This is a genomic window from Planctomyces sp. SH-PL62, from assembly GCF_001610895.1.
In the GTDB taxonomy this organism is placed as follows: domain Bacteria; phylum Planctomycetota; class Planctomycetia; order Isosphaerales; family Isosphaeraceae; genus Paludisphaera.
This window is the reverse complement of record NZ_CP011273.1, coordinates 6443415-6501085: the sequence shown is the minus strand read 5'-3', so window position 1 is coordinate 6501085 and position 57671 is coordinate 6443415. Positions and strand designations below refer to the sequence as shown.

Sequence of the window (57671 nt, the reverse complement as noted above, 5' to 3'; positions counted from 1 at the left end):
CGCGAACCTGCTGCTCTACTGGGCGGGGGTCGAGGCGGGCGACAAGCAGATGCTCGACCACATCCGCTTCACCCGCGAGCTGCTGGCGCTGCGACGCCGGCAGCCGGCCCTGCGCGGCCAGGGCTTCCGCCCGGTCCACACCCATGACCAGAATCGCGTGCTGGCCTTCCACCGCTGGGTGCCCGGCGAGGGCCGAGACGTGATGGTCGTCGTCCACCTGTCGACCTTCAACCGCTTCGGCTACCGAATCGGCTTCCCCCCCGGCGCGTGGCGCGAGACCTTCAACAGCGACGTCTACGAGAACTGGGTCAACCCGAACGTGGTCGGCAACGGCGGCGGACTCTCCATCGACCCGATCCCCCTGCACGGCTTCGATTCGTCCGCCTCGCTCGTCCTGCCCGCCAACAGCGTCCTGGTCTTCGCGAGGGACTGAAGCCTGGGGCGAGGGGAGGGGGGACGGACGGCGATCGCGGTCGACCTGAATCCCCCCACACCTTCGCGGATCTCCACCATGACGACAGGCCGGTCGATCCTCCTCGGTTGCTTCCTCGTCGCCGCCGCCGCCGGGCCCATCGCCGGGGCCGACGACGTCCCGCCCGCCGGGCTCGCCGGGGCCTTCGAGCCCCCCCCGGAGCTTGCTGGCGACCTGGGGACGCATCGCTCCCCCTTGATGTTCGAGGACGGTCGCGTCGCGCGCACCAAGGCCGAGTGGCGGGAGCGCCGTCGCGAGATCCTCGGCCAGTGGCGGGCGCGGATCGGCGAGGAGCCTCCCCGGATCGAGAAACCGAAGGTCGAGGTGCTGGGCGAGGAGCGCCGGGGGACGTACCTCCAGCGCCGGTTGCGCGTGGAGGTCGCCGCGGATCGGATCGAGCCGGCCTACCTGCTTGTCCCGGACGGGCCCGGCCCGCACCCGGCGGTCCTGGTGGTCTTCTATGAGCCCGAGACGGCCATCGGCCTGGGGACCAAGCCGCGCCGGGACTTCGCCCGCCGGCTGGCCGAACGCGGCTTCGTCTGCCTCTCGATCGGCTTCGACCCGAGGGTCCTGGACCCCTCGAAGTGGGAGCCGCCGATCCAGCCCCTGGCGTATCTGGCGCACGTCGCATCGAACGCCCTGACGGCCATGCGGGCCATGCCCGAGGTCGACCCCGCGCGGGTCGGCGTGATGGGGCACTCGTACGGCGGCAAGTGGGCGATGTTCGCCGCCTGCCTGGACGAGCGGTTCGCCTGCGGCGTCTGGTCCGATCCGGGGATCGTCTTCGACGAAGGCCGCCGGGACGTGAACTATCAGGAGCCCTGGTATCTCGGCTGGGAACCCGGCCGGAAACGCAAGCCAGGCCTCGTCACCCCGGAGAACCCCCGCACCGGCGCGTACGCGAAGCTGGTCGCCGACGGCCGCGACCTCCACGAGCTGCTCGCCCTGATGCCCCCGCGCCCCTTCCTGGTCTCCGGCGGCGCGGAGGACGGCCCCGCACGATGGCGGGCCCTCAATCACGTCCTCGCCGTCGACGCCCTCCTCGGCGTCCGTCGGGGCGTCGCCATGACCAACCGCCCCGCCCACGAGCCGACGGACGAGTCCAACGAACAGATCGACGACTTCCTGGAGTCCGTCCTCGTGCCCCGCCCAAGGCCCTGAACGTCGCGCCGGGGGTCGACGCCTCGCGAAACAATCCGGTTTAATCGAGAAGATTCTTGCAATCCACGCACGCTTCGATAGGCTTTTTCCGGGACACTTCAAAACCGATCCTTGCCTGGAGAAGCACCGTGAAAGCGAGAAAACGTCCTTTCCTTCTCGTCTCGCTCGCGGCCTCGACGGCCGGCGCACTGATGGCGCTCAGCTTTTTCGTCGTCCCCGGGACGGGCCTCGCCCAGGAGCCTCCGCCGCCGCCCGCGCAGCCGACGGGCGGGGCGTTGGCTCCGATGCTGGGGGGGCGGCTCCCCGCCCCGACCATCCCGGTGACGATCACCTGGGATTCCCGATTCAAGCCCGTCGAGACGATGGCGGCCGTGGTCGGCCCGTACGTCGTCATCGAGGGGGACATGATCATCGGCACGACCGACGACGTCAGCAACGCCATGCTGAACGACGCGATCGCGGCGGCCCAGGAGTTCGACAGGAGCCCGAACAAGGAGCGCCTCGGCCTCCCCCCCGAGATTCGCGAGGCGGTGGTCCGGATGTCGCGGGAGCTGGCCCAGCAGCCCAGGCAGGCGACCCGACTGGCCACGCCGGCGACGGCCTCGGCCGGGGCCGAGCGGTTGCTGCGGGCCGTGCGGCGGCTCGAGGAAGCCCGGCGCATGCTTCGGTCGCCGACGGCGGCCGCGCCGGGCGGGGCGATGACGAAGGGGGCCGACGAGGCCCTGGACCAGTTCGTCGCGGCGTCCCAGGCGTCCGCGCCGCCGAACGCCCCCCCGCCCCCCAAGGACGATCCCAGCCGGCCGGTGGCCCAGGCTCTCGCGATCCTCGGGGCGCAGAACCTCTGGCCGGGCGGCGTCATCCCCTATTACATCGACCCGAGCTATGAACCGTTCCGCCCGCGGTTCGAGGCGGCCGCCAAACTCTGGATGGACCAGACGACGGCCGTCAAGTTCCGGCCGTATACGCCGGGAGACCCCAACTATCTTTACGTCAAGCTGGTCGGCGGCGACGCCGGCTCGTCGAGCGTCGGGATGATCCCCGGCGGCCAGTGGCTGAACCTGCTCGACCCCAGCCGCTTCCCGGAATCTCACATCGCGCACGAGCTGGGCCACGCCCTGGGCTACTTCCACGAGCAGTCGCGGCCGGATCGGCCGGCGCACCTCTCGCTCATCGAACGGAACATCCAGCCATCCTGGATTTCCCAGTTCACCACGCCCACCCAGGAATTCACCACCCTCGGCACCGGGTTCGATTTCTTCTCGATCATGCTCTACGACTCGAGGGCGGGAAGCGTGGACCCCAATCGGGTCGACGCCTTCTCCCGCCCGGTCTTCCCCGTGTACTCCATCCCGAAGGTCTGGCAGGACTTCTACCGGACCAAGCACAACTACAACCTCACGACGGACGTGATCGGGCTGGGGAACGTGAAGAAGCCGAGCTTCTATGACGTCGAAGGGGTCAAGCGGTTGTACAGCCCGGCGGCGATGGCGGCGGCCGCGGCCATGGCTCCGGCGACGTCGGCCCCGCCCCCAGGAGCCGGTGCGACCCCGCCGGCGCCCGAGCCCCCCTTCCCGTCCACGCCGGAGTCGGTCGGGTTCGCCCCGATGGTGGACGTCGCGGCGGCAGCGGCGGCATCTCCGGCGCAGGCGGCTTATTCGGCCCCTGGGGGGGTCGCGGTCGGCCCCGCGAATGGGGCGATCACGGTGACCGTGACGATCCCGTATCCGCAAGCGGCCCCCGCGGGGGCCGGCCCCGTCTCCATCCAGGCCGACCACGACGCGGGCGGGGGGGCGGCGTGGCCGTGCCTCCCGACGGCGAGGTCGGTGCCGATCCGCTCAGCGGCCCGGCGCCCCCGCCCGGCCAGGCCCCGGCCCAAACTTCGGCGGCCCCGGCCGCCACGCCTCCCGCCACGCAACCGGCCCCCGGGTCGGAATAATCACGGCGAACTCCAGGCCGGGAAAAAAAGATGCGTCGGGGAGGGTCTCGGCCCCATCCCCGACGCATCGTCGCGTTCGACCAGGACTCAGCCCGGGTGGCGCGCGGCCGCTTCGGTCGCCGGGTCCGCTTGGGTCGCCGGAGCGGCTTCGGTCGCCGGGGCGGCTTCGGCCTCCGGGGCGGGTTCGGGCAGCTCGGGAGTCTTCAAAGGCTCGTCGGCGGGGGCTCGCGGCGGCGGCGGGACGCTTTCCAGATTCTGTCCGTCTCCGGCGGGCGTCTCGACCTGGCCTCCGCCGACGACCTGGCCGTCCGCGTTGACGATCGTCACCTTGGAGCCGGCGGGGATCTCGATGGTCACGACGGTGCGACCGCCGGTCGCCGGGAGCGTGGCGCCCGGCTGGGGCTGGTTGTTCAGACCCCCTCCGCCGCCGCCGAAGCTCCCCAGGACCTGGCCGGCGATGCGCTCGAGGATCGCGCGTTCGGTGGTGGTCGGGGCGATGCCGCTGGCGTTGACGAAGGCCTGGACCGCCATCTCGAACAGGGCCTTCTTGTCCAGCCCCTGGCCGAACTGCCTTAGCACCTGGAAGATGTGCGAGCCGAAGAGCTGGCCGTTGAACAGCGGGGCTCCCGCCGTCACCGGCAGGATCGGGGCCAGCTCGCTATAGCCCTCAAGGAACGAAGCACGGGCCGGGGCCGCCGGGGCCATCATGCCACCCGCCCAACCGTAGTAGTAGTACGGCGAATAGCTCGCCTGACCGGCGGCCGGCAGGGTCGTCGGGGCGAACATGGCGCCCGATCCGGAGACCAGCACGCCGGGAGCCATCGCACCCGGGGGCGGGGGAGGGCCGCCGAGGGGGCCGACCGGCGCGGTCGTCCCGGCCGGAACCGGGACGGGCATTCCGACCGGGACGGGCACCCCGACCGGGACGGGGGCCACTCCCGGCGTCGTGTAGCCGTAGCACGACGCGCACCGGGAGTAGCCGTGGAGGCACCCCGCCTCGGCTTCGACCGCCACGGCGAGCACCAGTCCCAGGACGGCCGGGACCGATCTCAAGGCCGACATGCTTCTCATGCTGCATCTCCAGAAATGGATCTCATCGAGGCGACGTCGGCCGCTCGCGGCCGTCGAATTCAACCCAGGCCGAACATATGAGCCAGGTTCTCTATATTAACGCATGAGGCCGGTCGGAGTCGTCGCGGACCAAAAAAAAACGCGTGAGGAGGAATCACCCGCCCCACGCGTTCCGAGTTCAGCTTCAGGCCCGACCCTTACCGCTGGGGCGACGCCTGGGCGGTCGGGGCCGGGGGTGCGAATTGGGGGGCGGCGGGGGCGTAGTTGGGCGCGATCGGTACGCCCTGCGGGGCCGCCGGGGCGAAGCTCGGCGCGTAGTAGGCCGGAGCCATGGGGGCCATCTGGACCATCGGCGCCATCTGCATCATGGGGGCCATCTGGACGGCGGGAGCCATCTGGACCATCGGCGCCATCTGCATCATGGGGGCCATCTGGACGGCGGGAGCCATCTGGACCATCGGCGCCATCTGCATCATGGGGGCCGCCGGAGCGAAGAACGCCGGAGCGGCGGCGGGCGCCGGGGCGGCGGCCGGGGGACGGCCGTGGGTGACGGTCTTGATGGTCGTCTTGCTGTAGTACGTGTGGATGCCGAACGCGAGACAGGGGGACGGCGCGAGGGCCGCCGCGGCCAGGGGCAAAACGAGCGTGAGGCAGATTCGTCTCAGCATAGCGCACCTCCACGTTCTGAGCCGCGAGGGGCGACGGTCCTCTCCCTCCGTGGGGAGGCCCTGCTCGCGGCGGGGATTCTGTCTAACTGTATCCGACGCCCGTCCCCGTGCTCGAAACTTGGCTGAGAACACCATACGTCGATTCCGGCTTCTTCCGCTTGTTCCGGGAATCCGATTTCTTGGGCTCGGCCGGTTTACCGAAAGTTTGCGGACGATACGGACGATTTTCTCTCCATGAGTCGCCGCGACGACCCCGATCGGCGGGGGGGTCGGGCTGGAGAGACGTTATCGAGGGGATCGCCATGTTTCAGGGCCGCCATCCGGGCCGCTCGGCCCGACGCGTTGGAGTGTCGATGCTCGTCTCGGCGGCCTTGAGCCTGGGGTCCACGGGCCTTGCCCCGGCTTTCGAGGAGCCTCTGCTCGACCTGCCCGCCCCGCTCCGTCCCGCTCCCGAGATGGAAGCGGAAGTCGTCGCGTCTCACCCGGAGCCCGCGGCCGTGCCGCTACGGCCGTCGATCCCGAGCCCTCGGACGACGAGGCCGACCGCGAAGCCGACCGCGACCGCGACCACGCCCTTGCGGGCCGACGCCGGCGACGACCAGATCGGGCTCGTCGGTCGTCGGATCACCGTCAACGGGGGTCGCAGCACGCCTCGCGGCGAGCTGGCCTACCGCTGGATCCCGCTGTCCGGTCCGAAGATGGAGCAGGGGGCGCAGGAGGAGGGGTACTACTCCTTCGTGCCGACGGCGTCCGGGATCTACCGGCTCGGCCTGGTCGTCGCGTCGGTGGACGCGGACGGGGTGCGGATCTCGGAAGTCGACGAGGTCGTCGTCACGGTGGGCGAGATCCCCTCGACCGTCGGGGTGGGGGCCCCCGGGGTCGCCACCGCCGCCATCGACCAGATGTTGCAGGGGCCGGGCGCCGCCGCCGGTCGATCCACCCTGGAACAGGCCGCCGGGGTCTTCGACGCGATCGCGGCGAGGGCCTCGCTCTACACGAATTTCGACGAGCTCAGCGCCGAGATGACGCGAAGGCTCGACGGGGTGGTCCCGGCGGACCCGAGTTGGCGGCAGTTCTGGTCGCAGGGGATCTTCGCCCCGCTGACCCAGCATCTCGTCTCGGAGATGCTCGCCGCCGGACTGGACCTTCGGAGTCCCCAGGGCCACGCCGCCCCGCTCGGCCAGGCCCAGCAAGAGCGGCTGGAACGGCTCTTCTCCTCCTACGCTCGGGAATTTCGATCGAAGTCGCTGGCCCGCTGACCCGGCCCCCAGAGTCAGGACGCTTAACGGAGTCATTGTTCATGGACGGACAGAAGCGGATGATCCTCGGGTGGTCCCTCGTCGCGAGCACGGGTTTCGCGGCGGCGCTGGTCGCCCCCGGCGCGTGCCTCGGCCAGCAGGCCTCGAATTCGAGAACGGTGCGGGCGTCGGCCTCGTCGATCCCGTCCCCGATCCCGCCGTCACGGAGCGACCCGGCGGTGGAGCGGTCGCACTTCAATGAGCGATACGCGTCGCCGCAGCAGCAGGCGCCCCCGGCCCCGTCCAAGCCGCAGCCGTCCTACGCGCCTCCGGCCGCCGCCCCCCCCGCGAGCTACGCCCCGGCTTACCCGAACTACGCGCCTCCCCAGGCCGGTTTCGCCCCGGCCCAGCCCGGCGTTGCGCCGCAGTACATGATGGTGCCGGTGATGGCCCCGCCCGTCGCGGCCCCGCCCGCCGCGGCCCCGGCGGGGAACTTCTTCCTCCCCGCTGCGGCCCCGATGATGGCCCCGGCCGCCCCCGGTTACGCGATGCCGATGGCCCCCATGGCCCCGGCCTTCGCCATGCCGATGGCCCCGGCGCCCCCCCAGCCGGCGGCCTTCGGGACCGGGATGGCGCTCGGCGGGTCGTCGGTGTCGGTGTCGGTGCCGACGTCCAGCTCCACGAGCTCGGTCGAGATCCGAGGGCCGGGGATCTTCTCGGCGGCCCTCGCCCGGGTCGGCGAACGCATGGTGCAACTGGGCCGGACCCGGGTCCGCACCGTCCAGGAGACCGTGCTCCAGACGCCGCAGTCCCAGCCGATGGGGGGGACCGCCACGATCGCGACGGCCGGGCTGACGCCCATCCAGCCGCCGGCCGCCCCGCCTCAGCCCCCCCAGCAGTACGCGCCCCCCGAACAGGAGGCCCCGCCGGAGACGCCCGTCCCCTCGCCCCAGGGCGCCCACGCTCATCCGAAGTCGAAGGTCCACCGCCTGTTCGGCCACGAGTGACCGGGCGGGGCGCGGCCGGCGAGGTTCGGCGAGGCCTTCTTCCTCAGCCCAGGATCGGGGCCGAGGAGGCCTCGCCCGGACGCGCACCTGGATTGAGCCCGAGCGGGACGCCCGTCTGGGGACGTCGCTTCCCCTTGGGCGCGGGCTTCATCTCGCCCGGCCCCGGCGGCGCGACGTAGGGAGCGTCGGCGGGGGTGTCCGGCTCTCGCCGACGCGGCCCGTCAGGGAGACGGCGAAGGCCGAAGCCCCGCCAGATCCTGGACCGGACGGTCCGCCTGCCGCTGCCGGACGTGGCGAGCCGGCCCGGGTTCTCGCACGCGGAGTCTCTGAGCGTCGCCTTCCGGCGGGCCGTGGGCTCGACGTCCGGGGCCTACCGCCGCGAGAACCGCAAGCCGGCCGCCCCCCGGGTCGAGATCGCGCCCGCCCCGCCCCCGCCCCCGGCCGATCCCCGCTGAGACGCCCCTCGCGACCCGCGATCCCTCACATCCGCATCAGTACTTGGGGACGTACTGGGACCGCTCGTTGTACTTGGGGCTGTGCTCCCACTGGTTGAGGATGACGCTGAAGCCGCGGGCGAGGGTGTCCTTGGCGAGGTCGGCCCAGGGGGTGTTGGGGTAGGCGGCGACCACGTCGTCGAGGAGGCGGCGGGCTTCGACGTACTTCTTGGCGGTCTCGGCCTCGGGGGCCAGGGGCTTGGACGAATGGTCGACGACGAAGTCGATGGAGACGTCGGGCGTCGGCTGCTTGGTCGGCTTCTGGGGATCCCGGACGAGCCGCTGCATCAGGGCGCGATATTCGTAAGCCTTGATCTGGAAGACGACCGTCTGGGCGAGCATCAGGTCGTAGTGGGCCCGCCAGCGCCGCTCGGGCTCCCGCTCGCGGTACTTCTTGAGGGCCTCCAGCCGCTTCTGGACGTCGACCAGGGCGGTCAACCGTTCGCTCACCTGGGGGATTTCCGCCAGGGCGGCGGAGGCCTGGCCCTGGGCCTCGATGGGGAACTCGCGGCGGTAGCGGAGTTCGCGGGTCTCGGCGACGAGGCCGGAGAGGATGCGGCGGAGGTCCGACTCGGCCCGGCGCTGGACGTAGGCTTCGCGGCTGGCGTACTCGGGCACGAACTCCTTGAGGGCCGCGATGGAGTAGGTCTTCTCGCGCTGGCTTCCGCGCAGGAACTCCTCGGAGGGGAGGATGAAGTAGATCCCCCCCGACTCCTTGGTGAGCCGGGCCAGCTCCCACGGGGCGAAGCCGGAGGGCTGCTCGTCCCAGCGGCCGTAGAGGCCGTCCCACTGGAAGGACTCGACGTCGGCCGACTCCGGGCCGCGACGGATCGCCGGGCGATAGACGTCCTTGGTGATGGGGTCCACGTAGCGATGGTGGGCGATCGGATAGCCGAAGATCGCCGACCGGCCCATCACGAAGAGGGCCGTCCGGGTCTTGCGAAGGTCCTCGAGCGCCTGCTCGACGAGTTCGCCGTCGTCGCCCGACTCGTCGGTGACCAGCACGAGGATGAGCCGGCGTTCCTTCGAGACGAGGCCGGAGTATTTGGACACCGCGGCGCTGACCGCCTTCATGGTGATCTCCTCGCCCGAGGAGTCCACGGGGAGCTTCTTCATGGCCCGGCGGATCTCCTCGAGGTCGGACGAGGGCTTCTCCAGGATGACGTCCAGGCCCTTGCCGAAGCCGAGGATCGCGTGGTTGATCGCGCCGAAGGCCTTCGGATCCGAGTCGACGACCTTGGCCAGCTCGGTGGTGACGCGATCGAACTTGTCGAGGATGACGCGCTGGTCGTCGCGCATGCTGGCCGATTCGTCGAACAGCCAGACGACGGTGAGCTTGTGGTCCTGGAGGTGGCGGAGGATCTCGCGGGTGAGCTGATTCATCGCCTCGCCGATCTCCGAGACGTTGAATATGGGGTCGCCGCCGGGACGGCCGGTGACCGCGAGATCGAGCCCGAGCGCGGCGGGGACGTTGCTGAAGGAGGAGAGGTCGCGTCCCTTCACCCCTTCGAGCGCCAGGAAGCGGCCCTCGGCCCCCCCCCTCGCCGGCCCCGAGGCCCGGACGGTGGGCGTGTCCGAGGTCGCCCCGGCGCCGGTGAGGACGCTGCCGATGTCGGGCCGTTGGTCGGCGGCGAGGGGCTCGGTCGCCGGGCCGGGGACGATCTCGATCTGGTCCCGGATGCGGTCGGGGCGGTCGTCGGTCGGATCGTCCAGGAGCGGCAGTTCCTCGATGGGGCGGTCGGCCCCTCCCAGGGCCGAATCGAAGTCGATCGGCCGGATCTCGCCCGCCCCCTGGAAGGTCGCCGCGCCCAGGGCCGTGAAGATCATCACGTGGACGATCAGGGAGACGCTCCAGGCCGGCAGGATGTGCTTCAGCCGGATCCGCCGCTTTCGCTTCGGCTGCAACTTCGGCCGACGGGGCTCGGCGGTTGGGGTGGGGGCCGGGGCCGCGACCGGCTCGGCGGCGGACGGCAGCTCGGTCGAATCGACCTCCAGGGTCTTCTGCATGTCGGACGGGATGGGGACCGGCTCGGCCGTCCGCCGGTCGATCGTCGCCCCTCGGACGACGCCCGAACTTTCGGTCGACGGCTGGTCGTCTGAGGAGGGTGCCGAGAATCGACGTTCCATCTTGCGAGACTCCCCCGGAAGCCAAGAGCCTTCGACCGATCGGTCCCCGCCGCCTTCCCCGACCGGCGCCACTCCCCCTCAATCTACAATTATGGTGCGCCGGCCGCCGAATCGAAACTCCCCAAAACGCAAGCTCGGGAAAATAGATCCCGGCGAGGCCGCGAACCAGCACGAACCGGAGCGTCTCGCGATGCGGGAACGACCCGGGCGAGAGCCTCGGCGCGGGGAGGCGGCCCGACAGCGGGGCGTCGAGCGGGCCCGCGCCGAGCACGCTTCCGGGGCGCGCCGCCGCGTGGCCCACGCCGTCGAGGTCGACCGGGTGTTCGACGGCGCGAAGGGGATGCCGACGGTCACGCGCGACGTCCTCCCTCAGGTGACCGTCGACCTGGCGTCGTACTCCTGCTACGACGCCCTCGGGACGCCCGAGCGGCTGGCCTCGGCCATCCTGGAAATCCGACGCCACGCGCGGACCGGACCCCTGTTCGGCCCCGGCGCCGTGATGCTCGGCGAGATCGCCCTCGACGCCACCCACGTCATCCAGTGGAAGCTCTACTGCAACGAGCCGAAGCCCGGCGCCGACCGCTGCCGGGGCTTCTTCCTCGTCCGCCCGGACGACTCCCCGGGCGAAACCGGCCGCCTCTTCGCCGACCTCTGGCTCCTCGCGGGCACCTGACGGACCGTCCCCGGCAGGTCCGGGGACATGACCTGCCGGGGCGGTTCCTCAGCGGCCGACTCCGTCGCCGTTCGACGCCGTGGCCGGCGAGGCGGGGGAGTGGGCCCTCGCGGCCTCGGCGCCGGCGCCTTCGACCAGCTTGCCGAAGTATTCGGGCATCTTGACCCCTCCGATGTTCTCCATGATCTGGAGGACGGGCGGCAGGGTCTTCGCCATGTTCTGGAGGAAGTTGGCGGTGGCGCCTTTCCCGTCGCCGCCGCCGTTCTCCCAGACGATGACCTTGTCGAACTTGATGTTCGAGATCGCCTGCGCCGCGGTCGTGGAGAGCGTCTCGATGTGCTCGAGCATGAGGAGCTGAAAGGCGTCCTGCGCCCCTCCGCACGCGGAGACGATCTCCCGGAGCCCTTCGGCCTTCCTGGCGAGGATCTCGTAATTGCCGCGGGCCTCGGCTTCGAGCTTGGCGAACACGGCCTTGGCTTCGCCCTCGGCCTCGATCCGCCGGCGCTCGGCGACGGCCTCCGCCTCGACGATCGTCTGGGCCTTGCGAGCCTTGGCCACCGCCTCCAGCTGGGCCCGCTGCTCGGCCTCGACCTTGTCGGCCTGGGCGAGCGCGGCCTTGGTCTGGGCGCGGTACGCGGCTTCCTCGACGGCCGCCTCGGCCTCGCGCTTCTTGGTCTCGCCGATCTGGAAGGACTCGGACTGCCTGACGGCGAGGTCGGCGTTCGACGCGGCGACCTTGGCCTTCGACTCGTTCTCGCCGCCGATCGCCTCCGCGTCCGCCTCGGCCAGCTTGATCCGCATCGCGCGCTCGGCGAGCTTGACGCTGGCCTGCTGCTCGAAGGCCGCCGTGTCGACGCCGATCTTCTCCTCCTTCAGCAGCTCGGCGATCCGGACGGCCCGCTCGCGCTCGGCCGCCTTGGTGCCGATCTCGCGGAGCTTGTCGGCGTCGGCGACCTCGACGGCCTGGAGCTGCCTCGCCTTGGCGACGCCGATCGAGCCGTACTTCTGCTGCTCGGCGACGTCGATCTCGGCCTGGTTGATGGCGGTGCTGGCGGCCTTGCGGCCGATCGCCTCGATGTAGCCCGAGTCGTCGGTCAGGTCGGTGATGTTGACGTTGATCAGCACCAGGCCGATCTTGCGAAGCTCGTGCTCCATCGAGTTCTGGATGTTCTCCAGGAACTTCTCGCGGTCGCGGTTGATCTCGTCGATCGCCATCGACGCGATCACCTGGCGGAGCTGGCCGAAGATGAGGTCGGACGCCTGCGTGCTCACCTGATCGCGGGTCAGGTTCAGCAGCCGGATCGCCGCGTTCTGCATGACCTCGGGATCGGTGCCGATCGCCACGGTGAAGACGCTCGGCACGTTCACCCGGATGTTCTCGAACGAGAGCGCCCCGCGAAGCGGGATCTCGATCTGGATCGGCTCCAGCGAGAGGTAGTCGTAGTCCTGGAAGACGGGGAAGACGATCGTCCCGCCGCCGTGGACGCAGGTCGCCGACCTGGCCCCGGTCCCCACGCCCCACTTCACCAGGACCCTGTTCGACGGGCACCGTTTGTAGCATCGCAGGGCGGTGGTCAGGACGCCGAAGGTCGCCACGGCGAACAACGCGGCGCCGACCACGGGCCAGAACCCTTCCGCCGGGATCGAGACCCCCTGGGCTAGCAGCATCGGGATGGACGGAGACATCATGTGGAGGCCCTCCAGCGGTGGTTTCGATTACTCGGCGAACGAGGCCGGCTTGGCCGTGTAGCGCCGAGGTATGACGACCTCGACGATGTGCCTGTCCTCGTCGATGATCCGACTGACGACGACCGGGTCGCCGGCGCGAAGGCCGGGGCCGGGGGTGCGGGCCAGCATCTCGACGATCCGGCCCTGGATCGGCAGCGCGATCTTCCCCTCGCCTTCCCCCTCTCCGGGGATGCGGAGGTAGACCTTCCCCTCAAGGCCGACCGCCCTGGAGATCCGCACGGTTCCGTCGGTGTTGAGCTTGCGAAGCGCCCCCAGCACGGCCCCCAGCAGGAAGACCGCGACGAGGCCGGTCGCCACGCCGACCGACGACGCGACCGCCGGATGCAGATGGAACTCCAGCGCCGCCAGGCCGCCGACCCCGAAAAAGGCGAGGAACGAGACGATCGCCTGAAAGGTGAACAACCTCCCCAGCGAGGAATGATGCCCGTGACCCTCGTCGGCGGAACCGTCGTCCGTCCCCACGTCGGCGTCGGCGTCCCCGAAGTCCCCGTCGCCGCCGCCCAGGCCATCGAACCCCAGCCCCAGCAACGACAGAGCGAGGCGCAGGAGGAGGATCGTACCGCCGAACGTCAGACAGATGAGGAATACCTGGTACATGACGCCTCCCGCTCCCTGCTCGATTCGACTCGGTCTCATGCGACCGTGTATTCGCCCGCCGGGGCCGAATATTGGCCGATCGGACCGGACTCAAAACCAAACAGGTCAAACTCATCCGCTTCGTGCGGAGAGCCCGTCCCGCAGCGTCGTCGCAGCCGAACGGCCGCCCGTCGACCTCCCGGGGCAGGGGGCGCGACTTGATCCTCCACGGTTCGATCGCCGCGCCGGATCTCGGCTCCGCGATGGCCGCTCCGGCGGGTCAGAGCTTGGGAGGCTCGGGGGGCTTGGCTTCGGGCATGGCCCTCATCTTGCGGCGGGGGGCGGCGGAGTCGTCGCCGGGAGGGGGGGGCGGCGGGACGTAGGCTTCGACCCATTTGAAGCCGAGGGGGTTCTTCAGCTCGCGGTCGGCCAGGAGGGCCCAGGGGGTGTTGGGGTGTTCGTCGACGACCCGCTTCAGGAGGGCTTCGGCCTCCTTGCCGGCGGCGGCGGCCTTGTCGCTGTAGCGGATCTCGGCGTCGGGGACGAGCCGCCAGGCGTTGGACTTGGGGTCCTGGAACCGGGGGGGGTCCTTGACGAGCCGGGCGCAGGCCCAGTTGTATTCGTAGCAGCGGACCTTCATGGCGAGGAGCCGGCCGCGGATCAGGTCGTAGTGGGCCTGCCAGCGTCGGGAGGTCTCGCGATCGCGACGCTTGGCGGCGGCGGTGACGGGGGCCAGGGCCTCGTCGACGGTGTAGGCGGTCCGCTCGGCGACGACCTGATTGTTCTGGAGGACGTCCTTGAACTCGGGGGCGTCCATCGAGGGGAACTGCAAGGTGGGCATCCCCGGCAGGTTCTGCTGGGTGATGAGCGAGGCGTTCACGACGGCCTGCCGCAACGGGGACCGGGCGATCTCGGCCTCGTACTGGCGGCGGGGGACCCAGTCCGGGCGGTATTCCTTCATGAGGGAGGCGTCGAAGCCCATCCGGGCCCCGTCGAGCCGGGAGACGAAGTAGATCCCCCCGGTGGCGCTGGCGAGGCGGCTGAGGGCGTAGGGGCCGAAGCCGGACTCCAGCTCGTCGTACTGGGGGCCGCCGTACCAGAACGGCAGGCGGATCTGCTCGATCATGGCGCTCTCGGGGCCGGCGTCGACCTTCAGGTCCTTGTGCAGGAACTTGGTGCGGGGGTCGTAGTAGTCCATCCTGCGGTCGGAGCGGCCGAAGAGGGCCTGCGAGCCCAGGACGTAGATCGGGACCTCGCGCTTGCGGGCGGCCTCGATCGTCGATTCGAGCCGGTCTTGATCGTCGCCGACCTCGTCGGTCACGACGATGACCATCAGGCGGTAGTCCTCGCCGTCGGGGCTTTGGAACTTGCCGTACTTGTCGACGATCCCGGCGACGGTCCCGAAGGTCGACTCGATCCCGGAATCGTCGGCCGGGATCGCCTCGATGGCCTGGCGGATCGCGACGACCTCGTCGGTCGGCTTGGGGGTCATGGCCTTGCGAGACTGGCCGAAGGCGACGACCGCCGAGAGGAGCCCGCCGTCGGCCGACAGCCGATCCTGGTCGAGCTGGGCGATGTGGCCGTAGATGGTCTCGATGTGCTTGCTCAGCCGCTTGCGCTCGGCCTCCAGGCTGCGCGAGGCGTCGAACGCCCAGACCACGAGCGTCCGGCCCCGCTCCAGCCGGCGGAGGACCTCCATGGCCACCCGGTCGACCGCCCCCTCGACCCCCTCGACGTGCTCGGCGCCGTCCCCCTCGATCGCGAACGACTCGCCCAGGGTCGTCGCCGTGGGGGCGATCGCGTCGATCACGCGCTCGACGTCGCGACGGCCGAAGTCCATCGCCAGGGCGTCGTCGACCAGGCTCGGCGACGGGCCCGCCGAGGCCGGCGCGGCCGTGTTGCGCGCCGCCAGGATCGGGGCGAACGACCCCGAGGCCTCCATCACCGGCTCGTCCTCGCCCTGGTCCAGGTCCTGGAGCGTCGAGTCGGTCGTCAGCGGATCGAGCCCGCGCAGGGGGGCGTCGACGACCTCCGACGTGAACCCGGTCGAGGCCGATTGCTCGACGTGATGGCCGGCGAAGGCCAGGCTCACCAGGACCAGCGCGTGGATCGACAGGCTGACCAGCCCGGCCGTCAGCGACCTCGCCGGCCTCCCCGACGAAGGGACCCCGGCCCGTGCCGTCCAGCTCGCCAGGATGTCCCGGACCTTGTCGAACATGCCCGCACGCTCCGCTGGCCAGAACCGCGACGACCGACCGGGTGGATAAATAGGCTGGGGGATTTGAGTAACGCCCGTCCCGTCGACCGCCGCCGCCTTCGTCGGGGCGCATGCAGCCGCCACGACATGATTCGGCCAATCGAGCGATTCGTGACGGAGAACCCGGCGATTTTCGCCTGATCACGCGTCATCCCTCTTTATCCTAAGTCCGCCCGCGGCTCGCGGCAATGCGCCCGGGGGTCGCGTTTCGCGGTCGCCACACGCGAGCCGGCGAAAGGTCGGAGACGCGGCCTCGCCTCATCCCGAGACTCCTCACCGAACCCCACCGAATTCCGGCGGAAGACTCTCGGGTGCCACGGGTTCCGCGAATCCGTGGCACCCCGATCGCCGTCTCCCCACCCCCTTGAGGTGGTGTTAAGCGAGGAGCGTCCTCATCCCGCGTCCCTTGCGGCGGGACCGATTCGAGCGTGCTCCGCGAACCCCCGTTCAAGCCTCGAAGGGCGGCTTCCTACTATTAATATTAAGAGGCGGCGGCTCCTTCCGGGATGCCGCGACGACTCCGACTCGCCCTCCCAACGGCGACGGCCGCCCCGGGGTCGGGACGGCCGTCGTGGGATCGCGGGTCCTTCGGCTTCGGGTCAGGCCTGGGCGGAGAGCACCGGGTCGAGGGCGACCGGCGGCGGGGGCGTGTAGTCGCCGCCGCGGGGGACGGCGTTGAACTGGTCGGCGCCGATCGTGGTGATCATCGCCTCGGTCAGGTTGATCTGGGCGGCGACGGGCGCCGACACCCAGTGGCGCTGGCCGCCGGCGAAGTTGGCCAGCTCGCCGGTCTGGTTGTTCTTCAGGAACATGCCCTCGATGAAGTAGTCCGCCCCCTTGGCGACGGCGTTGTACTGCCCGGCCGACACCGCGATCAGGTCGCCGGCCGTCAGGCCGAGCCGCGACGCGATGGGGGACGTGACGACGTTCCGCTTGCCGTCGGCGTACCGGGCGATCTCGCCGGTCTCCTGGTTCTGGAGGTAGACCCCGTCCGGGAAGTAGTCCTTGCCCTGCGGGACGGCGTTGAACTGGGTCGGGCTGATGACCACGATCTGGCTCGCCTGGAGGTTCATCCGGGTCGACACCGGCACCGAGATCCAGTGCCGCTCGCCTCCCCGATAGAGGTCCACTTCGCCGGTCTGCTGGTTCTGGATCAGGGTGTTCTCGGGGAAGTAGTCGCTCCCCTTGGGCACCCCGCCGTACTGCGCGGAGCTGATGGTGGCGACGTCCTCCACGCCGATCCCCAGGAAGGTCGAGATCGGCGTCGAGACGACGTGGAAGGCGCCGTCGGCGTACCGGCTGATCTCGCCCGACTGCTCATTGCGGACGAACATGCCGTCCGGGAAGTAGTCGGGCCCCTTCGGCACCGCCTTGAAGTCCTCGGCCGTCACCGCCTTGGTCTGCTCGGTCGTCAGGCCCATCTTGGCCGCGACCGGCGGCGAGATCAGCCGCCTGGCCCCCTTGCTGTAATACCCCAGCTCGCCCGTCTGCTCGTTCCGCAGGATCGTCCCGTCCGGGAACGTCGGCGCGGGCTTCGACGGGGTGGTGGGGGTCGGCGTGGGCGTCGGGGTCGGAGTGGGGGTCGGGGTCGGAGTGGGCGTCGGCTTGGGCGTCGGGGTCGGAGTGGGGGTCGGGGTCGGAGTGGGCGTCGGCTTGGGCGTCGGGGTCGGGGTGGGCGTCGGGGTCGGAGTGGGGGCCGGCTTGGGCGTCTGGCCTCCGGGCCTGGTGACGTCGGTCCACGAGCCGATGTTGCCGGGCCGGTTCGGCGTGGGCTTCGCCGGGGTGGGCGTCGGAGTCGGGGTCGGCGTGGGCGTGGGTGTCGGGGTCGGCGTCGGGGCGACCTGTCCGGCCGGCGGGGTGGTCGGGGTCGGGGTCGGGGTCGGCGTGGTCGGGTAATGCACGACGGGGTTGGCGGTCGTGTTGACGACGGGGTTGGCGGTCGGCCCGCCGACGTTGATGGTGGGCGAGACGTTGATCGTCGGCGAGATGTTGATTCGGAAGGCCGGGTTCCGCATGCGGAGGGCGTTCATGCCGGCGAACCGGTTGGGGAGCTGGGCGCGGGCGGCGGCCAGGTTCCTCGGCTGGACCTGGGCCCTGAGCCGGGCGGCGTTTCCCTGGGGTTGATGCCGGATCAGCGCCGCGGCCTGTCGGGGCCGGACCTGACGGACGGCCGACAGCAGCAGCCGCCCTTCCAGGTCCTCGAGCGTGGTCCGGAATTCGACCTTGCGACGCTTGGCGTTGCGGGTCTGGTCGCCCGCAAGTTCCTCGTGCGACATGACTTTCCTCGCCCTCCGGGCTCCGGACGTGCTCGGGACGAATCCCCAGGAACCGCACCCACGGTCCTACAGCCGATTCCTTCGGCGTAATCGCACCCGAACCTGTCCAACCTGGATCGGCGGAATGAAGCCCGGACTTGAGAAATTCCAAGAACCCCTCGCCCCATCAATCGGGACGATCGGACATGGCGCCGGGCATGGATCTCAGGGGGTTCGCGAGGCCCTGGCCTTGGCGACGATCGCCGCTTCCTCCAGCGGGTTGGCCGGGTGTCGGGAGAGGGAGTAGGGGGCCTGGATCTTGAGCGGGGCGCGAAGGTCGACGTCGGCGTTGTGGACGTAGAACCGGCCGGCGGGGAGGTTCGCCACGTCGTCGCCCTGGCCCCCCTTCATGCGGATCATGTCGCGGACGGCCTCGACGGACGCGTTGGCGTTCAGCTTGCCGTAGACGTGGGTCGAGCAGTTGCCGACCAGCTTGGGGTTCACGTCCTTCGGGTTTTGGGTGGCGAAGACCAGGCCGAGGTGGTACTTCCGCGCCTGGGCGCCCAGGCGGAGCAGGCTCTCGCCGCAGGAGGAGCTGCGGCCGGACGGGATGAAGTCCTTGGCCTCGTCGATGACGAGCAAGCCCCGGAGCGGACGGCCGCCGGGGTCGGGATTCCGCTTGATCCAGGCGAAGAGGGTCATCGCCAGTTGGTTGAGGAACCGTCGCTGCGACTCCAGGGTCGCCAGGCCGATCAGGCTGACGACCGAGACCCGCGCGGGGGCGTCCGGGCTCGTCGGGCCGAACAGCAGGGCGGGGTCGAACGGGGTCCCCCCCGTCCTCATGAGCGGGTCGGTCGCCATCTCGGCGAGCAGCGCGTCAGCCATCTGAACGGCGAGCTTAGGCTCTGTGCTGATCCCCGTGCCGGCTTCCGGCGGGAGATCCTTCAGCACCTCGATCAGTTCCGGCATCCGGCCGCCGCCGCCTCGCTTCGCCAGGTAGCGCAGGACTTCGGCGAGCACGCCGAGCTTGTATCCGGACGCCTGGCTCTTCCCTTTCGCCACGATCGGACCGAGCGACTCGACGACGCACTGGACCGCGTCGTCCAGCTCCTCGCGGTCGTCGGCCAGCGCGGCCAGGTCGGGGAGGGGCTCGAACCAGAGCGGGTTCCCGTCGGCCCGGTTGGGCGTCCAGACCACCACGCGGCCCGAGACGTGATAAGCGTCCGCCTTGCGACGGTCCTCGTCGGTCCAGCCCGCCGGGGCCGTCTCCCAGCGCTCGTCGAGGGCCGCCAGGTCGTTGGCGCAGTCGACGACGATGGACGGCACCCCCGCCAGCGCCGCCTCCTCCACCAGCCGCTTGAGGAACACCGTCTTCCCCGACCCCGCACCGGCGATCACCAACGTATGCTTCTCCAGCGACTTGACCGGCAACCCGAACGGCTCGCCGAGCACCGAGCCCGTCGAGCGACGCCCCAGCGGGATCGTCGCGGATGACGGCGGCGTGACCACCGGGCTCTTCGGAGTCTCGAGATCGACCGGCGCGACCGCGACATCGTCGACCTTCTTCACGCCGTCCCCGTTCGTCGAGCGGGTCGGAGGCTGGACCGACGCCGGGGGCGGGACGTCCGCGGCGAAACCGTCCCCCATGATCCCCCGCAGGAGGGCCAGTTGCGAGGCCGGACGGCGGGCCTTGAGCCAGGCGTCGAAACCGGCGTCGTTGCGACGCTTCAGCGCATCAAGGGCGTGGAGCGTCCGCAGCTCGTCCTCGGAAGGCTCGACGAAGACGCCCCCCAGCGAGGCGAATCGGGCGGTCATCTCGGCCGTCTTGGCGCCGCCGGGGACGGGGATCGACCGGACGACGGCGAGGCGTCGGAAATTCAGGCGACGGTCGATCCCCGAGGTGTCCAGGGCCGACGTCAACTGATTCTGATACGCTCGCGCGTTGGAGTGCTGGATCGCCCGGACGCAGTAGTGCTCCTCGCGATCCTGCTCGTTGTGGAAGATCCGCCGCAGCCGGGCGTGCAGCGGCGCCGTCTTCGCCCCCCCGGTGAACTCGACCTCGACCGTCGCGTGCACGTCGGGCGTCTCCGGCCCTTCGTGGACCAGGCAGGCCAGCCCCGACCGGATCAGCGGCGCCAGCCGCTCGTCGTCGTGCTTCTCCTCCAGGATCCACTTCGGCTCCGCCCGTTCGCGAAGGGCTTCGAATTCCTGGTCGAGCGGGTGGGGGTCGTGCTCGGACTTGCCGTTCGATCCCCCCTCGATCGCTGCCGCCGGGACGAGGATCTCCGCCTCCACGATCGCGCCGGCGGCCAGGCATCGCTGGATATGGGCGTGGCAGCGCTTCAGGACCTCGCGCGGGCTGTCTCCCTTCAGGGCCTCGAAGGCCTCGGGCCGGAACGGATAGGTCGGGTAGGAGGGAGCGAAGGCGGCGTCCCGGAACGCCGGGTCGAGGCGGCCTCGGACGAGGGCGCGGGCGACGTCGGCGGACCTCGTCGGGGAGAGGCGGAACGGCTCCTCGAAGCGGTCGAGCGAGGCCCGGAGCACCGTGCCGGTCAGGAATTCCCAGGTCGTCTCCAGGCACGAGACGAGGGTGAGCGTGGATCGGGTCACGTCGCGGAGGGCGCCCAGGCCGCCGCCGATGTCGGCGGTGATGGCCTCGGCGGTGGCCTGCTCCTCGGTCAGCGCGCCCCCCTGCCGGCGATAGTGGAGCTGGGTGACGATCGGGTCGAGCTGGTCGAAGGCGAGCACGGCGGGGCCGCTCAGGCTCAGGAACCACGAGAGCGCCTCGATGATGATCCGCGCCGGCTCGGCCTCGGCGGTGAAGCCCAGGTCGCGCCGGTCCTCCGGCTCCAGGGCCTGGCCTTGCAGCCACGTCTGGCCGAGGTTCGAGATCGTGAAGTCATCCGAATTCATGCAGATGAGGGCGCGGATGACGTTCTGATATTTCATGGTCTGTTCGGGCCAGACCTGATTCATGGCCTTCAGCACCTTGTTCACGTCGCCGCGGAGGTCGGTGCTCTTGCGGTCGGCGAGGGTCTGGAGGATCTTCGCCACGGGCTTGCTGGGGCCGAGCTTCTCGATGATGTTGCCGAGCACCCAGCGGTGCTGCGGGACGCCCCCCTCGATCTGCTTCTGGAGCGAGTGGACGTAGCCCTGGAGGACGCTCGCCCAGAAGTTCCGCACGTCGGTCAGGTCGACCATGATGAACGGATGCTTGCGCCTCGCCGCTTCGCGACGGAAGGCGCCGAGCAGGTGCGTCTTGCCCGCCCCCCCGGCGCCGACCACGGCCCAGCCCAGCGGCGAGCCCGTCCCCCGGGCCCGCTCCATGTCGTCGAGCTTGCGGGCGAAGGCGGCGCGGAGGTTGGCGTGCAGCTCGGGCACGTCGGACTCGGGGCGGCCCCAGACGTCGTTGAGTCGCACGGCCCAGTCGAAGTCCACCGATCGCAGCACGTCCAGCGTCTTCATGAGCCCCGGCCCCCGAGATAGACGATGTGCCGTTCCTCGCCGGACGGCGTGCGGAAGACGGCTTCGCGGTCGTCCGGCCCGATCTCGCGCGGGTCGTCGAGGCGGTATAGCGTCGCCTCGCCCCTCGTCTGGAGTTCCAGCAGCGCCCGGTCCAGCGCGGCGCGGGAGAGGGCGGGGAGGCGGCGGCGGACGTCGGCGAGGCGGACCCGGACGTTGGGCCGGCCGCCGGAGATCGCGTAGTACGCCGCCGTCGCCAGCGCGGCGGCGTCGCCGTCGGCGGGCGGGGCGGGGGCGTCGGCGAGCAACTCGCCGATCGACAGCTCGCGACGTTCCAGGAAGCCCTTGAGCCGCAGCAGGATCAGCCGGAGGACCTCGGTCCCGGCGGGCGTCGAGGCGTTCAGGTCGGCGTCGAGGTGGCCCCCCAGCCACCCCCAACCCTTGTCGGTCAGCGCGACGTGCAGGCAGGCGCGGCCCGTCGGCGGCTTCTTCATGGCCGATTCGATCAGCTTCGCCGCCTCCAGCCGCTTCCGCTTGTCGGCGTCGAGCTTGGGCTTCGTGAGATCCTTCAGCCAGCCCTCGCCCCCGGTGGCGGCCAGCCGCCAGAGGATGAGGGCCTCGATCGGCTTCGGCTCCAGATCCATCATCGTCCCCCTTCATCAGCATGCGTCGCCGACCGTCGGAGCGCGACCACGTCGCGGATCTTCTCGACGGCGAGGGCGACGTCCTCGACGACCTCGGCCTCGGGCAGGCGGAGCACCAGGAACCCGCTGATGGTCAGCTCATAGTCGCGGCGGCGGTCGTTGGAGAACGCCCGGATGTCGCTGTGGAAGTAGTAGCCGTCGACCTCGACGACCACCTTGCCCGCCTCCCACGCCAGGTCGACGATCGGCCTCGTCCCGCGCGTCGTCTCCACGTGGACGTTGAACCGGAACAGCCCGGCCAGCTCGGGATCCCGTCCCAGCCGCTCGGCGAGCCGCATCTCGCCCCCGCTCGACGGGTTGGGGAAGCCGATAAGCGGCGACGCGCGGACCGTCGCAGCGGGGGCCGGAGACACATCCAGATCATCTGGCGCGTCGATCCCGAGATGCGTCGCGTCGAAGGCGACGGGGTCCAGCTCGTCGGAGGCCGCGAGCCCCTCGGGGACGACGACCAGGACCCGGGCAGGGGCCTGGGCGAGCCACTCGGCGGCCCTCGCCAGCCCCAGCAGCGCGCCGGGGGGCGGGGCCTCGTCGTCGGTCGCCAGGGCGAAGAGCAGGGGGGCCGCGTCGATCGCCAGGGCCAGCTCCCGCGCCGCGGCCGTCGCGGTGAACCCCCGGGGCAGGGGCCGACGCCCGAGCCCGCAGAGCCGCCCCGCCGCCTTCCGCCAGGGGGCCGACGCGCCCTCGCCGCACCATTCGGGCCACGTCGCCAGCGCCAGGTCGGCCAGCCGCCCCAGCACGTCGTCGATCAGCGAGGTCAGCCGCGGGAGCCGATCATACCGGACCGCGACCGTCCGAAACCCGCCGTCGGCCGCTCGCTCCTCCAGTTCCGCCAGCACCGCCCCGACCCCTCCCCTCGCGACGAACGCCGCCCGCGCCCTGCCGACCCCCGGCAAGCTCAGCCTCCCGATCTCGTCCCCGAACCGGATCGTCATCAATTGCTCGAATCCACGGAATCTCGCCTAGGAAAACCTCAAACATCTGGATCCTACCCCAGCCCCGAGGTCGAAGCCACCACCAACCGACGATGCATCCAGCCGGCCGAGCGAATTGGCTTCGATCGTCGCGGCCCCGAACCAACACATTCCTCCGCAACACCTTATTTGCATGGGCCTTATGTCCAATTTTTGACCCCGCGATTGGCTTCGTTCGGCGATTTTTCTTCGATCTTCTCGTCGCAATCCTCGATGGCCGCCTCGGATCGTCGCTCCTGGGGCGATTGGCTTCCTTCGGCGGGTTCCTCGAGCGAAGCCATCGGCCGCATGATCTTTCACCGCAGTGACTTACCTCGGAAATTCCTGTCCCGGGATTGGCTTCGTTCGGCGGTTTTCTCCGATGCAGACGAGCGCCGGCGCGATCACGACTACGAACGTCCGGCCATAACGAATTGCCAAGGAGCCGGGGCGATGGCGCATCGCCCCATCTTCAACGATACGTCACGAATGCGGATTGCGGAGAACGGCCCCACGGCGGTCGAGGAGAGGGGCCGTTCATATGCGGCGGCAGATCAAAGGTAGAGGCCGCCGTTCGGGCTGATGACCTGGCCGGTGAGGTAGCCGGCGTCGTCGCTCGCGAGGAAGGCGACGACGGCGGCGACCTCCTCGGGCGTGCCGAGCCGGCCCAGGGGGATCTTGCCGACGATCTCGGCCCTCGACGCTTCGGGGATGTTGTCCAGGATGGGGGTGTCGATCCAGCCGGGGGCGACGGCGACGACCCGCACCCCGGCGGCGGCGACCTCCAGCGCGACGGCCTTGGTGAACGAGGCGATCCCCCCCTTCGCGGCCGTGTAGGCCGCCCCGCCGGGGAGCCCGCGGAGGGCCGCCACGGAGGTGATGTTGACGATCACCCCGCGGCCCCTGGGGAGCATCCGCCGCAGCGCCTCGCGGGTGTTGTAGAACGTGCCGTCCAGGTGCACCCGAAGCTTGGCGTCCCACATCACGTCCGTCATCTCGTGGACGGGGACCGGGGGGCTCGCGTTGCCGGCGTTGTTGACCAGCACGTCGGGCGGCATGTCCAGCTCGTCGAGCCGGGCGAACAGGTCCGCGACCGACTCCGACCGCGAGACGTCCGTCGGGATCGCATGCGCCTCGCCCCCCTCGTCGCGGATCAGCGCGGCGGTCGCCTCGCCCGTCGCCTCGTCGATCTCCGCCACCACCACCCGCGCGCCCTCGCCCGCCAGCCGCAGGGCGATCGCCCGACCGATCCCCGACCCCGCCCCGGTCACCACCGCGATCCTGCCCTGCAACTTCATAAACACTCCCATCACGACTTGATGAACCCCTCGCACCCCTCCAGGCTTCGATGCATCCGAAAGGAGCCCCCAGCATATCGGCGACGGCGGGCCGATCCAGGGGGGGGCGGACGACCCGGGCGGCTCCGGGCGACGCCCCTGCGGGACATGCGACGATGGAGCCGAAAGACCGACGCCGGAACCCATCCGGCGGGTCGTCCCGGCGGATCTTTACAACTCGGCCGACGATATCGTGCAGCAAAATTTCGATATATTCTCGTCCCACGATTGACCGGACGGGCTTTAAAAATCAGAGACTGGGAGACCGAGGAAGTCCGGCTGATGTGGGAGGGGGCGCCCCCCGGATGCGCGTCGACCCGCCGCCGGGCCTCGGGGGGCCGGGGCCGGACGCGCCGTGAGACGGCCTCAAGAGAGAGACCGCCCCGTCAGGTACCGAACGACGGTTCTCGGACCTGCGGGGTCGGTCCTCGGAGAGCTTGATAATCGCCCCGGGTGGATCGAGGCTACCGGTGGGCGTTTTCTGGGGCGATGATGGAGGATCGCCGGTCTCGCGTTCCGCGTGGGAACGGGCTGCGGGGCGGTCGATCGATCGGGGGGGTTTCGCGATGAAGACATGGCGACGCGGACTGTTCGGGGCGATGGTGGTCCTCGCGGCGTTCGGGGAGGTTCGGGCGCAGGAGGTTCGCGACTTCTTCAACATGGTCGTCCCTTCCGGGGCCGATCCGTGGGTGTACCGGCATGACGACGGCTGGTATTACGTCACGTATACGACGGGGAGCGACGTGGTGCTGCGGCGGTCGCGGACGATCTCCGGGCTGGGAGGGGCCGAGAGCCGCGTGGTCTGGACGCCGACGCCCGGCGCGCCGTTCAGCCGGGAACTCTGGGCGCCGGAGGTCCACCACCTGCGCGGGAGGTGGTACGTCTACGTCGCGGCCGACGACGGCGACAACGCCAACCACCGGATGTACGTGCTGGAGAACACCGCGGCCGACCCGTTCGAGGGCGCGTTCCTCCTGAAAGGGAAGATCGCCGACCCCGCGTCGGATCGCTGGGCCATTGACGGCTCCGTGCTCCGGCTGGGCTCGGGCGATTCCGAGCGGTTGTACTTCGTCTGGTCGGGCTGGGAAGGGGACGTGAACGTCGACCAACGTCTTTATATCGCCCCCATGAGCGACCCGACGACGATCTCGGGGCCGAGGGTCGAACTCTCGCGGCCGACGTTCCCCTGGGAGAAGGCCGCCGGGCCGCCGACGATCAACGAGGGGCCGCAGGCGATCGTGCGGGACGGCCGGATGTTCCTGATCTACTCGGCGGCGGGGAGTTGGAGCGACTCCTACTGCCTGGGGATGCTCTCGGCGAAGGCGGACGCGGACCCGCTCGATCCGGCGTCGTGGACGAAGACGCCGGAGCCGGTCTTCGCGGGCGGGGACGGCGTGGTCGCGCCGGGGCATTGCTCGTTCACGAAGTCGCCCGATGGGACGGAGGACTGGATCGTCTACCACGCCGCCAAGAAGCCCGGCTCGGGCTGGTCGCGGTCGGTTCGCGCCCAGCCGTTCCGATGGAACGACGACGGCTTCCCCGTCTTCGGCGCCCCAATCCCGCCCGACGCGCCCATTCCCGTCCCCGCCGGCGAGCCTGCGCGGCTGCGGCTGGAGGCGGAGAAGGCCCGGCTGGAGGGGGGTGCGAAGGCCGTCGCCGCCGAGGGGAGTTCCGGCGGCTCCAAGGTCGTGGGCCTGGCCGGCGCCGAGGCGAGGCTGGTGTTCGACGTGGCGGTCGAGAAGGCGGGGGTCTACGTCGCCGCCGTCCGCTATCGGACCACGGTCGCGGCGAACGTCCGGGTCGCCCAGCGCGTGCTGATCGACGGCCGGCGGGCGGGGACGATCGCGTACCCCGATTCGGGGGGCGGGCGGTGGTCGGCCGCCTTCGTCCGGCTGCCGCTCGCGGCCGGGGCGAACCGCGTGTCGCTCGCGCCGCTGGAACCGGAGGCCGAGGTCGACTGCCTCGACGTGATCCTCGACCCGCTGGACCCGGGACCGGCCGACGCGCCCACGACTCCGAAGGGTCGCGGCGCGTCCTGAGGCCGGGACTTGTTGATCCGATCGCTCAGGCCGTCGCGCGGCGGCGTCGGCGACGGCGGCGGATCACCCCGAGCGCCGGGGCCGCGGCGCCGAGGCCGAGCATGAAGACCGAGGCCGGTTCGGGGACGGCGCCGGCGGTGCTCAGGGTGACGGCGCCGATATAGGTGTCGGGGGTGCCGTCCAGCAGGTGCGCCCGGACGACATAGCGGAAGGTGAAGGAGAAGCCGGGCCCGAGGTCCGGAAGGTCGGCGTAGGTGTCGATGGTGAACAGGCCCAGGTTGACGAGGCTGGGGCCCACGTTCGAGATCGCGGTGTCGGGGGGGACCACGTCGTCCGGGGCGAACGTGAACTTGACGCTGGAGACGTCGACCGTGGGGGCGGGGGAGCCGGCCGGCCAGACGTCCGTGCCGGTGACCTGCTTGTTCGCCAGCCAGCCGGTGTTCGTCGGCAGGCCGCCGTCGGGAGACTGGGGCTGGTTCGTGGGCGAGGAGCCGTTCACCCCGAGGAGTCCTTCGATCGTGATCGAGTCGAAGAGTCGCACCTCGTAGCCCGGGTTCAGGTAGGCCTGGAAGCTGTACCGATAGACGGGATCGCCTGCCACGGGGGTGATGCCGGGGCCCGAGGGGGGTCGGGTGATGATGATCGACGCGGCCTGGGCGTCGGTCGGGGCGAGCATCGCTCCGAGGGCCGCCGCGAGGACGATCACGCCCGCGCGGCTCAGGGGCCGAGGCGTCTGAAACATGGAGTTCTCCCAGTCGTCCCGAAGGGTGTCTTGCATCGTTTCGAAGTCATGGCTCGGGCTCGTCCTTGAGCGGGCGGCCGCGACGTCCGATCGCCCGTCGCGCCGTCGCGAGGCTGGGCGAGGACGATCGAGGCCCCCGAAATCGAGTGGCGTCGGTCGCGGTGCGTGGCGGATTGTATCAATTCGCCATGAGTTCTCACAAGCAGGATCGTTCGCTAATGATGCGAATAATCGTCATGTCCTGCCGAGTCGCCACGCTTCGTCGTCCCTCGATCGAAAAAGGCCGCGACTGTCGGTCAGGGCCGGGCGGCCGAGAAGAAGGTGATCTCCCCCTCCGGTTCGACCCGGCCGTCGACCCGGTACTTCAGTTCGACCTCCTGCGTGGGACGCCGGAGGCTTTCCGATTCAAGGCGCGGGCCGGCCGTTGAAGGTCAGGGGCTTGCCGTCGGTCTCGGGGTTGCGGCCGATGGTCAGCACGACGCCCTCGGGCGCGGCGGCCTCGACGGCGAGCGCGCCGTGCTCGTCGACCTTCCAGGAGACGGTGATCGGCCCCCTGGCGGTGAGGACCGTCCCCCTGGCCCAGGAGAGGCCGGAGGGCCTGGGGTTGATCTCGACGGTCGCGGAGGCCGGCGAGGTCGGCCTGACGCCGAGGAGGATGCGGGGGAGGTAGAGGTTCGGGGCCGACGACCAGGCGTGGCAATGGCTCCGGGTCGGGAAGCCGCCGCCGCCGGTCGTTCCGGTGGCGAAGCTCTCCCACACGGTCGTCGCGCCGGCGTCGAGCATCGGCAGGTAATTCTTGTAGATCTCGGCGATGATCGCGTCCTCGCGGCCGAGCGCCTCCATCGCCCCGTAGTGATAAAGGGCGGCGAACGGCGAGCCGACGCGGACCATGCCGTCGGGGGGGGCGAGCACGTTCTTCGCGGCGGCGGCGCGGTTCGCGGGGTCGATCACGTCGTAGAGGATCGCCAGGAAGCTCGTGTGCTGGCTGGTCGACGGGCTGGCCTTGCCGTCGTCGTGCACGGAGTCCGGGTAGGCCTGTTTCTCGCGGTCCCAGAGCCGGTTCACCCCTTCCGCGAGCCGGGCGCGGGTGGCGTTCAGCCAGGCGTCGCCCGAGTGGTCGCCGAGGGCCTCGGCCGATTTCAGGGCCGCGTCGATCGCGCCGATGAAGAAGAGGCTGTTGTGCAGGACCGTCTTGCGGTTCTGGTCCAGGCCCGACCAGTCGAAGAAGTTCCAGTAGGGGCCGGTGAACAGCCCCTGGGGGTTGATGTGCTTCTCCGCCCCTTGCAGGTTCTTGATCGCCGCCGGGTGGAACTCCCGGAGGGCTTCCAGGTCGCCGGTGTACCAGTAGTAGTCCCAGATCGAGATCCCCCAGAGGAAGCTCCAGGCCGGGATCAGCACGTCCCAGCTCGACGGCGTCTGGCAGCCGGCGATCGGGTAGTGCTCCAGCGAGTCGGCCGTGATCCGGATGCAGCGCCGGGCCAGGTCGGTCGCGCCGAAGACCTGGTACGCCAGCAGCGACTCGTTCCGCGCGTCGCCGACCCAGTGGGTCTGCTCGTACAGCGGGCAGTCGGTGTAGGTGTCTTCCATGCAGAGCTTGAGCGTCCGCGTGGAGATCTCCCAGATCCGGTCCAGCCGGGGGTCGCTGCACGCGAAGCTCCCCGCCTGCTCCACCGGATAGGTCGACTCGATCAGCCGGAGGTTGCGGATCGTGACCGGCGTCTTCTGGTTCCGCAGGGTCACGAACAGGTAGCGGCCCGACCTTCGCTTCAAGGATGTGAACGTGTTCACGCCCTTCTTGGTGACGTAGCGCATCCCGTTGCGATTGCCGATCGGGAACTGGATGCGGCCGTCGGGCGCGATGTACTCCACGCCGAAGATATCGACGGACACGCCCGCGTCGGCGACCAGCTCGAAGTCGTAGTAGCCGACGTTCTGCTCGCCCAGGTCGTAGAGAAGCTCGACGTCCCCGTCGGCGCTGGGGCGGATCGTCGTCGAGGAGGGGGATTCGTGGGTCAGCGCGTACGGCTGCGACACCAGGTCGTCGGCCGGGGCGACCACCCGACGGCCGACGAACCGCCAGAAGGCGTCGCGCACGAACATCTGGCCGGAGGGCATCTGCTTGATCCGGTCCGCCAGCTTCTCCTCGAGGTCGTCGACCGACTTCACGGACGCCAGCAGCTCGGCCTTCGCGGCGTTGTAGCCCTGCTCGGCCCTGGCGAACTCCGGGCGCTGCTCCAGCTCGGGCCAGACCAGGTCGTCGCCCGCCACGGCGAATTCGGGGAAGGCGAGGAAGCAGAAGGGGTTGGTCTGGTCGTCGCCCATCGGGTTGGTCAGGCGGAAGCCCCTGGGGTCGAGGAACCGGACGGCCTTCTCCTTGTCGTGGCCGAAGAAGTTGCGGACGAAGCCCAGGAGCAGGTGCCGGCCGGGTTCGAGCTGGAACACGCCGTCCTTCGCCCGCGCGCCGTCGACGGCGACGTCGACGTTCTCGTCGGCCACGCGGACCTCGCACGGCGCGTCGTTGACGATCACCGTCGCCAGGCCGCAGCCGGCGCTCGTGTTGCGGTTGGCCTCGATCAGGCCGGGGTGGACCAGGCGGGCGGCGGGGAAGCAGAAGTTCCAGCCGTCGGCCCGGACCACGCTGGCGCCCAGGAACTTCTTCAGGGGGACAGGCTGGCGGGTCAGGAGCGCGACGTCGCGGGGGCGGAGGTCCTTCCAGGGTCCGTCGGCCGTCTCGGCGACGACCTTGGCGGGGGCGAACTGGGGTGCGGCCTCCAGGGTCGCGTCGTAAAGCTCGGCGGGCTCCATCTGGATGCTGATCTTGGGCGTGTTGCGGGCCCAGGCCTCGGCCGGCGCGACCTCCCACGATTCGTCGGTCGCCACGCTGGTCGTCCGTTCGTCGGTCCCCTTCACGTCGACCTGGACGAGCAGCCCGGCGCGCTTGGGGACCTTGTGGAAGTCTCCCACGCCGTAGTAGCGGGCCACGACGGCGATCGCGTTCTCCCCCGCGCGCAGGTACGGGGTGACGTCGAGGTCGTCGTACTGGTAGTGCTCGGCCCAGGCGCGGCAGGGGCCGTCGTTGACCCATCGGCCGTTGATGGAGAGCCGATAGAAGCTGTCGGCCGTGATCCGGACCCGCCCCCGCGCCGGGCGGTCGAGCGTGAAGTCCTTGCGCGCCAGGATCGTCTGGTTGTACGGGTTCGGGTCTTCCTGATCGAGCCAGATCCACTTCGCCGTCAGCGCGCCTCCCGGCGTCGCCGGGGCCTCCTCACCCCTCGCCCCGACGACGACGACGACCGCCGCCCAGCAGGCGGTCCAGAACGCGAATCGTGATCTTCTCATCTTCGCACCATTCCGTGTCGACGAATCCCCCGGCACCGGCCGCGCCTCGCACTCGACTCGATGATACCCCCCGGCCGGAGCCGATCCCAGACGCCAGGCGATCGCGCGAGCCCGAGCCTCCGGCGTTTCGATTCAGCCGCGATCACGAGAGGCCGTCGACGTCATCCCTTCTCCCTCGAGGGGGAGGAGGGACGTGGGCGACGGCCTCGATTCAAGGTCGGATCGGGGGGAGTTCGGGGCGGCGGGTCACTTGTAGACGGCGACGCCGGGGACGGCGGCCTTGAACGTTTCGATGGCTTCGGGGGAGACCTTGGCGCCGATGAGGTAGACGGACTTGAGGGTCTTGACGTCCTTGAGGACTTCAAGGCCGGCGTCGGTGACGTCGGTGCGGCTGAGGGCGAGGACCTGCAGGTTGGGGAGGCCCTTGAGGTGCTCCAGGCCCTTGTCGCCGACCTTGCTGCCGGTCAGGAAGAGCATGGTCAGGCCCTTCAGGTCCTTGATCTGTTCGAGGCCGGCGTCGGTGATCGCGGGGCTCATCAGGGTGAGCGCGGTGAGGGTGGGGAGTTCCTTGAGGGGGGCGAGCGCGGCGTCGGCGACGGCGGGGTTGTCGATGTAGACGACCTGAAGGTTGGGGATGGTCTTGAGGAAGGCCAGGCCGTCCTTATCGCCGCTCCACTTCTTGAGGATGTTGACCGTGGCGACCTCGGCGCCGTCCTTCCCCTTGTCGACGGTCAGCGAGGCGCCGAGCTTCTCGACCTCCACCTTGGCGAGCTTGGTCTTGAGCTCGGCGACTTCCTTCTGGAGCGCGGCGATCTGCTCCTTGAGCTTGGCCGGGTCGTCGGCCGGGGGGGCCTGGGCGGGGGCGGGCTCTTCCTTCTTGGCTTCCTGGGCGAAGGCCGTGGGGAGGGCCAAGGCGAGCAGGAAGAGGGGGGCGATCGAGGCAAGCGGGCGGAGGCGAGGGGTCATGGCGGGGCTCCCGGGTGGCGGCTTCGCATCGGTCGTGGGCCCGCCAAGGTAACCCGGCCCGCGCGGCGACGCAACCCGCGGGGGGCCGCACGGGTCAGGAGAGGAGGAATTCGAGGTCGTCGCGGGTGAGCCCGGAGATGACCCGGTTGTCGGCGTTGAGGATGGCGTCGGCCAGGTCGCGCTTCTTCTGCTGGAGGTCGAGGATCTTCTCCTCGACGGTGTTCCGGCAGATGAGGCGGTAGGCGAAGACGTGCTGGGTCTGGCCGATCCGGTGGGAGCGGTCGATGGCCTGGGCCTCGACGGCGGGGTTCCACCAGGGGTCGAGCAGGTAGACGTACTCGGCGGCGGTCAGGTTGAGGCCCAGGCCGCCGGCCTTGAGGCTGATGAGGAAGATCGGGCAGTCGGGATCGTTCTGGAACCGGTCGACCTTGGCGGAGCGGTTGCGGGTGCGGCCGTCGAGGTACTCGTAGACCAGGCCGTCGCGGTCGAGCCGTTCCTTGACGATCGACAGGAAGCTGGTGAACTGCGAGAAGACCAGGACCTTGTGCCCTTCTTCGACGATCTCGGCCAGCGACGGCATCAGCATGTCGAGCTTGGCGCTGGGGCTGGAGCTGAGGTCGGGGCTGATGAGGCCGGGGTGGCAGGCGGCCTGGCGGAGCCGCAGGAGGGCCTCGAGGACCTCGATCTTGGAGCGGTTCAGCTCGGCGGAGTCCTTCTTGAGCAGCGCGTCGCGGTAGTGGACGCGGAGTTCCTCATAGGTGCGCCGCTGGTCGGCCTCCATGTCGCAGTAGAGGGTCTGCTCGGTCTTGTCGGGGAGGTCCTTGACGACCTCGGACTTGGTGCGGCGGAGGATGAACGGCCGGAGGGCCTTGGCGAGCAGCGAGCGGTCCTCGCCCTCGACGTTCGACGAGGAGGCGTAGCGCTTGAAGACGGTGTCGCTGCCGAGCATGCCGGGGTTGAGGAATTCGAGGATCGACCAGAGCTCGCCGATGTGGTTCTCGATCGGGGTGCCGCTGATGGCCAGGCGGTGCCGGGACTTGAGCAGCCGGACCGACTTGGAGGACTGGCTCTCGGAGTTCTTGATCGCCTGGGCCTCGTCGAGGATGACGTAGTCGAAGTCGATCTCGATCAGCTCGGCGATGTCGGTGCGGAGGGTGCCGTAGGTGGTGACGATGAGGTCGTACTCGCCGAACTTCTCGCGGAGCGGGTGGCGGCCGGAGCCGGTGTAGTCCAGGACCCGGAGCCTGGGGGTGAACTTCTCGGCCTCCTGGAGCCAGTTGAAGACCAGGGAGCGGGGGACGACGGCGAGGGCGGGGCCCTTGGCCTGGCGACGGAACCGCCGCCGCTGGAGCAGGGCGAGCACCTGGATGGTCTTGCCCAGGCCCATGTCGTCGGCGAGGATGCCGCCGAAGCCGAACCGCTGGAGGTAGTCGAGCCAGCCCAGGCCCTCGCGCTGGTAGGGCCGCAGGTCGCCGTGGAAGCCCGGGGGGGCGTCGAGCGGGACGACGCCGTCGAACTGGCGGAGGTTCTTGCGGACCTTGGCGAACGCCTCGTCGATCTGGATCTCGGGCTGGTTCTCCAGGAGGGCGTCGAGCAGCCCGGCCTGGGAGGCGTTGAACCGAAGCGCGCCGTTCTCCTCGGCGCCGACGTCGGCGAGCAGGCCGTAGCGCTTGAGCCACTCGTCGGGGAGCATGCCCATGGAGCCGTCGCCCAGCTCGATCATGGTGTCGCCGCGGCGGGCGGCGGAGAGCAGCTCGGGGAGGCTGACGCTCTGGCCGCCGTAGTCGACGCCGCCGTCGAGGTCGAACCAGTCGATGCCGGTGGAGAGGGCCAGCTTGAACTCGCCGGCGGGGCGGATCAGCTTGCCTTCGGCCTCGATCCGCCAGCCGGCCAGGACCAGCTCCTTGGTGACGGCGTCCATCCGCTTGGCGGGGAGTTCCAGGGTGTTGGGGTCGAGCCGGGGGTCCTTGGCCTCGCGGAAGCCCAGCTCGAACAGCTTGACGTCGGCGGCGGACTCGGTGCGGGGGTCGCGGCGGATCACCAGGCCGACCTCGGTCGAGACGGCCAGGGGGGTGGTCCGGCCGGCGGGGATCAGGGCCCCGTCGTAGTCGAACTCCAGGTCGGCCAGGAGCTTGTCGGCGGCCATCCCCCAGTTCTGCCGGGGGGTGCGCAGGGTGAGGCTGGGGCGGGGCTTGACGGCGATCTCCTCGAGCGCCATCGACTCCACCAGCTCGGAGGCCGGGACGCGGGCCTCGTCCAGGATCCGGCCCAGCATCAGGTCTTGCTGGGGCTCGACGAAGGTGATCTCCTTCTCCAGGCGGAGGCGGACGATCCAGGACATGACCCCCAGGTCGTCGAACCTCGCGGCGCGGCCGACCCCCAGGACGAGGAGGCCGGGGACCAGCACGAGGGGCTCGGCCAGGTCCATCCGGTTGTCCCCCCGGCGGAGGACGCCGCGCCAGGACCAGCGCTTGCCGCCGGCCTCGGCGCGGAGGTCGAGGGCGAACCGCCAGGGCTGGCCGTCGTCCCAGCGCATGGTCGGGGGCTCGTCCTCGCCGTCGGTGCGGCGGAGCCGGAGCCGGCCGCTGCGGGCCAGGCGTTCGACCAGCGAGGCGTGGTCCTTGCGGAGGACGAACCGTCGGGTGCCGCGGAGTTCGGCGGCCGGGCTGCGGCTGGGGCGGGCCGGGGCGTGGGCCTCGTCGCCCGACCCGTGGCCGTTGGCGGCGGCGGCGGCGGTGAGGACGGGGGAGCCGTGGTGGGCCTCGTCGAGCAGGGCCAGGAGGAGGCGGTCCTCGGGGTCGTACTTGACGTGGGCGGCCTTGGGGGCGTACCACCAGGGACGAAGCGGGCCCCATTCCCCGGTCGGCTTGCGCTGGCGGCGGGCGAGGTCGATGACGACCTGATTCTGCGCCTGGGTGGCCGCGACGTCGAGGATGTAGACCAGCAGCCGCTTGGCGTTGCGGTTGGCGGCCTTGGCGCCGGCGCCGGCGGCGGCCCCGGCGCGGCCGGCGGCGTCGGCCTCGCGGCGGGCCTTGTTCCGGGCCGCGCGGGCCTCGCGGGCGGTGGCGGGGGTCCAGGCGCCGGTGGGGCCGGCGAGGGGCGTCCCCGGGGCGGGGGAGGGGCGGTCGCCGTTGCGGTCGCGGCCCCGGGCGGCGGCGCGGCGGTCCTTGGCGCTGGTGCGGTCGCGGCCCCGGGCCGGCCGGTTCGGGACCTGCGGGCCGGGGGTCCGGGGGGCGCCGATGATGACGTCGCGGCCGTAGTCGGCGTTCAGGATCTCCGCGCCCAGGCTGTCGACCCCCTCGCCGATCGGGGACGGGGAGGGTCGGCTCGGGGCCTCGGCGGCCCCCCCGCGCCGGGGGCGGACGCGGCGGGGCGACGGGGGGCTCGGCCACCAGCCGCACCGCCATGTTCGGCGGCGACTGGAGGAAGCCTCGCGAGTCGGCCAGCATCAGGGTCGCCCAGAGGTGCTTGCACGGCTCGCCCTGGGGCCCGAAATACGGGCACGAGCAGGTGGCCAGCAGCCGCGCGCCCCGGAGCCGGGCGCGGACCCGGTACTTGGTGGTCCCGCGCACCCGGGCCACCACCTCGTTGGGCTTCGCCGACATCAGGCTGACGCGGCCCTTCGTGAAATACGACTGGCCTCTCGCGCGGACGGCGTCGCTGAAGTTTCGCGCGACTTTCTGGGCTATCCCCATCATCGATTCCCACCCTGAACGCATCGACCGGAGGGCCGGCCCGGTCTCGGGGGTCGCGCCCCCGCGGCGGGTCTGCTCGTCCTCACCCCGTCCCGTCCCATCCTCTTCGCTGTGCACTCTCGCAATCGCGGCCCGACCCGGCCCGGCGGGGCCGTCGGCGTCGGGTCAGACGTCCAGATTCTTGACCTCCAGCGCGTGCTTCTCGATGAAGGCGCGACGGGGTTCGACGTCGTCGCCCATCAGGGTCGTGAACAGGTCGTTGGCGGCGGCCACGTCCTCGAGCCGGACCTGCATCAGGGTCCGCCGCGAGGGATCCATCGTGGTCTCCCAGAGCTGGTCCGCGTCCATCTCGCCGAGGCCCTTGAAGCGGGTGATCTTGATCCCCTTCTCGCCCAGCTTGCGGATCGTCGGCGCCAGCGAGCGGAGGTCCAGGAGCGGGTGCTCCTCGCCGTCGCGATGGAGGATGAACCGCGGCGGCGGGTCGTCACCGGTCACCTCGCGGGCCAGCAGCGAGTCGGCCCGGACTCCGTACTCGTCGCGGAGCCGCGCCAGCTGCTTGTTGAGCGTCTTGACCTCCAGGAACTCGTGGACCCGGTGGGTCGGCGGCGGGGCCTCGCCCTCGGGGCCGGATTCGGCGTCCGGGCCGGATTCGGCCTCGGCCCTGGCCGGGTGGGCGGCGTCGAAGTCTTCCTGGGTCCAGTAGGGGGTCTCGCGGCCGTGCTCGTCCTCGACGAGGTAGAGCGGCAGGAGCCCGGCGCGGTGGTCGGCCTTGGCGTCGCCGGCCGGGTGGGCGAACTTGAGGAACTCGCGGAGCGAGCGGTTGCGGCGGCCGAAGGCCCGCAGGCCGTGCTCGATCGCCCCTCCCAGCTCGACCAGGTGCCTGAGCCGCTCGCCCTCGATCGCGCCGGGGCGGGAGGCGGGGCCGTCGTCGTCGGCCGAGATCGGCGCGTCGGCCGGGACCAGGACGGCGTCGGCCAGGCCGGCGGCCATCAGGATGCCCTGCATCTGCTCCTCGGTCTGGACGTAGCGGCGATCCTTCTTGCCGCCGGCCAGCATGTACAGCGGCGGCTGGGCGACGTACAGGTGCCCCTGGGCGACGAGCTGGGGCATCTGGCGGTAGAAGAACGTCATCAGGAGCGTGCGGATGTGCGAGCCGTCGACGTCGGCGTCGCTCATCATGACGACCTTGCCGTACCGCCGCTTGCTCGGGTCCTCCTCCTCGCCGATGCCGTTGCCGACCGCGGTGATGATGTTGCGGACCTCCTCGTTGCCCAGCACGCGGTCCAGCCGGGCGCGCTCGACGTTGAGAATCTTGCCCCGGAGCGGCAGGATGGCCTGGTAGTACCGATCGCGGCCCCCTTCGGCGGTGCCGCCGGCGGAGTCGCCCTCGACGAGGAACAGCTCGCTGGCCCCCTGGTCGTGGCTGGTGCAGTCCATCAGCTTGCCGGGGAGGCCGCCGCCGGAGAGGACCCCCTTGCGGTTCCGCACCAGCTCGCGGGCCTTCCGCGCGGCCTCCCGCGCCTCGGCGGCGAGCTGGGCCTTGGCGACGATCTTCTTGGCGGTCGCCGGGTTGTTCTCCAGGTACTCGGCCAGCTTCTCGTTGACCACCCGGGTGACGATCCCCTCGACCTCGCCGTTGCCCAGCTTGGTCTTGGTCTGGCCCTCGAACTGGGGGTCGGGGACGCGGACGCTGACGATCGCGGTGAGGCCTTCCTTGAAGTCCTCGCCGGTGATGTTCAGGTCTTTCTTGCTGGCCGGGGCCGCCGTCTTGGCGTACTGGTTGAGCGTCCGCGTGAGCGCGGCGCGGAAGCCGGTGAGGTGGGTGCCCCCCTCGATCGTGTTGATGTTGTTGCAGTACGAGACGACCATCTCGCTGATCGAGTCGTTGTACTGCATGGCGACGTCGACCTCGACGGCCCGTTCGTCGTCGCGGCCGGTGAAGAGGACCGGCTGGTGGAACGGCGTCTGGGCCCGGTTGAGGTAGGCGACGAACTCGCTGAGGCCCTCGGACGAGAAGAACTCGTCGCTGCGGGGCTCCTCGCCGCGCTCGTCGGTCAGGCGGATCCGCACCCCCCGGTTCAGGAACGACAGCTCGCGGAGCCGCTTCTCCAGCACGTCGTACGAGAACTCGATCGAGGCGAAGATCGAGGCGTCGGGGAGGAACCGGATCGTGGTCCCGGTGGTCTTGGTCGTCCCCTTGGCCTTCACCGGCCCGAGCGACGCCCCCTGCTCGTAGTTCTGGTGCCAGACCTGGCCGTCGCGGCGGACCTCGGCCTCCAGCCACTCCGAGAGGGCGTTGACCACCGTGACGCCGACGCCGTGGAGGCCGCCGGAGACCTTGTAGGTGTCGTGGTCGAACTTGCCGCCGGCGTGGACCTTGGTGAGCACGATCTCCAGGGTGCTCTTGCCCGAGTCGCCGTGGGCCTCGACGGGGATGCCGCGGCCGTCGTCGACGACCGAGGCCGAGCCGTCGGGATGGATCGTGACCTGGATGTTCTTGCAGTACCCGGCCATCGCCTCGTCGATCGAGTTGTCCACCACCTCGTAGACCAGGTGGTGGAGCCCCCGCGCCGTGGTGTCGCCGATGTACATGCCGGGGCGCTTGCGGACCGCCTCGATCCCTTCCAGGATCCGGATGTTGGCGCCGGTGTAGGCGGCTTCGCCCCCCACGGCCACGCCGCCGTCCTCGACAATCCCGTTCGCGTCGATGCCGTCGTTCTTGCTCAAGTCCATCGCGGCGGTTCCTCGATTCGTCCTGTCCCTCGGTGGTCCTTCCCGCGCGTCCATGCGGAGTCGATTCGTCTCGCGTCGCGGGCCGTCGTCGTCGTCGGCGGTCCGGCTCCCGCCTCGGAAGGGCGGGGGGCGGGGGGCGTCCCGATCCGGATCTCACGTCACGGCTTCACCGGCCCGATCCGGAACCGCAGGCCCCGGATCTGCGAGCCGGGGCAGGCGTCGTGGATGGCCTGGAGCAGCTCCCCCTTGCGGTAGGCGGACAGCTCTTCCAGCAGGGCCGGGTGGTCGACGGTGACGTTCAGGGTTCCGCGTCGGACGTCGCCCAGGAGCGTCCGGCCCTGGTACGCCTCGCCCAGCGCGGCGTCCCAGGCGGTCTGCAGCTCGACCATCGCGTGGAGCCGGCCGTACCCGCGCGCGGCGAACAGTTCGCCGAGCACGTCGGACAGGGGCCGGGGACCGCGACGGTCGGGGTTGGGCATGCGGGTCTGGCGTCCTGGGTCGGGGGACCGGGCTCTCCGAGGGCCCGGCTCGCGGCGCTCGCTCAGCGTTCGCGGGTCAGGGGCATCACGACGTAGGTGTAATCGTCCGGGGTCTTGAACACGGCGGCGTTCTTGGCGTCGATCAGCTCGGCGGTGATCTCGCCGTCGTCGTCCAGGGTCTTCAGCGCGTCCAGCAGGTAGCGGGGGTCGAAGGTGATCTCGACCGCCTTCCCCTGGTACTCCAGCGGCAGGTCCACCTGCGCGCTGCCGACGTCGGCGGCCTGGCTCGACAGCTTCAGCGCCCCGGGGCCGAACTGGAAGTCGACCCCCCGGCTCTCGTCGCTGGTGACGATCGAGGCCTGCTCGACGGCGTGCCGGAGCGGGCCCACGGTCATCGGCACCCGGGTCTCGACGCTCGTCGGGAAGACGTCTTGATAGCGCGGGAAGCGGCCTTCCACCAGCCGACTGTAGATCACCGCCCCCTCGGTCCGGACCAGCACCGCCGCCCCCGACTGGATGGTCAGGTGGACGAGCAGGTCGTCGTCGACGAGGTTCCGCTCGATCAGCTTGAGGGCCTTGACCGGGATCACCGGCGTCCCCGAGGGCGCGGGCGGGTCGTTCTCGACCTGGGCCCCGGCGGACATCTTCGCCAGCCGTCGGCCGTCGGTCCCGATCATCGCGATGCCGTCGGGCTTCAGCTCGACGAGGACCCCACCCAGGGCGTACCGGGCGCTCTCCAGGTCGGTCGCGAACACGGTCCGCCGGATCAGCTTCTTGAGGTCCCCCGCCAGCACCACATGATACCGATCGGCGGCGAAGTCGGGAACCTCGGGATAGAGGCTCGGGTCTTCCAGCGGCAGCTTGAAGCTCGACCGGGCCCCCTTGACGTGCAGGTGCTCGTCGCCGGTTTCCAGGAGCAGTTCCGAGTCGCCGCTGGTCCGCAGGATGGGGCCGATCTTGGCCGTCGGCAGGATCGCCGAACCCGCCTCCTCCACCTTCACGCCCAGCACCCGGTGGCGGATGCCGACTTCCAGGTCGGTCCCCATCAGGACCGAGCCTTCCTCATCGTCGACCGTCAGCTTGACGTTCTGCAGGATCGGCTTGGGACTCCGCGTGGGCACGACGCCGCTGACCATGTTGAACGCGGTGAGCAGTCCTTCGCGATTGCACAATGCCCTCATGCGCGTGCCTCGTTCTGGGACGTTCTGGGACGTTGCCTGGCTCGGCCTCGATCCGCCCCCGACCGGCCGAGAGGGATGAAGGGCGGTCCGAAATCGCCGAGCCGGAGGGGGCCGGGACGGTCGGGCCGCGGGTCGATCGACGGTGGGCAGGAATGGGGGGGACGCACGAACCGCCCGCGTCCGCTCGCTTACGAAGAAGATCCTCGCCGCTCCATCATACCACGACCAGGGCCTCGGCGCATCCCCCTCGTTTCGGGATTCGCCGACGGGCGGGAGAGGACGCGGAGGGAGGTCCGGGGAGTTCCCGACCTCGTCGCGGCGGGCCTTGCCTCAGGCCCGCCCTGACGGACGGCGGCTCTCGTCGAGGGAACGGGGCCCGATCGGTCGAGGGCCCACCCCTGGCGTCTCCCCGTATTTCCTGAGAGAGAAAGCTTCACCGCCGTAATAATCATAGGACGGCGGCCGGCCTGTGGATAACTTCGAGAGCGTCCGACGAAACCCAGGATATCAAAAGACTTACTCGAGCACAACGGCATCCCGCCCCTGTTCACATCCCCGTCGACGACCTTGTGGACGACCCGCGCGCCGACGTCGACGACGGTGCACGACCGCGGCCCGGCCGAGAGCCCGCTGTGGATTCGCTCCCGTTCGGCGCGCGGACGATCCGCGACTTATCCACAGGTCGTCGACCGCTCCGAACGGCGCGTGCGGGATGGGGGACGTGAGGGTCCGGCGGGGCGGGCGATCCAGGCCCGAGTCTGCCGATCCGTCGGCCTGCGCATCCTTGCGTTCTCTTTTTCGGTCGGCGAGACCTGCGGTGTTGAGAACAATGGCGGGGCTTTTTCGCAAGCCCCGCTTGTCGGGAATCCGGGGAATCTCCTCCCAGGACCTTCGCCGTCCGTCAGGGGTTGTTCTTGCGGTCGGGGTACTCCAGGATCACGAGCTTGTGCTGCTGCTCGTCGTAGCCGTATTCCTGGTAGTGGGGGAGCTTGGGGAGGGCGATGTTGTTGGCCCGGATGATCTCGGCCATGAACTCGTCGTAGTTCTTGGGGAAGCGGTCGTTGGCGGCCTGGTAGAGGTTCATCGCGTGCTGGATCTGGAGGATCGAGGTCTGGCCGATCATGGTGACGTAGGCGTTGCCTTGCAGGGTGATCGGGTCCTTGGCGGTGATCTTGGGCTTCTCGATCACGTCGGCGCCGGCGGCGACCTCGGGCTCGATGCGTTTGATGTCCTGGGTCCGCCTGCCGACGATGAACTCGGGCTCCTTCTTCTCGACCGACGACGAGGGGGAGTGGGCGACGGCGTTCTTCTTGCCCCCCCCGCGTGGCGGGGCTCCTCGCAGCCGGCGATCGCCAGCAGGAGGGCCGTCGGCAGCGTCAGGGCGAGCGTCGGGATTCGCGAAGTCATGGCGGGGTTCTCCGGTCGGATCAGGCCCCGTCGGCGGGGCGGACGGTGAGGACGTGTTCCTGGCCGTCGCGGCGGACGGCGACGGGGGCCTCGCGGCCGGGCTCGACCGAGGCGGCGGCGGCGTAGACGTCGTGGACGGTGGCGGTCCAGCGGTCGTCGACGGCCGTCAGCACGTCGCCGGCCGCCAGCCCCGCGAGCGCCGCGGGGGAGTCCGGGACGACCGACGCGATCCGCACCCCGTTCCCGTCGGCCTCGGCCGCGCCCAGCCGGAGCCCCCAGAGCCCCCCCGGCGCGAGCACCCGCTTGCGCGCGATCTTGGGGCCGGCGATGCGGTCGGGGAGGTCCTTCATCAAGTCGCGGATCTCGAAATCGACCGGCGTGAAGGTCATCTCGTCCTTCTGGTAGTCGATCGTCGTGCGGTATCGGGCGAAGAACGTGAAGCCGATGATGCCGTCGATCGGCTCGCCCAGCACGTCGCTGAGCACGCCGAGCGCGGGGTGGTCGAAGACGACGACCGGCAGCTTCTCGGCCGTCAGGCCCCCCACCTGGAGCTTGGCGACCACGGCCTCCCCCCGCATCGAGAACAGGAACGACTTGGGGGCGTTCGCGTCGACGGTCCCCGAGGTCTCGGCCGCCTTGTTGCTCAGCAGGGTGATCGGCGCGCCCAGGTCGAAGATCAGGCGATACGGCCCCTTGCCGTTGAGCATCGCCCGCAAGACCATGTGGTTCGACGGCAGCATCGTGAACCGCGCCCTCGCCGTGGCCGCCTCTTTCGCATCCGCCCCCGGCTCCTCCGCCGGCGCGGGCCCCAGCCACAGCGAGGCCCCCGCGAGGGTCGTCGCCGTCAGGACCAGCAGCGGGCGGAACAATCGGCGATTCGAGGGCTGTTCGTCGTGATGCATGATTCGAACACCTGACTTGTCGATCGGTGCTTTTCCCCTTCCCCTACCAGGGGGGAAGGAGAGACGCCGACGGCCTGCTTTCCTGCTCTTCGTTACAGCCCTTCCCCGGCGGTGGCCTTGAGGGTCTTCTCCTCGCCTCCGCGTTTGACGACCAGTTCCACGGCCTGGCCCTGGCGGAGCCCGGACAGGCTCTCGCGGGCCGACCCGAGGTCCTCGACGGGCTTGCCGTCGATGCGGACCAGCGCGTCCCCGGCCTCGACCCCGGCGCGGGCGGCGGGCGAGTCGGGGAGCACGCGGACGACTCGCACGGCCTTCGCCCCGGCGTCGGCGGACTCGGCCCATTCCAGGCCCAGGAAGCCCCTCGGCGCGAGCTGCTCCTCGGGCTGCTTGCCGATCAGGAACGCGAGGCCCTTGGCGACCGGCCCGAGCGCGTTCATGAGCTGCATCTCGACGGGCGGATTCCTGCGGTCCTCGTCGGTCGGCACGGGGGGATCGCGGGGGACGAAGTCGAGCCGGGTCCAGGTCATGCGGTCGCGGGTCAGGTCGATCTCCAGCTTGAACCGGGCCAGGATCGTGAACCCGAGGATGCCGTCGATCGACGCGCCGGGCAGCCCCAGGGCGTTCATGCCGACGAGCTGGAACGGGTCCTCGACGCGGGCCTTGACCTTCTCCAGCCGAGCGCCCCCTTCGATCTCCAGGCTGTCGACGGGCGTCCAGAACCCCTTCTCGGGGGGCGCAAGGCCGATCTTGGCGGCGGTCTCGGTCGCCACGTACAGCGCCGGGGCCCCGGAATCGACCAGGAAGTTGAACGGCCCCTTGCCGTTGATCCGCACCCGGACGAGGAAGTGGTTCGTGTCCGTGAGCCGATACGGGACGCGGAAGGCCCGGCCGATCTGCGGGTCCTTGACCGGACCGCCCGTCTTGTCCTGGGCCTGGACCCGGCCCTGCAACCCGACGGCGGCGGCGACGCCGACCAGCCCGAGCGTCGCGGCGATGGCGATGAACTTGTGGATCATGGTCCGACCTTGCGAGGCTTGATCGAGACGAGGAGATGACGAGAAGCTTCCCCATTCCAGCTTAGGCGCACGTCCGCCCCGTGGAAAGCCCGCAGGCCGGGCGGGCCGCCCCCTTGGCCCTCGACGGACTCCAGGCCCGAGATTGGGTCCGTTCGTCGAACCCGCAGACGAACCCAATCGACGCAAACTCTTAATACCAAGTTGCTTGGCACGCCTTTTCGCCCCTGGAAATTGGGTTCGTTCGGGGCGCTTTCGCCATTCTTGCGCCCTTCAGCCGCGTCGGCTCCTTGCGAGGGCTGACGCCGCCAGGATTTGGGTTCGTTCGCAGGACCCGAAAACGAAACCGATCGCCCTTTCCTGTTTGTCCATATTGATTTAACGAATGCTTTTCGCGTCAAGAATCGGGTTCGTTCGGCGCGCCTTCGCTGGTCTTCGGTCGTCCGTGTGGAGGCGAGGCGTCCCGGGACGACAGGTCCGGCGCGGCGCCGAGAATCCAACGGCGCGCGGCATCCCCCAAAATGACGATGGTCCCGGATCGCGGATCGCGTAAACCGAAGGAGGCGAGGGACACGATGAGCAATCGGGACCGGGCGCTTTACCAGAGGATGTTCCGCGGTTTCCGGACGCAGGCGACGCTGCGCCTGGCCGCGACGCCGATCGTCGGCTTCCGATCGTTCCGCGAGGAGGAGGTGCGGTCCCTCGAGCGGTCGCTCGGCCTCCGGCTCCCCGAGGCCTATCGCGCGTTCCTGACGACGATGGGCCGATCGGCCGGCGACCTGTTTCAAGACGTGACCATAACCTTTCGCGAAACCGGCGACCTGCTCCGACTTCAAGATCGCGCCAGGTCCGAGATCTCGGAAGCCGGCCGTCCCACGACGATCCCCCCGAGAGCCTATTTCTTCGACCATTACCTGGACAGCCAGTTCGGGTTCTTCGTGTGCGATGAGGACGATGAGGACCCGTTGACCTACAACTTCGAGTTCGGCAATCCGGAACTCGACCCTCCCGTCCCGGTCGTCCGATTCACGGACGTGATCCGCACGGCGCTGGACGAGTACAGGGGCCCGAGGAAGTCGTTCGGGTAGATGAGGCCCGGCCCCCCGCGGCCGGGGCCTGGCGAAGGCTGGCCCGAGGCTGGAGGTCGCCCCGCCGTTTCGGTCGTGGGGGCGCCTCGCGCCTGCCGCCCGGGGGGCGATGGCTGTATCATCGGGGATTCACCCGGAGCTTTCTCCACCTTCGAGGACGACATGAAGAACCACTCCCGAGCCCTCGGGGCCGTCGCCGGGCTGGCGATGACGCTCGCCTGCACGCTCGCCGCGCGGGCGGACGAGCCGAGGGCCTTCCGGCCGCCGTCGGTCCCGCTGATCGCCCACGACCCGTATTTCAGCGTCTGGTCGGGCGCCGACAAGCTGACCGACGACGTCACCCGGCACTGGACCGGGACCCCCCAACCGCTGACCGGCCTGGTCCGCGTCGACGGCGAGACCTACCGCATCATGGGCGCCGAGCCCAGGGCGATCCCCGCGCTGGAGCAGACCTCGGTCGAGGTCCGGCCGACGCGTTCGATCTACAAGTTCCAGTCCGACGAGGTGGCCGTCGAGCTGACGTTCCTCGGGCTCGCGGTGCCGTACAACCTGGAGATGCTGGCCAGCCCGGTGACGTACGTCTCGTGGAAGGTCGAGTCCCGCGACGGCAAGCCGCACGAGGTCTCCGTGTTCCTGGGAGCCTCGGCCCGCCTGGCCGTGAACACGCCCGACCAGCCGGTCGTCTGGGGCCGCGAGGAGTTGGGCGCGCTCAAGGCCGTCAAGATCGGCACCCAGGAGCAGCCGATCCTCCAGCGCCGGGGCGACGGCGTCCGGATCGACTGGGGCTCGCTCTACCTGGCCTCCGGCCAGCCCCGAACCATCCTCGCCGCCGCGCCCGAGGCGACCCTGGCCGAAGCCTTCGCGAAGGACGGCGGGCTCCCCGCCAAGGACGACGAGACGAGGCCCCGCAAGGTGGAGGACGGCGAGCCGGCGATCGCCCTGGTCACCGCCCTGGGCGCCGTCCAGCCCGACGCCCCCGCGTCGACCTTCGCCCTGATCGCCTACGACGACGATTACGCCATCGACTACATGGACGAATGGCTCGTCGGCTACTGGAAGGCCAAGGCCCAGGAGAAGGGCAAGCAACCCCCCTTCACGGCGCTGCTGCTCAAGCACCACCTGCGCAAGGCGGTCTACGACCAGTATTGCGACGGCTTCGACAAGCGGTTCCTGACCGTGCTGGAGGAACTGGGCGGCAAGGAGTACGCCGAGATCGGCGCGCTGGCGCATCGCCAGTCGCTCGCCGGGGCGACGCTCGCGGCCGACGCCGACGGGATGCCCCTCTGGTTCTCCAAGGAGAACTCCTCCAACGGCTGCATCGGCACCGTCGATGTCATCTACCCCCAGTTCCCGCACCTGATCCTGTTCAGCCCGATCCTGGCCAAGGCCGCGCTCGTCCCGGTGCTCGACTACGCCTCCTCCCCGCGCTGGAACTGGCCGTTCGCGCCCCACGACCTGGGGACGTACCCCGCCGCGACCGGCCAGGTCTACGGCGGCGGCGAGCGCACCGAGGAGAACCAGATGCCCGTCGAGGAGAGCGGCAACATGCTGCTCATGGTCGGGGCGATCTGCCACGTCGAGAAGAACGCCGACTTCGCCGGCAAGTACTGGCCCACGCTCACCAAATGGGCCGAGTACTGCGAGCGCGAGGGCTTCGACCCGGCCAACCAGCTCTGCACCGACGATTTCTCCGGCCACCTGGCCCGCAACGCGAACCTCTCGGTCAAGGCGATCCTCGGCATGGCCGCCTTCGGCCGCATGGCCGGCATGCGCGGCGAGGAGGACGTCGCCCGCCACTACACCGACAGGGCCAGGGAGCTGGCCCGCAAGTGGATGGAGATGGCCGACGCCGGCGACCACTACCGACTCACGTTCGACCCCCAGCCCAGCTGGAGCCAGAAGTACAACCTGATCTGGGACAAGATCCTGGGCCTGGGCGTCTTCCCCCCTGAGGTCGCCGCCAAGGAGCTGGCGTTCTACCCCAAGCAGTTCAACGAATACGGCCTGCCGCTGGACAACCGCAAGGCGTTCACCAAGAGCGACTGGATCGTCTGGACGGCCTCGCTGGCGCCCGACAAGGCGACGTTCGAGAAGTTCATCGCCCCCCTGCACAAGTTCCTGAACGCGACCCCCGACCGCGTGCCGTTCTCCGACTGGTACTGGACCGACAGCGCCAAGGAGGCCGGGTTCCGCGGCCGGCCGGTCATCGGCGGGGTCATGATCCGCGCCCTGACCGACGCCCTCCCTTACTGGGAGAGCTGCCTGGAGCTGGCCCGAGCCGACGCCGCGACCCTCGGCGGCGAGTGGGCTCCGATGCCCGTGCGCCGCGAGATCGTCGTGCTGGTCCCCACCGCGCAAGACGCCCCGGCGACGTGGAAGTACGTGACGCAGCCCCCGCCGGGCAACTGGACGGCGGCCGACTACGACGACCGCTCGTGGAAGCAGGGCGACGGCGGGTTCGGCACTCGCGGCACGCCCGGAGCCGAGGTCCACACCGTCTGGGACGGCCCGGCCATCTGGCTCCGCCGCGAGATCGACGTCCCCAAGACGGCCCTCGACGCCGGCGACGACCTGCGGCTCTACATCCACCACGACGAGGACGCCGAGGTCTTCTTCAACGGCGTCTCCGCCGCCCGCCTCGGCGGCTACACCAGCGAATACCGCCCCATGCGGATCAGCCCCGAGGCCCTTAAGGCCCTCAAGCCCGGCAAGAACGTCGTCGCCGTCCACTGCCGCCAGACCCAGGGCGGACAGTACATCGACCTCGGACTGGTCAGGCTCCAACCGGCCGAGTGAGAGCCCGTCCCGGAAGTCTGCTTCTCCGGACCATAACGGCCTTCCCCCCTCGCGGGGGAAGGTGGTCCGAAGGACCGGATGAGGGGGCCATCATCGCGGACGACGGGGAGAAGCGACGGCCTCCGTGCCCGTCGCCCACACGCCGCTGCGCGGCACCTTCTCTCACGAGGATGCTCCGTCGAAATCAGCCGGGAACGGACTCGGAGGGCCGATTTCTCGAAGAACGGCCGCCTCCCCGCGGCCCGTCCGGCCCGGCTCGACCGGCGACGGCCTCGGGCGGGATCGTGGTGTATGCTTGGGTCGACTTGCGGGCCGCGACGGACCGGCCGATTTCGTTTCGCCCGCTCGGGAAGGAGCCGGAGAATGGCGCGTCGGGTTTCCGGGTGGTTGCTGGCCCTGACCGGATTTTGCCTCCTCGCGGGCGGTGAGGCGCGCGGGGAGGATCGGTTCTACGCGATCATCTTCGGCTCGCAGACGCGGCCGAAGCAGCTCCGGCACACGCACACCTGGGCGACCTTCATCCGGGTCGCGGGCGAGTCGACCGACCCCAACACGGCCGAGGCCTATCAGCACACGATCAGCTGGCTGCCCGCGACGCTGGACATCCGGGTCCTGGCTCCGCACCCGGAACCGGGGGCCAACTTCGACCTGGACCGGACGCTCGACGTCGTGCAGGGGTTCGGCGAGCACGTGACGGCGTGGGGGCCGTTCCAGATCACGCCCGAGGTGTACCAGCGATCGCTCGACGTCCTGGCGCTCATCGCATCGGGCCAGGTGGAGTATCGCGCGATCAGCACGCGGTTCAACCTGCTGATCAGCGACTGCATCCACGCCGTGGCGGCCGTGGACCCGCAATTCGGCCGCGGCAATTACCCGCTGATCCGGGTGGGCAAGCCCGCGAGCCGCTACATCGCGCGCGAGATCATGCGACGGTCCCCTTACGACCAGAGGCAGGTCGACGCCCCCTGGCTGTTCGCCCGCCTCGGGCTCGATCGGAGGGGCGTCGAGCTGATCACGCCCTAGATGATCCCCGATCGCCGCTGCGTCCTCTGCCGCATCCCCGAGTAGGGGCGGTCATGGTCCCGGCCGGTTCAGGGGCCCTGGGCCAGGGCCGGGGCCTCGACGGGCTCCAGCGCCACGTCGTCGATCCACATCTCGCCGATGTTGGCGTCGCTGGAGATGCGGAAGTCGAGGGTCGCGATGTTGGCCTCGGGTTCCATGCGGACGAGGGTCTCGACCCTGGTCCAGCGACCGACGGCCTTCAGCTCGCGCTCGAAGCCCCCCTCCGGGATGGCGCGGCGCGAGGTGGGCGTATCCTTGTACTGCGCCATCCGGACGCGGCACTCGCCGACGGTCCCGTGCGCGATCAGGTACCAGAAGCTCAGCCGCATCCGGGCCCCATGGCGCACCGGCCGGTCGGTGAAGCGGTAGTACTGCCGCCCCGGGACGTGCGCCTCAAGGTGCAGGCTGTCCGGGCCGGTGACGAATCGGTCGGGATCGCGGCGGTCGTCGGGGGGCTCGGGCCAGGCGGTCGTCGGGTGCGCGGGGCCGGGCTCGCGGTCGAGCGGCACGACGTCGCGGAACGTCTCCTGGCCGACCCGGACGGACACGGTCCGCTCGCCCAACAGCGGGTCGTAATCGCCGTGGATGACGTGTTGATGGGCGAATCGGAGCCGGACCAGTCCGGTCGCGCCGGGCGCCAGGCTGATCGGCGCGAGGGCGGCGTCGGCGGAGCGGGCCGAGGGCTCGGGGGCGAGGTCGTCGCTCCAGACCGCCAGCGACAGCCGCTCGCGGCAGCGCCCGGCGTCGTCGGCGGCGGCGATCACCTCGCCGTCGGCCGTCGCCTTCTCGCCCGGCTTGACCGTCACGACCGCCCGCCGGGGGGCGGCGTGGCCGGAGATCCGCGAGTTCGCCACCCAGCCCTCGGATTTCACCTCGATATCCGAAGGGACGACCACCAGCCCGGCCGTCGTCTCGTTCCGGATCTGGTAGTCGACGATCCAGGCCCCGCCGTCCGGTCGCCACGACCGCCGGACCAGCGTCACCCGGTTGGGCTGGCCGATAGACGAGCCGTCGCCGCCCGCCTCCTGGGCCGTCGCCGTGGTCGTGGTCGTCGCCAGCAGCCCCCCGGCCGCCAGGATGAGAAAGCCCCGAATTCGCCCGCCCCGGCCGTGCGATCGCGTCGAACGCCGCATGATCCACCCGTCCTTCCCTGGGATTGGAACGAACCGTCCGCCGTCCTTGGCGCGCGTCTGCTCTACGACAGCCCCCGCGCCGAGCCCGGAGCGGCGACGGGCCGCCCGCGCCTTCCGGGCGCGAGGCCGCCGCGACGTCCGGGCGTCTCCATTGAGGGAACCCTTTAATCCGACCGTCGAATTCGTACGAGGTTCGCGACCAAGGCGATCAAGTCGCGCCGAAAGCGATTCCATTCGCAAGGCGCGCGCCGGCGAGAGAGGGGAGGCGGCGCGAGAGGTGGCAAGCGGAGAGGGCGGGCCCCGGGGGGGTCGCCGAGCCGTCAGGTCGATCCGAGCCGGCCCGATCCGAAGCGTCAGTCGTCTTCGGATTCCGAATCCTCGTCGTCGTCGAGGTCGAGGGGGGTCGGGGGGATCGTCGCACAACGTTCCAGGAACCGTGGGAGGAACCGGTCCAGGAACACCGAGACCGCGATCTGGGTCGTGGCGTTGTCCATGCCCCAGACGCTGGCGTGGGCTTCGGCCAGCTCGGGGTCCAGTTGGATGAAGTAGCGCTCGTTCACCGCCAGGGCGACGGGCACCTCCTCCAACCATCGACGGGCCAGCTCGTTGACGCCCGGCCCCCCCAGCGAGATCGTCGCCATGGACTGGAGCGCGTCGTCATGGAGCCAGCGGAAATCGGCGACGACGTGGACCTCGAAGTCGGCCAGGTCCTCGTCCGGGGACTCGGCGAGCGCCTCCTCGACGCGCTGCTTCAGGTAGTACGCCAGCGGCCGGTCCATCTCCTCGGCCCGGAGTGTACTGCCCGTCACGATCAGCAGGAAACGCGGCGATGCACCCTCGGCCATGGACGGCCCGGACCTTTCCGACCTTCGGTCGACTTCGTCTCGCCCTCGCATCGCGAGCGGCGACATTCTCTTATCGGACGACGCCGACGTTCCCGCGGCGTCGATCTTACCAGATTCTTCACCGATTCGATTATACGGGCGCGGTCCATCTCCGGCCCGTCCGCCTCCCCTCCTTCCGGAAATCAGGGGGATTCGGACGACGCCGGATGGGACGCGCGCCAGAGGTTGATTCTTTTCAACACCGCCTGGGCGGCCTGGAACTCGTCGGCCCCCTCGGCCTCGAATCGTTGCGAGACGGCCTGCTTGCCGGCGACGGGGATGAGGCAGGCGAAGACGACCCGGCCGCCGGGCTCTCCCTCGATGGTGTACCGGGTCACGCCGGCCGCCGTCAGCTTGCGGCGGACCTCGCCCCAGTCGCCCCCCGTCCCGGCGGTCGGGGCGGGGGCCGGAATCTGGGCCGCCTCGGGTGCCGCGAGGGCCGCCGGGGCGACGCCGGCGTCGAGCGGGGCGGGCGTCGGACTCTCGGGCGCGGGGCGGGTCGAGCCGGCGGGCGCGGACCCGGGGGCGGGGGACTGGGGGGAGAGGATCGACGTCAACGCCCCCAGCAAGGCCGGCGGTTCGGGCTTCGCCGGATCGGGGGCGGGGGCGGAAGCGGGCGGGGGCGTCCCGGACGCCTGGGTTTCGGCGAACGGCTCGGTGGGTGTGGGTTCGGGGGCCGGCGCGGGGGTCGGCGTCGGCGGGGGCGGCTCGGCCGGTTTGGCGGCGGCGACGGCGGCGGTCCCGACGAGCGGCTCGGAGGGGGAGGGCTTCGCGGCGTCGGCCGTCGGGGCCAGGTCCAGCGCGTCGATCTCGCCGCCGTCCTGCAAGCCCATGTAGTCCAGGAGGTGCTCCTGGGCCCAGCGGAAACCGGGGCCGCTCACCAGCGCCCCGCCGCCGAAAGCCGCCCCCACGAGCACGATCACCAGCAACGCTTGACGCACGACTCGGCCTCCCTGCCCCGCCCGTCGCTCGCGCCCGCGGGCCGACGTCCCGTCGACCCTCACGCCCGCGCGGGCCGCCTTGTCAAATCCCAGTCGTCCGCAATAATTCAGGCAACGACGCGAAGAGATTACGCCGATCCCTGATGGCTCTCGGCGTCCCGCGTCGATACTGGGCGTGGAGGCGGCGTTCCCGCCGACCTCTCTCGCCCACCGCCGTGCATGTGTGAATTGACGCCGAGCCGTCGGTTCGACCCTGGCCCGGAAACGGGCCGTATTTAACCGAGTCGCGCTCATGAAGCAAGCCCAGTCCTACCGATCGCGCCCGAGGCCCGGGACGTTCCGGCCGTCGCATTCGGCCGGCGCGTGGTCGGGGGCGAGGCGCGCCGAGATCCCGGCGCGGGGCGTTTCCGGGTCCGTGACGGCGGCGATCGGCTTCCTGTTCGGGACGGCCTGGTCGATCGTCGCGTTCCCCTTCCGCCTCGTCTTCGGGGTGATGTCGCTGCTGGGGCGGCTGACGGGGGTGATCGTCGGCTTCGCGCTGATGGTCGTGGGCATGGCCCTGGGCGCCGGTCCGTTCTACCTGATCGGGATTCCGATCTTCCTGGTCGGCCTGCTGTTGACCCTGCGGTGCCTGGGGTAGAATCCGATATGACGCCCCCGGCCTCCTGAAGTCTCCCTCGGCACTTCCATGAACGCCACGACGATCTACCTGGACAACAACGCGACGACGGCGCTCGACCCCCGGGTCCTGGAGGCGATGCGGCCGTTCTTCCTGGTCGCCGGCAACGTCGAGAGCCGCCACTCGGCGGGGAGGCGCGCCCGGCGGGGGTTCGAGGAGGCGACGGAACTCGTCGCCGAGATCCTCGGGTCGCGGCCCGACGAGGTCGTCTTCACGTCGGGGGGGACCGAGTCGAACAACCTGGCGATCTACGGCCTGGCGGTCGACGAGTCGTCGCAGCCGGGGCGGATCGCGACCTCGCCGATCGAGCACCCGTCGGTCAACGAGTTCGTCGCCCACCTGGAGGCCCGTGGGTTCGTCGCCGACGTCGGGCCGGTGGATTTCGAGGGGACCGTCGACGTCGATCGGATGGCGGGCCTGTTCTACGAGCGGACCCGGCTGGCGACGTTGATGCTCGCCAACAACGAGACCGGGACGATCCAGCCGGTGGCGAAGCTGGCCGACCTGGCCGCCGCGCGGGGGGTGCCGATCCACACCGACGCCGTGCAGGCCGTCGGCAAGATCCCGGTGGACTTCGCCGCGCTGGGGGTCGACACGCTGGCCGCCAGCGGCCACAAGTTCCACGGCCCGGCCGGCTCGGGCGTGCTCTTGGTGCGCCGGGGCGTGCGGCTCACGCCCCGCCTCTACGGCGGCGGGCAGCAGCGCGGGCGGCGGCCGGGGACGATCCCCGTCGCGCTCGCCGTGGGATTCGCGACCGCCCTGGACCTCTGGCGGCGCGAGCACCAGGCCCGGACGGCCACCTGGCGCCGCCTCGGCCGCCGGCTGGTCGACGGCCTCCGCGCCGCCATCGGACCCGACCGGATCATCCCCAACGGTCCCGCCGACCCCTCGCGGCGGCTCCCCCAGACGTTCAACCTGGGCTTCCTGGGCGTCGACGGCGACGCGCTCCTGATGCAGCTCGACCTGGCCGGCGTGGCCGTCTCGCTCGGCTCGGCCTGCGCCAGCGGCTCCACGCAGCCCTCGCCGACGCTCGTCGCGATGGGCGTCCCCGACGACTGCCTGCGCTCCTCCGTCCGCTTCAGCCTGGGCGCCTTCACCACCGAGGACGAGATCGACCAGGCCGTCACCCACGTCGCCGCCGCCGTCGCCTGGATCTCGCGCTGAGCCCGACGCGACCCGAACTCTCCTATCCTCCGGAGGCCCGCCGCTCGGGCCTCAGGCGGAACAGGCGATAGGTGCGATCCCAGCGCGCGGAGGGGCCCTGGGCGACGAGGTCGACGTCGCCGGCCTCGGCCAGTGCGGGGAGGTCGCGATCGCGGCCGATCACGGCCACCGAGTCGGCCGGCGCGATCGGGCTCGACGGCTCGTCCAGGAGCCAGATCGCCGGACGGTCGAGATAGTACAGCCGTACCGCGAGATCGTGGGGGATCGGGCCGAACGGGGTCGGATAGGGCTCGCGATCCCAGTCGTCGTAGAACAGCACGAGCGGCTCGTCCCGTCCCACCAGCGCGGCGACTCGCTCGTAGAATGCTGGTTCCACCCCCCGGCTCTCCAGCTTCGGGGCGACCAGGCCGAAGCCCACGCCGAAACTCATCGCCAGCAGGCCGAACGTCGCGAATCCCAGCCGACGCACCCGCGCGGGAGGACGCCCCATGCCGACCAGTCGCTCGCCCATCGCCTCCAGGGCCGTCGCCGCCCAGATCGACCAGGGGATCAGGGCGTAGATCGCATAATGGCCGTTGCGCGCGGAGGGGATCGAGACCATCAGCAACGGCAAGACCCCCCAGCAGACCAGGAGCCGGTCGCCGGCCGAGCCCCTCGCCAGCGACCGCCACGCGCCGAGGAGCGCGAACGGGGTCCAGGGGAGCCCCTGGACGAGCAGGTCCAGCGCGTACTGGCCCGGCCCTTCGCCCGCGAAGGCGCCATGCCCGGTCCTCGGCCCCAGGCGGTCGGCGACGTGCATCAGCCAGAGCGAGGCCGCCCCGTCCCCATGCTTCCAGACCATCAAAAGCGGCCAGGCCAGGGTCAGGACCCCCGCGACGAGCCATCCGGCGGGGAACGCGAACCGTCGCCAGCAGCCGGGGCGACGGTCCCAGAGCAACGTCCCGACCGCCGCCGCCGCGATCAGGGCCGCGCCGAAACCGATCCCCTTGACCAGCGAGGTCGCGCCCAGGAGCGCGAAGAACGCCCAGCGCCAGGCCGCCCGTCGCCGCGGGTCGGATTCGTCGCCGGCCTGGTCCTCGGTCTCTCGGAGCCGGTCGAACGCGACCATCGTCCAGACGAACAGGCAGGCGAGCGTGACGTCGGCTTCCGCGAGCCGTCCCCGGAGCACGGCCCAGGCCGTGGTGGCCTGCACGGCGCCCGCCAGGAGCCCGATCCGGTCGCCGAACCGACGCCGGGCGAGGAACGCCACGCCCAGGGCCAGCCCGATCGCGGCCAGGGCCGACGGCGACCGCGCCGCCAGCGGCGAGACCCGACCGGCGACCGCGCCGGCGGCGGCGACCAGCCAGAACGGCAGCGGCGGCTTCTCCAGCCAGGGCGCGCCGCCGATCGTGGGCGCCGACCAATCGCCCGACGCCAGGATCTCGCGACCCCCCTGGGCCACGAAGCCCTCATGGTACGAAAGCCGCGACCCCGACCCCAGGCCGGGCCCCAGCGCCAGCAGGCCGAGTCCGACGATCCAGGCCCACGCCGCGACCGGCCGGCGATGGCCGTCGGGGTTCGTCGTCATCCCAAAGCCCCCTCACCTCAACAGCTTGCGCATTCCTTCACGCGAGGTCGAGATGATCCGGGATCGCCGTCGGAGTGTCAAGCCGGGCCGGCGGGGCGGCGAGCCCGATAGGCCGCCGCCCAAATGCCTTCCCCCCTCGCGACGGCTATCGTCGGTCCGTCAGGACTTGACCAGTTCCTGGAACCGGCCGTCGGCGTCGTCCCAGGCCCGGGTGTTGCGGGGCTCGTAGACGGTGACGGGGAAGGAGCGGGCGACGATGGCGCGGAGCTCCTGGAGCGAGCCGATGCGTTTGCGGCCCAGGGCCTGCATGAGGATGTTGCCGATGGCGGTGGCCTCGACGGGGCCGGCGTGGACGGGACGGCCGCAGGCGTCGGCGGCGAACTGGCAGAGGAGCGTGTTCTTGGAGCCGCCGCCGACGATGTGGATGGTCTTGATCCGCGTCTTGCAGATCGCCTCCAGCCGCTCGATCGTCCAGCGGTACTTCAGCGCCAGGCTTTCCAGGCAGGTGCGGATCAGGGCGCCCTCGGACTCCGGGGCCGCCTGGCCGGTCTTCCGGCAGAAGTCGACGATCCGCGACGGCATGTCGCCGTGGGAGAGGAACGACGGGTCGTCGGGGTCGATCAGGGGGCCGAACGGCGTGGACGACATGGCCATCGCCATGAGCTGTTCGTAGCTCATCTCGTTGCCGGCCCGCGCCCAGGTGCGCCGGGACTCCTGCACGAGCCAGAGGCCCATGATGTTCTTGAGGAGCCGGGTCGTCCCCAGGACGCCCCCCTCGTTGGTGAAGTTGTAGCGATAGGTTTCTTCGTTGATGACGGGCCGGGGGACCTCGACGCCCAGGAGCGACCAGGTGCCGGAGCTGAGGTAGCACCAGTCCGGGGGCGAGTCGGTCCCGACGGTCGCGCTGGCGGTCGGCACGGCGACGACGGCGCTGGCGGTGTCGTGCGTCGGCGGGGCGATCACGGTGACCGGCTTCGCCAGGCCGACTTCCTCGGCCACCGAGGCCCGCAGCATCCCCAGCTCGCTGCCGGGGTCGATCAGGTTCGGCAGGATCGACCGCGAGAGCCCCAGCGCCGTGCAGATCTCGTCCGACCACTCGCCGGTGCGGGGGTCGAGGAGCTGGGTCGTCGACGAGTCGGTGCGCTCGGCGGCGCGTTCGCCGGTGAGGAGCCAGCCCAGGACGTCGGGCACCATCAGCATCGTCTCGGCCACGTCCAGCAGGGGCGAGCCGGCCGCCTTGAGCGCCAGGAGCTGATAGACGGTGTTGAACGGCAGGAACTGGAGGCCGGTGATCTCGTAGATCCGCTCCCTGGCGATCTTGGAGAAGGCCAGGTCGAGCATGCCGTCGGTGCGGGGGTCGCGGTAGTGGACCGGGTTGCCCAGCAGGGTGTCGTTGCGGCCGATCAGGGCGAAGTCGACGCCCCAGGTGTCGACGCCGATGGCGTCGAGCGAGGCCTTCGACGCGGCCGTCTTGCGGATCGCGTCCTTCATCTCGTCGAAAAGGCGGGGGAGGTCCCAGTAGAGGGTGTCGAGCATCCGCACGGGGCCGTTGGGGAAACGGTGGATCTCCTCCAGCCCCAGGCGGTCGCCGTCGAACCGCCCCAGCATCCCACGTCCGCTCTCGGCGCCCAGGTCCAGCGCCAGGTAATCCGTCGTCTTCGCCATCGTCTGCCGTCTCCGCGCACGGATGAACCCGGGCTGCCTCGCGTGCTTCCCGTCGAATCGAAATTCCGGGGCCGCGCCCGCACGAACCGAGTCGTACGCCGCGAACTCTCGAACCCTCGCACCGCGAACGATCATAAGCACTCCGCCCGCCTCCCTCAAGCGGGCGTCTCTCCGGAGGGCCGGCCTCAATCCTCGGGCTGGATCCCCGCGCCCCGGATCTTGCCCTCCTTGTCGAGCATGAACGAGACCTTGAGCCGCTGGCTTTCGAAGACCGCCCGGTAGCGGAGGCGGGTCCCTTCGTCGTCGGCCTTGCGCTCCAGGAGTTCGAACGATTTCAGGGCCCCGAACGACGCCAGGCGTTCCTTGTCGTCCTTGATGCGCGGGACGAGCCGCTCGTTGGCCTCGGCCGTGAACAGGTCGGGGTCGAACTCGCCCTTCGTCGCCCCTTCCATCATCCCGCGAAGCCGCCGGGAGGTCGCCTCGTCCTCGTCGGTGATCGGCTCCTCGGGCTTCGGCGCGAGCCCCGGCGCGAACCGGCCGGCGATCCCTCGGGCCAGGGCGCCGGCGTGGCCCCCCTCGGCGTTCGTCAGGACGATCACGGTCAGGCGGTCGTCCGGGAATCGCGAGAGCTGGGTGGAGAAGCCCGGGATGCCGCCGCCGTGGGCGACCATCGGTCGGCCGTTCACCTTCGAGACTTCCCAGCCGAAGCCGTAGCCCGACTCGCCCCCGCCGTTGAGCCGCGTGGGCGTCCACATCGATCCGAGGGTCGCCTCGTCCAGCAACTCATGCTCCGCGAGAGCCGCGTCCCACTTGATCAGGTCGGAGACGCTGGAGACGAGCGCGCCCGCCGCGAACGGCTGGGTCGGGCTGACGGGCGCGACGTTCTCCAGCTCCTTGCGGTCCCAGCGGTATCCCCGCGCGCGGCCCGGGATGATCGCCTGGAGGTCGTTGAGCCGCGTCCGCGACATGCCGAGCGGCTCGAACACGCGCGCCGCCGTGAATCGCCCGTACGGCTCGCCGGAGGCCTTCTCGATGAGCATGCCGAGCAGGTAGTAGCCCGTGTTGGAGTACTCGAACTTCTCGCCGGGCGCGAATTCCAGGGGCTCCTTCGCGACCAGGTCGAGCAGCTCGCGGTGCGCATAGTCCTTCCAGGGCGACTTCTGGAAGTCCGGGACGGAGGTGTAGCTTTTGATCCCGGAGGTGTGATTCAGCAGATGGCGGACGGTCACGTCCTTCCAGACGGCCGGCAGGTCCGGCAGGCGGTCGTTGATCTTGTCGTCGAGCGCGAGCTTCCCCTCGCGCACCAGCAGCATGACCGCGGCCGAGGTGAACGTCTTGGTCACGGAAGCGAGCTGGTAGACCGTGTCGACCGTGGCCGGGACGTTCTGCTCCACGTCCGCCAGGCCGTAGCCCTTGGCCAGCACCACCTGGCCGTCGCGGACGACCGCCGCCGAGAGGCCGGGGACGTGGCGGTCCCGCATCGCCTTCTCGATGTAGGCGTCGATCTCGGCCGCGGACGGGGGCGGCGCCGGGTCCTGCGCCCGCGCCGCGGGCGCGACGGCGGCGGCGACGCCGAGGAGGATGGCGGCGGTCATGAATCTCATCGCGAGGTCCCTTCCTTATCTGCCGGGGTGGGGGGGCCGGGTAATCCCGGCTTTATTCGGGCCGCAGTCCGGGATATTGGGCCGACGGCCGTCGGCCCGCAAAGCGACGCCGCGGGGCCGGGGCTTTTGCATCGGCCGACCCGCCCGGCTATGCTGCGACTCTTTTCGGTCGTCAAGTCGAGGGGAGCGTCGTCGAAATGGAGAGCGCAGCGAAGGTCCCGGCGAAGGCCTGGGTGGTCACGTTCGCCGGGATGGCGGTCAACCTCTGCCTCGGCATCCTCTACGCGTGGAGCATCTGGAAGGCCAACCTCGTGGGCGACGAGGCCCACCCGCCGGGCTCGCCGATGTCCGGCCTGGACGCCGGTTGGACGTATCTGACCGACGCCCAGGCGACCTCGGCGTATGCGGCCTGCGGCATGATCTTCGCGCTCGCGATGATCCCCGGCGGCCGGATC

41 protein-coding genes and 1 pseudogene (2 of these 42 cut by a window edge) are annotated in these 57671 nt (G+C 70.5%); 15 read left to right on the top strand and 27 right to left on the bottom strand.

All coding sequences use genetic code 11. The features are described 5' to 3' along the window. The 3 genes from VT85_RS25300 to VT85_RS25290 all read left to right on the top strand — a co-directional run. Positions 1 to 433, top strand: partial view of an alpha-amylase family glycosyl hydrolase gene (locus VT85_RS25300; protein ID WP_068421098.1) — the end only. 1484 nt of this gene lie to the left of the window's left edge; the window shows 433 of its 1917 coding nt (coding positions 1485-1917); the start codon falls outside the window, past its left edge; it ends in the stop codon at positions 431 to 433. A 78-nt stretch (positions 434 to 511) separates the two neighbouring features. Further along, positions 512 to 1633: a dienelactone hydrolase family protein gene (locus VT85_RS25295; protein ID WP_068421097.1), complete on the top strand. Its 1122-nt coding sequence runs from the start codon at positions 512 to 514 to the stop codon at positions 1631 to 1633. Between the two features lie 128 nt (positions 1634 to 1761). Next, complete coding sequence (locus tag VT85_RS25290; protein ID WP_068421096.1) at positions 1762 to 4233, top strand: M12 family metallopeptidase; 2472 nt, start codon at positions 1762 to 1764, stop codon at positions 4231 to 4233. A 604-nt stretch (positions 4234 to 4837) separates the two neighbouring features. Here VT85_RS25290 and VT85_RS25285 read toward each other — a convergent pair. Beyond that, a complete protein-coding gene (locus tag VT85_RS25285; protein ID WP_068421090.1) occupies positions 4838 to 5308 on the bottom strand; it encodes a hypothetical protein in 471 nt (156 codons plus the stop codon). A gap of 353 nt (positions 5309 to 5661) precedes the next feature. Here VT85_RS25285 and VT85_RS25280 point away from each other — a divergent pair, with 353 nt between their 5' ends. The 3 genes from VT85_RS25280 (at position 5662) to VT85_RS25270 (ending at position 8008) form a co-directional block, all read left to right on the top strand. Next, on the top strand, positions 5662 to 6567 hold the full coding sequence (locus tag VT85_RS25280) for a hypothetical protein (RefSeq protein ID WP_068421087.1): 906 nt from the start codon (positions 5662 to 5664) through the stop codon (positions 6565 to 6567). Between the two features lie 41 nt (positions 6568 to 6608). Further along, on the top strand, positions 6609 to 7553 hold the full coding sequence (locus VT85_RS25275; RefSeq protein ID WP_068421086.1) for a hypothetical protein: 945 nt from the start codon (positions 6609 to 6611) through the stop codon (positions 7551 to 7553). A 194-nt stretch (positions 7554 to 7747) separates the two neighbouring features. Beyond that, positions 7748 to 8008: a hypothetical protein gene (locus tag VT85_RS25270; RefSeq protein ID WP_068421084.1), complete on the top strand. Its 261-nt coding sequence runs from the start codon at positions 7748 to 7750 to the stop codon at positions 8006 to 8008. 36 nt (positions 8009 to 8044) lie between these two features. Here VT85_RS25270 and VT85_RS25265 read toward each other — a convergent pair whose 3' ends face one another. Then, on the bottom strand, positions 8045 to 10174 hold the full coding sequence (locus tag VT85_RS25265) for a vWA domain-containing protein (RefSeq protein ID WP_156513108.1): 2130 nt from the start codon (positions 10172 to 10174) through the stop codon (positions 8045 to 8047). A 190-nt stretch (positions 10175 to 10364) separates the two neighbouring features. Here VT85_RS25265 and VT85_RS25260 point away from each other — a divergent pair, with 190 nt between their 5' ends. Beyond that, entirely contained in the window at positions 10365 to 10847 is a 483-nt protein-coding gene (locus tag VT85_RS25260) for a hypothetical protein (protein WP_068421080.1), read from the top strand. A gap of 48 nt (positions 10848 to 10895) precedes the next feature. Here the strand turns inward: VT85_RS25260 and VT85_RS25255 are convergent, their stop codons facing one another. The 7 genes from VT85_RS25255 to VT85_RS25225 form a co-directional block, all read right to left on the bottom strand. Further along, complete coding sequence (locus VT85_RS25255) at positions 10896 to 12536, bottom strand: flotillin family protein (protein WP_197491004.1); 1641 nt, start codon at positions 12534 to 12536, stop codon at positions 10896 to 10898. A gap of 27 nt (positions 12537 to 12563) precedes the next feature. Next, positions 12564 to 13193: a hypothetical protein gene (locus tag VT85_RS25250; RefSeq protein WP_068421078.1), complete on the bottom strand. Its 630-nt coding sequence runs from the start codon at positions 13191 to 13193 to the stop codon at positions 12564 to 12566. Positions 13194 to 13452: 259 nt separating this feature from the next. Next, positions 13453 to 15390, bottom strand: coding sequence for a VWA domain-containing protein (locus tag VT85_RS25245; protein WP_068421077.1), 1938 nt, complete (start codon positions 15388 to 15390; stop codon positions 13453 to 13455). A gap of 638 nt (positions 15391 to 16028) precedes the next feature. Beyond that, the gene (locus VT85_RS28830; RefSeq protein WP_068421076.1) at positions 16029 to 17705 is read right to left on the bottom strand and encodes a hypothetical protein; all 1677 of its coding nucleotides are present in this window, start codon (positions 17703 to 17705) and stop codon (positions 16029 to 16031) included. Positions 17706 to 17909: 204 nt separating this feature from the next. Next, positions 17910 to 21149, bottom strand: a complete 3240-nt coding sequence (locus VT85_RS25235; RefSeq protein ID WP_068421074.1) for an ATP-binding protein — start codon at positions 21147 to 21149, stop codon at positions 17910 to 17912. Further along, positions 21146 to 21793, bottom strand: coding sequence for a MarR family transcriptional regulator (locus tag VT85_RS25230; RefSeq protein WP_156513106.1), 648 nt, complete (start codon positions 21791 to 21793; stop codon positions 21146 to 21148). The genes VT85_RS25235 and VT85_RS25230 overlap by 4 nt, the downstream gene beginning before the upstream one ends. After that, a complete protein-coding gene (locus tag VT85_RS25225; RefSeq protein ID WP_068421071.1) occupies positions 21790 to 22782 on the bottom strand; it encodes an endonuclease domain-containing protein in 993 nt (330 codons plus the stop codon). Before VT85_RS25225 ends, VT85_RS25230 begins: the two co-directional genes overlap by 4 nt. Positions 22783 to 22785: 3 nt before the next feature. Here VT85_RS25225 and VT85_RS28060 point away from each other — a divergent pair, with 3 nt between their 5' ends. Continuing rightward, positions 22786 to 23364 (top strand): hypothetical protein, encoded by a 579-nt coding sequence (locus VT85_RS28060; protein ID WP_156513105.1) that lies wholly within the window; start codon positions 22786 to 22788, stop codon positions 23362 to 23364. Here VT85_RS28060 and VT85_RS25220 read toward each other — a convergent pair. Further along, positions 23355 to 24098, bottom strand: coding sequence for an SDR family oxidoreductase (locus VT85_RS25220; protein ID WP_068421070.1), 744 nt, complete (start codon positions 24096 to 24098; stop codon positions 23355 to 23357). The two genes, VT85_RS28060 and VT85_RS25220, sit on opposite strands and share 10 nt — an antisense overlap. 605 nt (positions 24099 to 24703) lie before the next feature. On the opposite strand from VT85_RS25220, the gene VT85_RS25215 reads away from it, so the two are divergent. After that, positions 24704 to 26176: a family 43 glycosylhydrolase gene (locus tag VT85_RS25215; RefSeq protein ID WP_082858892.1), complete on the top strand. Its 1473-nt coding sequence runs from the start codon at positions 24704 to 24706 to the stop codon at positions 26174 to 26176. A gap of 25 nt (positions 26177 to 26201) precedes the next feature. On the opposite strand, the gene VT85_RS25210 is transcribed toward VT85_RS25215, so the two are convergent. From VT85_RS25210 to VT85_RS25150, 11 genes and pseudogenes are all read right to left on the bottom strand, one after another. Further along, the gene (locus VT85_RS25210) at positions 26202 to 26918 is read right to left on the bottom strand and encodes a PEP-CTERM sorting domain-containing protein (RefSeq protein ID WP_197491003.1); all 717 of its coding nucleotides are present in this window, start codon (positions 26916 to 26918) and stop codon (positions 26202 to 26204) included. Positions 26919 to 27323: 405 nt separating this feature from the next. Further along, positions 27324 to 30257: an alpha-L-rhamnosidase N-terminal domain-containing protein gene (locus VT85_RS25200; RefSeq protein WP_068421064.1), complete on the bottom strand. Its 2934-nt coding sequence runs from the start codon at positions 30255 to 30257 to the stop codon at positions 27324 to 27326. A gap of 246 nt (positions 30258 to 30503) precedes the next feature. Continuing rightward, a complete protein-coding gene (locus VT85_RS25195) occupies positions 30504 to 31223 on the bottom strand; it encodes a hypothetical protein (protein ID WP_068421062.1) in 720 nt (239 codons plus the stop codon). A 94-nt stretch (positions 31224 to 31317) separates the two neighbouring features. After that, a complete protein-coding gene (locus VT85_RS25190; protein WP_068421060.1) occupies positions 31318 to 33759 on the bottom strand; it encodes a DEAD/DEAH box helicase in 2442 nt (813 codons plus the stop codon). Positions 33760 to 34678: 919 nt separating this feature from the next. Further along, positions 34679 to 34828, bottom strand: a pseudogene (locus VT85_RS30155) (SWIM zinc finger domain-containing protein); the annotation flags it as partial. Positions 34829 to 35083: 255 nt separating this feature from the next. Next, positions 35084 to 37651, bottom strand: a complete 2568-nt coding sequence (gyrB, locus tag VT85_RS25175; RefSeq protein WP_068421056.1) for a DNA topoisomerase (ATP-hydrolyzing) subunit B — start codon at positions 37649 to 37651, stop codon at positions 35084 to 35086. 158 nt (positions 37652 to 37809) lie between these two features. Beyond that, positions 37810 to 38130 (bottom strand): DUF721 domain-containing protein, encoded by a 321-nt coding sequence (locus VT85_RS25170; RefSeq protein ID WP_068421054.1) that lies wholly within the window; start codon positions 38128 to 38130, stop codon positions 37810 to 37812. A gap of 62 nt (positions 38131 to 38192) precedes the next feature. Continuing rightward, positions 38193 to 39311, bottom strand: a complete 1119-nt coding sequence (dnaN, locus tag VT85_RS25165; protein ID WP_068421051.1) for a DNA polymerase III subunit beta — start codon at positions 39309 to 39311, stop codon at positions 38193 to 38195. A 901-nt stretch (positions 39312 to 40212) separates the two neighbouring features. Beyond that, on the bottom strand, positions 40213 to 40500 hold the full coding sequence (locus VT85_RS28050; RefSeq protein WP_156513104.1) for a hypothetical protein: 288 nt from the start codon (positions 40498 to 40500) through the stop codon (positions 40213 to 40215). A 238-nt stretch (positions 40501 to 40738) separates the two neighbouring features. Further along, complete coding sequence (locus tag VT85_RS25155; protein ID WP_068421048.1) at positions 40739 to 41620, bottom strand: PDZ domain-containing protein; 882 nt, start codon at positions 41618 to 41620, stop codon at positions 40739 to 40741. 92 nt (positions 41621 to 41712) lie between these two features. Further along, entirely contained in the window at positions 41713 to 42636 is a 924-nt protein-coding gene (locus VT85_RS25150; RefSeq protein WP_068421047.1) for a PDZ domain-containing protein, read from the bottom strand. A gap of 572 nt (positions 42637 to 43208) precedes the next feature. Between VT85_RS25150 and VT85_RS25145 the strand changes: the two genes are divergently transcribed. The 3 genes from VT85_RS25145 (at position 43209) to VT85_RS25135 (ending at position 47540) form a co-directional block, all read left to right on the top strand. After that, complete coding sequence (locus VT85_RS25145; RefSeq protein ID WP_156513103.1) at positions 43209 to 43721, top strand: SMI1/KNR4 family protein; 513 nt, start codon at positions 43209 to 43211, stop codon at positions 43719 to 43721. A 162-nt stretch (positions 43722 to 43883) separates the two neighbouring features. Beyond that, positions 43884 to 46517, top strand: a complete 2634-nt coding sequence (locus VT85_RS25140) for a glutaminase family protein (protein WP_068421043.1) — start codon at positions 43884 to 43886, stop codon at positions 46515 to 46517. Between the two features lie 363 nt (positions 46518 to 46880). Beyond that, on the top strand, positions 46881 to 47540 hold the full coding sequence (locus VT85_RS25135; RefSeq protein WP_156513102.1) for a hypothetical protein: 660 nt from the start codon (positions 46881 to 46883) through the stop codon (positions 47538 to 47540). A gap of 68 nt (positions 47541 to 47608) precedes the next feature. Here VT85_RS25135 and VT85_RS25130 read toward each other — a convergent pair whose 3' ends face one another. The 3 genes from VT85_RS25130 to VT85_RS25120 all read right to left on the bottom strand — a co-directional run bounded on the left by VT85_RS25130 (position 47609) and on the right by VT85_RS25120 (position 50537). Beyond that, positions 47609 to 48712 carry a hypothetical protein gene (locus tag VT85_RS25130; protein WP_068421037.1) on the bottom strand — a complete coding sequence of 368 codons (1104 nt, stop codon included), beginning with the start codon at positions 48710 to 48712 and terminating at the stop codon, positions 47609 to 47611. 353 nt (positions 48713 to 49065) lie between these two features. Continuing rightward, a complete protein-coding gene (locus VT85_RS25125) occupies positions 49066 to 49557 on the bottom strand; it encodes a hypothetical protein (RefSeq protein WP_068421036.1) in 492 nt (163 codons plus the stop codon). 182 nt (positions 49558 to 49739) lie between these two features. After that, complete coding sequence (locus VT85_RS25120) at positions 49740 to 50537, bottom strand: hypothetical protein (RefSeq protein ID WP_156513101.1); 798 nt, start codon at positions 50535 to 50537, stop codon at positions 49740 to 49742. Positions 50538 to 50829: 292 nt separating this feature from the next. On the opposite strand from VT85_RS25120, the gene VT85_RS28825 reads away from it, so the two are divergent. Further along, the gene (locus VT85_RS28825) at positions 50830 to 51177 is read left to right on the top strand and encodes a hypothetical protein (RefSeq protein ID WP_197491002.1); all 348 of its coding nucleotides are present in this window, start codon (positions 50830 to 50832) and stop codon (positions 51175 to 51177) included. 48 nt (positions 51178 to 51225) lie between these two features. Next, a complete protein-coding gene (locus VT85_RS25110; RefSeq protein WP_068421034.1) occupies positions 51226 to 52380 on the top strand; it encodes a cysteine desulfurase family protein in 1155 nt (384 codons plus the stop codon). A gap of 22 nt (positions 52381 to 52402) precedes the next feature. Here the strand turns inward: VT85_RS25110 and VT85_RS25105 are convergent, their stop codons facing one another. The 3 genes from VT85_RS25105 to VT85_RS25095 form a co-directional block, all read right to left on the bottom strand. Continuing rightward, positions 52403 to 53947 (bottom strand): ArnT family glycosyltransferase, encoded by a 1545-nt coding sequence (locus VT85_RS25105; RefSeq protein ID WP_068421033.1) that lies wholly within the window; start codon positions 53945 to 53947, stop codon positions 52403 to 52405. 159 nt (positions 53948 to 54106) lie between these two features. Next, a complete protein-coding gene (locus VT85_RS25100; protein ID WP_068421032.1) occupies positions 54107 to 55612 on the bottom strand; it encodes a rhamnulokinase in 1506 nt (501 codons plus the stop codon). 185 nt (positions 55613 to 55797) lie between these two features. Then, positions 55798 to 57216: a serine hydrolase domain-containing protein gene (locus tag VT85_RS25095; RefSeq protein WP_068421030.1), complete on the bottom strand. Its 1419-nt coding sequence runs from the start codon at positions 57214 to 57216 to the stop codon at positions 55798 to 55800. A gap of 197 nt (positions 57217 to 57413) precedes the next feature. On the opposite strand from VT85_RS25095, the gene VT85_RS25090 reads away from it, so the two are divergent. Next, positions 57414 to 57671, top strand: the start of a protein-coding gene (locus VT85_RS25090; protein WP_068421028.1) for an MFS transporter. The gene runs 1047 nt beyond the window's last position; 258 of the gene's 1305 nt are visible here — the first part of the coding sequence; it begins with the start codon at positions 57414 to 57416; its stop codon lies off the right edge, out of view.

What these genes read in the sequence shown, in the direction of transcription:
- VT85_RS25215 (WP_082858892.1), top strand. Translation starts at nt 24,704, where the DNA reads ATGAAGACATGGCGACGCGGACTGTTCGGGGCGATGGTGGTCCTCGCG.
- VT85_RS25095 (WP_068421030.1), bottom strand. Translation starts at nt 57,216, where the DNA reads ATGAGATTCATGACCGCCGCCATCCTCCTCGGCGTCGCCGCCGCCGTC.
- VT85_RS25140 (WP_068421043.1), top strand. Translation starts at nt 43,884, where the DNA reads ATGAAGAACCACTCCCGAGCCCTCGGGGCCGTCGCCGGGCTGGCGATG.
- VT85_RS28825 (WP_197491002.1), top strand. Translation starts at nt 50,830, where the DNA reads ATGAAGCAAGCCCAGTCCTACCGATCGCGCCCGAGGCCCGGGACGTTC.
- VT85_RS25210 (WP_197491003.1), bottom strand. Translation starts at nt 26,918, where the DNA reads ATGTTTCAGACGCCTCGGCCCCTGAGCCGCGCGGGCGTGATCGTCCTC.
- VT85_RS25220 (WP_068421070.1), bottom strand. Translation starts at nt 24,098, where the DNA reads ATGAAGTTGCAGGGCAGGATCGCGGTGGTGACCGGGGCGGGGTCGGGG.
- VT85_RS25275 (WP_068421086.1), top strand. Translation starts at nt 6,609, where the DNA reads ATGGACGGACAGAAGCGGATGATCCTCGGGTGGTCCCTCGTCGCGAGC.
- VT85_RS25135 (WP_156513102.1), top strand. Translation starts at nt 46,881, where the DNA reads ATGGCGCGTCGGGTTTCCGGGTGGTTGCTGGCCCTGACCGGATTTTGC.
- VT85_RS25255 (WP_197491004.1), bottom strand. Translation starts at nt 12,536, where the DNA reads ATGATGTCTCCGTCCATCCCGATGCTGCTAGCCCAGGGGGTCTCGATC.
- VT85_RS25125 (WP_068421036.1), bottom strand. Translation starts at nt 49,557, where the DNA reads ATGGCCGAGGGTGCATCGCCGCGTTTCCTGCTGATCGTGACGGGCAGT.
- VT85_RS25150 (WP_068421047.1), bottom strand. Translation starts at nt 42,636, where the DNA reads ATGATCCACAAGTTCATCGCCATCGCCGCGACGCTCGGGCTGGTCGGC.
- VT85_RS25235 (WP_068421074.1), bottom strand. Translation starts at nt 21,149, where the DNA reads ATGAAGACGCTGGACGTGCTGCGATCGGTGGACTTCGACTGGGCCGTG.
- VT85_RS25225 (WP_068421071.1), bottom strand. Translation starts at nt 22,782, where the DNA reads ATGACGATCCGGTTCGGGGACGAGATCGGGAGGCTGAGCTTGCCGGGG.
- VT85_RS25285 (WP_068421090.1), bottom strand. Translation starts at nt 5,308, where the DNA reads ATGCTGAGACGAATCTGCCTCACGCTCGTTTTGCCCCTGGCCGCGGCG.
- VT85_RS25250 (WP_068421078.1), bottom strand. Translation starts at nt 13,193, where the DNA reads ATGTACCAGGTATTCCTCATCTGTCTGACGTTCGGCGGTACGATCCTC.
- dnaN (WP_068421051.1), bottom strand. Translation starts at nt 39,311, where the DNA reads ATGAGGGCATTGTGCAATCGCGAAGGACTGCTCACCGCGTTCAACATG.
- VT85_RS25230 (WP_156513106.1), bottom strand. Translation starts at nt 21,793, where the DNA reads ATGATGGATCTGGAGCCGAAGCCGATCGAGGCCCTCATCCTCTGGCGG.
- VT85_RS25145 (WP_156513103.1), top strand. Translation starts at nt 43,209, where the DNA reads ATGAGCAATCGGGACCGGGCGCTTTACCAGAGGATGTTCCGCGGTTTC.
- VT85_RS25105 (WP_068421033.1), bottom strand. Translation starts at nt 53,947, where the DNA reads ATGACGACGAACCCCGACGGCCATCGCCGGCCGGTCGCGGCGTGGGCC.
- VT85_RS25100 (WP_068421032.1), bottom strand. Translation starts at nt 55,612, where the DNA reads ATGGCGAAGACGACGGATTACCTGGCGCTGGACCTGGGCGCCGAGAGC.
- VT85_RS25245 (WP_068421077.1), bottom strand. Translation starts at nt 15,390, where the DNA reads ATGTTCGACAAGGTCCGGGACATCCTGGCGAGCTGGACGGCACGGGCC.
- VT85_RS25170 (WP_068421054.1), bottom strand. Translation starts at nt 38,130, where the DNA reads ATGCCCAACCCCGACCGTCGCGGTCCCCGGCCCCTGTCCGACGTGCTC.
- VT85_RS25265 (WP_156513108.1), bottom strand. Translation starts at nt 10,174, where the DNA reads ATGGAACGTCGATTCTCGGCACCCTCCTCAGACGACCAGCCGTCGACC.
- VT85_RS25190 (WP_068421060.1), bottom strand. Translation starts at nt 33,759, where the DNA reads ATGCGCTGGGACGACGGCCAGCCCTGGCGGTTCGCCCTCGACCTCCGC.
- VT85_RS25195 (WP_068421062.1), bottom strand. Translation starts at nt 31,223, where the DNA reads ATGACCCCTCGCCTCCGCCCGCTTGCCTCGATCGCCCCCCTCTTCCTG.
- VT85_RS25155 (WP_068421048.1), bottom strand. Translation starts at nt 41,620, where the DNA reads ATGCATCACGACGAACAGCCCTCGAATCGCCGATTGTTCCGCCCGCTG.
- VT85_RS25295 (WP_068421097.1), top strand. Translation starts at nt 512, where the DNA reads ATGACGACAGGCCGGTCGATCCTCCTCGGTTGCTTCCTCGTCGCCGCC.
- VT85_RS25260 (WP_068421080.1), top strand. Translation starts at nt 10,365, where the DNA reads ATGCGGGAACGACCCGGGCGAGAGCCTCGGCGCGGGGAGGCGGCCCGA.
- VT85_RS28830 (WP_068421076.1), bottom strand. Translation starts at nt 17,705, where the DNA reads ATGTCGCACGAGGAACTTGCGGGCGACCAGACCCGCAACGCCAAGCGT.
- VT85_RS25130 (WP_068421037.1), bottom strand. Translation starts at nt 48,712, where the DNA reads ATGCGGCGTTCGACGCGATCGCACGGCCGGGGCGGGCGAATTCGGGGC.
- VT85_RS25280 (WP_068421087.1), top strand. Translation starts at nt 5,662, where the DNA reads ATGCTCGTCTCGGCGGCCTTGAGCCTGGGGTCCACGGGCCTTGCCCCG.
- gyrB (WP_068421056.1), bottom strand. Translation starts at nt 37,651, where the DNA reads ATGGACTTGAGCAAGAACGACGGCATCGACGCGAACGGGATTGTCGAG.
- VT85_RS25200 (WP_068421064.1), bottom strand. Translation starts at nt 30,257, where the DNA reads ATGAGAAGATCACGATTCGCGTTCTGGACCGCCTGCTGGGCGGCGGTC.
- VT85_RS25110 (WP_068421034.1), top strand. Translation starts at nt 51,226, where the DNA reads ATGAACGCCACGACGATCTACCTGGACAACAACGCGACGACGGCGCTC.